This window comes from Streptomyces sp. NPDC058751 (assembly GCF_042746485.1).
Taxonomy (GTDB): Bacteria; Actinomycetota; Actinomycetes; order Streptomycetales; family Streptomycetaceae; genus Streptomyces.
In genome coordinates this window covers 26,435-67,915 of record NZ_JBHYPZ010000049.1, presented here as the reverse complement: position 1 = coordinate 67,915, position 41,481 = coordinate 26,435, and the positions used below count along the sequence as shown (strand labels likewise).

The following is a 41,481-nucleotide window of genomic DNA, read 5'->3' as shown; positions in this document are numbered from 1 at the left end:
GCTCCAATACCGCCACGACGTCCTCGACGGCTGCCTCACCGGCACTGGCCTTCGCCGCCAGCTGCCATGACGACATCACGCTTTGAAGGTCAGTAGTTCGAATTTCAGAGTCATTGTCAGTGCCGTGTTTTAGCTTGAACTCAGCGCGCCAGAGATGAACTTGGGGGACAGAACTGGTGATCTTCGAAGAGCCATCGACAGTCTACGAGAGCATCACCTCTCGGATCCGAGCCCTGGCCGTGGGCTCCCCATTGCTGGCCCTGGACAACAGCAAGGCCAAGAAAGAACGTGGGTGGGACGGATACCGCATGGCCGAGCTGGCCTTGACCGCCATTGACTTCGTGACACTGCGCACGGACATGACCTCGGCCGTGCGCCAGGAAGCTGTCGTGGAACACGTGTCCGAGTTCGCCGCACTGCAGCTTCCGAACCGGCCAGGGGAGGAGTACCGGGCGGTCGCCCGATGGGTGACCGAGCGGCTGATCAACACCGAAGAACGCGACCGCGCCTTCCACCACGAAGTCGGGCATGTTACCGACGACGGATTCGAGACGCGCACAGCATCCTTCCAGATCCTCAAGGAAGTTCCCGATCATGTGGGGCAAGCAGCGCTCATCGCCACAGACGCGGCGATCACCGTGCTGGTACATGCGATCGACGTCGACATCGCCTCAGAACAGATCGCCGCCGAAGCTAAACTGGAGGCGCTGCTCAAGCGTTCACGGATCAGCGAGGCGTGGCAGGCCGCCCAGAACGCACAGATCCATAGCATCCGGTACGCCAAAGACATCCATGGGCGCATCGAATCGATGAAGCGCAATGTGCGGGCGGTGGACTGGGACACAGAAGTCAAAGACATCGTCGATGAGGCTCTGGAGCATGTTCGCAGCCGGTCCGAGGCCGAGACGATGCAAAAGGAGCGGGTCAACCAGCTGCTGGAAGCCACCGACGATGAACGCAAGCGCAGACAGCTGCAGGATCTCGCAGAACTCATCCACGAATGCTGGAAACGTCATGCGGTACTGATCAAGATGCTGATGGAAGTCGGTCCGGAATTCCGGCGGCAACAAGACCGTCAGGTATTCGTGGCTCCGGCGATTCACACCCGCGTACATCTGCATGAGCAGCTCCTTCAACCGGTTCTGGAGCTCTCCCTCGACGCGTGCCTGGGTCCCTTGGAGGCGTTCACTCGCGCGGTCATGGGGCCTGTGCGCCCTCGCGTGATGTACCTGCCTGACTACTTGGAGGGACTCGCCCAGGTCGCCGACGAGGCCGGTGGGGAGCTGGTGCCGGTCCAGGAGGAGTACGACTGGTCGCAGATCGATGCCCCTTCCGCCTTCACCGACGAGCAGCACCATGCGGTGGACGCTCTGCTGGCAGCCGTCACAGACCAGGGCGTGCGGCTCTCGGCCCTGCTGGAGACCACACGCCAGCCCGGCCCGGGAATGGGCCCGGACGCGGGAACCGACGAGCTGCTCACTCTCCGCGTCCAGCAGTTGTTCCGGCTCATTCCCGTGCGCCAGCTCGCCGACGGCGAGGCTGCCGTGGTGGCCGTCGACGACGGCACGGTCCTGGATGACGACCGCTTCGGCGGCAGCGACTTCCTCCTGGTCCGCACCCGGAGCACCGCCATGACGCAGGAGATGAACACGCCACTGCCCGCGTTCGCCGCGCCGCACCGCACCGCCCGCAAGGCTGACACCCACTCGCTTGATCAGGAGAGTGCATGAACCGCCACGAGGATGCTGCCGAGGCTGCCCGGATGGTCGCCTTCGCCATGGCCCGCCGCAAGGCTCCCGCCCGCTCCGGCGAGTATGCCCGCCTTGTCCAACGCTTCGATACCGAGCCGGACTTCGCGCAGGTGGTGCGGAAGGTCGCCCAGGGATTCGACCTGACAGTGCTGGAAGTCCATCCTCTGACCGGGCTGGTCCTGGGCACCACACCCGAGACCGACTTCGCTGTGTCCGTCTCTGAGCTTGTCCCGCAGACCTCCGATCGTCCCCTGTATCTGCTGGCCCAGTTGACGATTGCGTCCATGGTCTTTCCTCGCCCCGAGGACCTCGACGATGACGAGCATGTAGGGCGGATCTCGGTCCGGCAGGTCGATGACGAGATCCGTGTACGGGCTTCGACCATTGAACGCCGCCTTGCACACACTGGCGAGGACGTCGATCCGCCCTCCGGTCAACCGGGGTTGGAGGGGCTGTGGCGGGCCTATCTGCGCCGCAACGCCACGGGCAAGACCAAAACGCAGACGGGCAGAGCACCGCAGGCGTCTACAAGAGCCCTGGTGAAAAGGGCGTTCACGCATCTAGAAAGCCACGGTTTCGCAAGCAAGGTCAGCGACGAGGACGCCGGCACCTACGTCACCCACGTCAAGTACCGGCTGCAGATCCGCGACCAGGCCGCACGCGACATGCTGCAAGAACTCGCAGCGCTGGGTGTCGCAGCCCTGCCCACGGACGGTGCACCCGGCCACGCCCAGCCGTCACCGGAGGCACAGCCGTCGCCGGACGATGCCGTGCCGGCCAACGGCCTGTTCAGCTGACCTTCCTCCCCCAAGGACTCCTTCCATGTATGAGCTCAACCGCATCCTGCTGCGAAACTTCGGTCCTCGCGATGCCCGTTACGAGGATGTGCCGCTGGACTTCTCTGGCGTCGGCGCCGAGGTGGAGACCGCCTCACTGATTCCCGACGCCGGACACGTCACCCACCGCCCGGCACCCGCCAGCCTGGTCATGCTGCAAAACGGCGGCGGCAAAGGCGTCTTACTGACCGGTATCACCTGCACCACCATCCCCTTCCACCACCAGGATCTGGAGACACTGCGCAACTTCACCATCTCCATGGCGCAGCCCTCGCACGTGGTGCTCGAATGGGCCGACGCCCGCACCGGACGCCTGCTGGTGACCGCACAGGTCCTGGCCCCCGAGCGCGACGGCAAACTCCAGCGCTGCTTCTACAGCTTCCACCCCTGCGCGGCCCTGGACGCCGACCGACTCCCCTTCCACCGCGAGGGGCACTGGACTCCGTACGAGGACTACTGCACCGAACTACGCGACTGGAAAGAACGCGTGGAAGCGCTCGAGCTGCACCTCGTCGACGGCCAGGAGAAGTGGGAGAAACATCAGCGCGGTCTCGGCCTGCAGCCCGAACTCTTCGACGTGCAGCGCAGGATGAACGCCAAGGAAAGCGACGCCGCCGCAGCCTTCACCACCAACACCGCCAACGCCTTCGTCGAATGGCTCCTGCGCAAGGCCACAGACGACGACCAGTACACCGAACTGGGCACCGCCTTCCACGGTTATGCCGCCGCACACGACCAGCGTGCCCAGTGGGAAAGGGAGCGGCACTTCGCGGTGGAGATGCACCGCGCGTGCGAAGACGTTGCCGGCCTCCACGACTTGTACTCACAGCATGCCGGTGCAGCCCAGGGTGCCGAGAAGGACCTCGTGCACCTCACCTCCTCGGTCCGGGCGCGTCACACCCAACTCACCACCACCGAGAGCGACAGAAACGCCGCCCTCAAGAAGACTCACGGCTTGCTGGAGGCCGCGAAGAGCAGCAACGTTCTCGCCCACGCGCGCGTCCGGCACGTGCAGTTGTGTGCCCACACTCTCGAGCTGGGCGAGATCACCGCTCAGCAGGAGGCTGCTCAAAAGGAAAAGCAGGAGGCGCAGCATCAGTGCGCGGCGTGGGCGAGCGTACCGATCGCACTACGCCACTCACAGGCCCAGGACGACAACAACCGCGCCCAGCAAGCCCTCGTCCAGGCCGAACGCACCGCCGCCCCCTACATCCAAGCCCTCGACACCGCAGCAGCAGCGCTACGCGTCGGCTACACCCGGGCCGAGCAAGAGGCCCGCGAAACAATCCGTACGCACCACCGCGTGACAAGCGAGACGCAGAAAAAGATCGGACAATGGCGTACCCGCAGCAACGAACTGCTCACCGCGGTAGGCGACGCGCAGGCAGAAACCCGCATTCTGCAGAAGCAGACCGACGACTTCGCATTACGCCTGAGTGCCGCCCGCGAGCTAGACCTTCTCGCTCCGCAGGAAAGCGCCGCCGATGCCGCGGCCCGCACCCGGGACGACGCGCGCCACAGCGAGCAGCTGCGCCGGGAAGCCGACCAGGCCCGCAAGAGCATCAAAACCGAACGGGACCGATCCCACACTGCTCTGTCGAAGCAACAACAACTAGCCTGGTCCGCGCGAGGAGCCGCGACGGCAGCAGCAGAGGAGACCAGCCGGCTGCGCGCTCAAGCTGAGGACATTCGCAGCAACTCGCTGTGTGGCGAGCTCCTGGAAGCCAGCAGCGACGAACTGGGCGCCGGTGACGCATTGTGCTGGCTGAACGACCACGCCGACACCCTGGAGCAGGTCGCCGAGCGCCGCTCCGGCGGGCTCGAAACCACACTCACAAACAAGCGCATCGACCTGCAAAGCGATCAAACCCTGCTCGCCCTCCTCGACACCAGCGAGGGCCTGCTGCCCGCCGCCGCAGAGGTACGCGACCTGTGCGGAAAACTGTCGGAGCACGGGATCCACGCCGTGCCCGGCTGGCAGTGGATGCACGACAACGTCCCGACCAGCGAGCGCCAGCAGGTCATCAACACGCACCCCGACCTGGTCGGCGGGATCATCGTGGGCGGCCTTGACGGCCTGGACACTGCCCGAGCCCTGGTGGAGCGCCTTCGCCCGCTGCCATCCGCCTCCGTGACCGTGGGCACCGGGGAGCGGATGCTGAGCATCCAAGCAGCACCCGATGCGGGCCGGTTCGTGGTCGAACCCTCCCCCGCCCTCCACAACGAAGAAGCCGCCGCGCACGAACGCGCCGCGGTCGACGCCCGCATCACCGAGGTCACCCACGAGGTGAATTCGCTCGGTCAGCGCATTACCGCTGTACGCGACCTGCTCCGCCAAATCGCGAACTGGCGTGACGCCTTAGGTCTCCAGCCGGTGTCCGAGCTGCTCAGTCGACTGGAACTCCTGGAGACCGCTGCTGAGGAAGCCGAGAGCAACCTGGCCGAAGCCCGCACCGCAGCAGGTGAGCAAGAGGCTGCGCTGCAGGTTGCCGAGGATAAATGCGAACGTCGTATCGAAGGGCTTAAGGCCGCGCAGCAAATCGCCGAGAAGCTGGCTCGCCTGGCGGAAGAGGAGTCCGCTGCTGACCAAGCACAGGCCCGCATCAATGTCCTCACCGGTGAAAAGGTCGCACGCGACACCCAACTCGAGTCCCTGGCGGTCCAGATCGATGAGGCGGACAAGGAAGTCCTGCGTCTCGCGCGCGCCATCGAATCAGCCGAGCAGGCTGCAGAGGGATACGTCCGGTCGCGCGAAAAGATCACCAGCACGTCCCAGGCAGAGCAGGCGCACGATGACTCCGGTGCACCGCTGTTGCCCCTCCCCTCTCTCCAACACCGCTACCTTCAAGCGCAGGACGAACTGAGAGGCGTTGAGGTCGGCGAGGACCAGCAGGTGCGAGCGGCGACAGCGCAGAAGGCGCTGCTCGCCAGCCAGGAGGAATGGGACCAAGTCCCCGAAGCAGTCCAGGGGCTGGCTCTGGCCCACAGTCGAGACGGACGGGCCGGTGATGCTGTTCAGCGCGACGCGATTCTGCGCGCCCTCACCGTCGAGATCGACTCCTACGAAACGGCACTCCAGGGACTCCGGGATCAGGCGAGCCGACTTGAAGAGCGTGTCAGGCATTTGGAGCCGGCAGCCTTGCCTAACGACGAAGAATCGACCGCCTGGACCCCGACCACCGTCGCCGAGGCCCGCGAGCTGGAAATGAGGGCAGCAGACGAACTGAGCACGGCTCAGAACGAGGAACGTCTAGCCCACGACGCCTTCAACACCGCTCGCCGCAATCAGACCAGTTCCACCAAGGACCTGGCGGCATTCGACCGGGTCCTGCCAATGCTGGAAACTGCAGTCCACGGCCTGACCGTCCCGCCGGACCAGCCGCCTTACGACGGTACTGCGGAAGCCGCTACATCCGCCGCCCGCCAGGCGGTCGCCGCCCACACTACTTGCCGGGATACAGCGCGCCAGACCGAGCGAAAGCTGGAGGGAGGCGTCAGCCGGCTCAAGGAAGTACCTGGCGATGTCCGATTCGAACGACTCGACATCCCCCTGCGTACACAGATCTCCGCCCTGGACAGCCACCACATCCCAGCGATGGCCGCCACCTGGACCAACGCACTGGCTTCCCGCATCGCAGCCCTGACCTCAGACCTCGAAGGCATGGCCAAGACCCGTGAGACCCTCGCCTCACACCTCAGCGGCCACGTCACCGACCTCCTGCAGCGCCTCGACCAGGCCAGCCGCTTCTCCGCTTTCCCCGAGGGGGACGCCCCCTGGTCCGGGCAGAAGTTCCTCACCATCCGCTACAAGAAACCGGACCTTCCTGCCCTCACGGCCCAGATGCACGAATCCATCGACGCGCTGGCCGGCAATCAGCGCACCCGCAACCTCAAAGGCATCGACGTCGTGATGCGCTGCCTCCTCGCAGCCGTCCCCCGTGGGTTCACCGCAGAGGTCATGAAGCCCAATGCCTCCCAGCGCCTGGACCGCGTCCCCGTCGAAGAAATGAGCCGCGTCTTCTCCGGCGGCCAGGAACTGACCGGAGCCATCCTCCTGTACTGCGCACTCGCCGCCCTGCGCACCTCCCCTGGCCCCCGCAGCCGTACCCGCAACGGCGGCCTGCTCCTGCTCGACAACCCCATCGGCCGGGCCAACGCCAGCTATCTCGTCGACATCCAGATGGAGATGGCCGCCGCCCTGGGAATCCAGCTGATCTACACCACCGGGCTGAGCGACGAGGACGTCACCTCACGCTTCCCCATGCGCATCCAGCTGCGCAACGACGCCGAAGCCCGAAGCGGCCTCTCCCTCATCCGGCTCGAAGAACACGTACGCAACGCCCTCTTACCCGCGCCCCGCATCACCCCCGACCAGGACGCCCCCGAACCCGTCGGCATGCTCACCGCCGCCCGGCTGTACAGGAAGCGGGACGACGTTCAATGACCTCACCCACAGATCCAGACCAGGTGCCGCTCTCCCCCGCAGCGGCACAACTCAGCGCCGCACTCCAAGCCCGCGCCGAACGCGTCACAGTCAGCCGGGCGACCGTCATGGAGGCATTCCGCGAAGCTCTGCCGGGCGCCGCCAGCGGCGAGAACGCCCGCAGCGTCCTCGCCACGCTGCTGTACGAAATCGCCGACCGCGACATCCTCAGCCTTCCCGCCTCCCGCAGCAAATGGGACGGCGGCCACCCAGCTCTTCCAGAGCAAATCCGAATCCCCACCACGTCGCCTGCGAAACACGCCACCCCACGCCAGCATGTGTCATGGCGGCCCGAGCTCAACTGGGCCTATGACGCCCGGCTGACCGCGTCCCAGACCGAGGACCTCCTCGCCTGTAACCGCTGGTTCCGAGATACCAACAACCAACCAGCCCGACGTCTCCCGGTACCCCTGCGCGAACGTTCGTACGAGATCTTCCGCTACGAAAAGCGCCTCGACACACTGATCACTGGATCCCTCTTCGCCCCAGGGAGGCTGACCCTCGAACAACTCGCCACCTACCGCGAACCGCCGCCGCTGGCCTACCGTCGGCTCGGTGACGGCGACACCGTGCTTGTTGCAGAAAACAGCGACACCTACGCGACCCTGCGCGACCTGCTCAAGCCCGACCCTGGCCGCATCGGATACGTCGCCTTCGGCTCCGGAAGAGCCTTCGAGGCATCCGTCGAAAACATCGCCGAACTCTCCGGCATCCACCGCATCGTCTATTACGGCGACCTCGATGCCGAAGGCATCGCCATCCCGGCCAGAGCCTCCATTAACGGCGTGCAGCACGGACTGCCGCCCATTGAACCGGCGACTGCCCTGTATCGCCTGCTGCTCGCCCACGAATCCACCGCCAGCGACATCATCACCAGCGAACGGGCTCATAACCTCACAGCGTGGCTCCCCGAGGAACTCCGGCAGGCAGCAAACGCCCTGCTGACCAAAGGGCAACGCATCGCGCAGGAGGCGACCAACCGGAACGAACTCAGCGTCGTTCCAGACTGGCGATGGTGAGCCATGCTCATCGACGAGGTTGGCGACGGGCTGCAGGTCTCTTCTGGCTGGGTCGTGCTCGGCGTAGTCGCGCAGGGCCATCCATGTGATGAACAGGACGAATTCGAGGTAATAGGTGCGGTAACCCTGGATGAGGTCGCTGGCTGGACAGACGGACGCCCTTGGGGAGATGACTGGCAGGATCCGACGCTTGCGCAGCTCCTTGCGGTAGGGGTTGGAGTCGTAGCCTTTGTCTCCGAGCAGCGAATCGGGGCGGCGGCGTGGCTGGCCGAGACGGCCAGCGACGGGTGGGATGCCGTCGACCAGGGCGAGGGTCTGGGTGACGTCGTTGACGTTCGCCGCGGTGGTAATGACCTTGAGCGGGGTGCCGCGGCCGTCGCAGATCGAGTGGTTTTTGCTGCCCGTCTTCCGGCGGTCGACCGGTGTCGGCTCCCCCTTTTTCACGCGGATGTGGGAACCGTCCACGCACGCTCTGGACCAGTCGAGTTCGCCGGCCGCGTTCAGTTCGGAAAGCAGGATGCGGTGCAGTCGATCGAAGACCCCGGCCTGCTGCCACCGTTCCAAGCGCCGCCAGCAGGTTTATCCGGAGCCGAACCCCAGCTCCAGGGGCAGCAGCGGCTTGACAAACGTCCACAAGTCGTCATCCACGATCCACGGCCGAGTACTCACACCCTCCCGAACGACCAAATCGCCTCATCGGTAACGCCCGGCCAGAGCACCTCAACAAGATCATGTCACGAGTTCATAACGGGTAAGCCCCCGACGTTGCGGGAGCCGCCTGTCGACAATCAGGCAATTCGACTCTGTCGGGGATCTTGTGACGCTTCACGCATCCTCTCGAAACATGTTCCAGGGTCGCCGCCCTGCCCGGCATTTGGGATGCTCAGCGTAAGACTGCGCGAGCACGCGGAGGGCTTAGCAAAGGCCAGCCAAGCGAGTGCCGGAGGGCCCTAACGGGGAGCTTCCGGATGCTTCAGACCAAGATCAGCCGCGATCAATACAACAAAGCAGACTAAAGCACCCAACGCAAATCAACATCGAACGCCCACCGAAAAGGCCACTCTGTGGGGCTATCAGGAAACTCGTTCGTACAGGATGCTCTCCACCTCCCGCAGCTCGCGCTCGACAGCTTCGGCGAGGTTCGGGTTATCGATGAGAACGCCGAACTCGACGTTGTTATTCTCCCCGCTCCAAGAGAAGTTCGCACTAGTCACCAAAAGAAGGTGGTGATCGATGACAAGGAACTTGGCGTGGTTGCGAACGTATGCGCCGTCGAACTTCTTGGTTCGCCAGACCTCGGCAGACGCCAAGTGCGCGGCGACTTCCGAAGTCGTGGGGGATCCTTGCTGTCCGACGCCGTCGGCAGCCCGAGTGTCCATATAAACGCGGACGGTGACATCATCACGCTGCGCGGCTTCCCGTAGCGATTTCCAAAGCGCTGAGCTCCGCTGGAAGTTAAAGGTCGAGCACGTGATTGCGTAACGAGCACTGTCCACAAGACGGGTCACTGAGGTGGTGAGCGGCCCGCTCTGGACGAGGTGTCCGGGCATGGTCCAGAGCGGTGACAGTGTGGTCGGCAGTGCCCGTGCCCCCTCGATTGCGCGCAGGGCCACGGCCTGATGGTGTCCTGCCCCGGTACCGCTGGCAATCGCCTCCAGAAGGCGTCGAACGTCTGCCCGCCGGCCGACCGCGACGACCTTGAGCGCCGCAGTGAGGGTGTCGCCGTCGGCAAGTCGGTCCGCTATCCCTTTGGCCTCGGTACCGGTGAGGAGTTGGCCGAGTCGTCGTGACGCGTCCGTCTCACTCATGGACCTGGAAAAATCCGAGGTCGCTGCCGGGCAGATCGAGGAGGAAGCGGCGGTCGAGGAAGCGATTTGCGCGCTCGCAGGAGGTTTCCGAGGCCATGACGCAACAGTGGCAGGCGGCGCCGTGGAGGAAGTCCTCGGGATCCTGCGGGGTGCGCTTGGAGCAGATGGGGTCGGAGGAGCAGCGTGCGGCCTTACGCAACGCACTGCCGACGGCACGCTGGAGGCGCGTTGGCTCGCTGAGCTGCACGAGGCCGCCGAGGGTGCCGTCGCTGTCTGAGGCGGTGGTGCAGATGAGAAGGCCAGCCGCAGGGTCGCGGCCCTCGGCGGCAGGCCACGCGTAGAGACGTTCACTCAGGCTAGCGGCCGAGTAGCCGCAGGTAAGGGCGAGTTCGCGGATGAGGATGTGGGCGAGGGTGTGGACGAGCCAGTAACGCGGGGGCTTCAGGCGGGTATCGGGATGTACCCGGTCGGCGGTCTCGGAGAAGCGGCGCCTGAAGTTCCTCTCGTGCGCCTGGCGGTGCAGCTTCCACAAGTCGGTTTCGAGGACGCGCTTTTCCCATGCGGCGACGGCGTGCTCGTCAAGCTGGAGAAAAATGCCTTCGCCCCGGTCCTCGGTAGCCACGGTCCAAGCTGGCCGGGGTGTGCGGGTCAGTGGGGCCAGGCGCCGTGGGAGGTCGCCAACGCGGTCCATGTCGTCGATGCGGGTGAAGCCGACCAGGGCATTCACCTTGCGGAGGCGTTCGACCGCGAGTACACGGATGATCTCCGGCTGCAGGGCGTCGCCCCGGTTCCGGGTGGCGAGGGTGAGTCCGCTCTTGGGATCCTCGACGCGGGCGCCGACGATGTCCCGCAGTAGGTAACGCCATTCGGGAACGAGAAGGTCGACCGGGTCCCAGTCGCGGAGCTTCTCCTCCTGTTCCTCCGGGGTGTCGGTGGGGGCGGAGGCCGCCTGAAGGACCTGTTCCAAGTCGTGGTCAGACAGGCCAGTGACGTCGACACGGTCGTCAAGCAGGTCCCGGATCATGCCCATGTTGTCGCGGTACTTGGCGAGCTTGTCGCCGAGAGCGGTACGGACCCGGTCGGCCAGGTCGCTGGCCTTCTCCTCCTGGGACTCGGGCATCACGATGATTGACTGGGTGGCCGGGAACCACAGGTTGGATGCGCCGACGAGCATCAGCCGGGTCTCGTTGCGGCAGCCCTTGGGTTCGAAGGCGTCCAAGTGCGGGTGGCGTCCGCGGCACTGGGGCAGTTTCGCCCTACCAGCCTCCCCTTGGGCCTCGTTCATAGGCCGCCGCACATCACAGGACGCGCAGTGAATGACTGCCGAGGCACCCTTGCCGGCGGTCCGGTCGACCATCTTCAGGGCGGGCAGCTCCGCCTGGGTGCAGGGCTGTCCGTGGTGCACCCACAGGTCGTACGGAAACTCGTCCAGGTGTCCGTCGACGCACGCCAGCAGATACCGGGCTGGAATGGCGGTGCGGCGCATCGGCTTGCGGGTACCAGCGCCCGCGCGGCCCGTGCACTTGGCGTGCTCGAAGACGGCCAGGTCGGTTCGGAAGGGATGCGTGTTGCGGTAGTCGAACTGAGTGAGCAGTCCGAGCATGTCGCAACCCGTGCACCGCAGCCATTGCGGAAATACTCGGGACGGGACTCCAAGGTCGTTGCCTTCGGCGGACCGGCTGTGCTTCTTCGGCTGCCAGGGATACGGCCGTAGCTGCACGTCGGGCGAACGCAGCATCATCCGGACCACGTCACGCAGGCGTGGGGCGTGGATCTGCGGAGGCGCGGAGTCGCGACGCCGCCAGATGCGGTCCCAGTCGTCCAAGCCAGTGGGCATGATCGTGAACTGCGGCAAGTCCATGATCGCGCCGGAACCGTAGGTGTAGAGCAGGGAGGAGGGGCGGGCCGAGCCTACCTTGGCGCGGTTGTGCTTGGTGGCCTTCTCCGCCTCCTGCTCCAGGTCGCCCAGCGGGTCGACGGCGTGGGCGACGTCATAGACGAAGCGTGTCTCGTCACTCACGAGTTGTCCTCCGGCATCTTCCACTGAGGGGCATAGTCAGGAGCGCGGTATACCAGTCGTTCCTTGATCGGACTCACCAGGAGGTTGATCTCCGGCTGTACCTCGCGCATCGAGTTCGCCACGATGAATGGCGCCGCATCGCGAGTGTCGATGCCTGCCTTGGCATTCTCCGCGCTCATCATCAACGCGTCGTGCCGACCGTCATCCAAAACCCTCTCGTACACCAGCGACTTACGGTCCTCCATGAGGCTCTTACGTCGCTTGCCCCACTGGTCGAGCCGATTCTCCAGGCGCAGGCGGGCTCGGTTGGCGGCGTCCTCGTCGCCGGCCCGCGCAACGCGACGGACGAGAGCGTCGACGAGTTCGCCCGCGAAGTGCTGCTCGGCCTCGATACGGGCCGCTCCGTCCTCCGGGGACAGCCCTTGCCCGTGGCCGGCCTTGGCGGCCTGCAGGACGCGAGCAGCGCTAACCAGCACGCCGTCCAGGCCGCGCTCCAGGGAGGTCACCGAGAACGGGGTCACCGACAGCGCCTCCACCTGGGCGTAGAACGTCTCGTGGTAGTGGCGGAACTGCTCGAAATGGGCGAGGTCCCTCGGCCGCGCCCAGTTCCCGAGGGCGACCACCAGACCCGGCCGGTCCGCGGTACGGCCCACACGGGAGGACGCCTGGATGTACTCCGCGGTGTTCTTCGGTTGCCCGACCACGAGCATCAGCCCAAGGCGGGTCACGTCCACACCTACCTGGAGCATGGAGGTGGCCAGGACCACGTCGTACGGATTGACCTCACGCGTAGGCTCCGGCTTCTTCGCCTCTCGCAATGCACGCCGGTTTCGTTTCCCTGCGGTGGAGTCGAAGCCTGGGTCGAACGCCGCCGCCATCTGGTCCAGGGTCGCGGTGATGTCCGCGCTGGCCACGCGCGAGGTCAACTCGGCGACGTGCAGCGAACCATAGTCAGTGCCGGTGCGGCGGGGGAGCTTCGACCAGGGACGGCCCTTGGAGAGCGCGGTCTGAATGTCGTCGCTCATGTACCGGGCCATGCCGGCTAGTTCACGAGTGGCGCTGAAGTAGCCGACCAGGGTCATATACGGATCGGCCACGCGACCGGAACGGTCAAGAAGCAGTTGCCCACTGGCCAGGAGCACCTCGGCGACCCGGATCTCCGCCGTGGTCAAGCGCACCCCGGTCGTGCTGATCCCGACGTACCGGCGCCCTGGATGCTTCTCAGAGACTGGGATTTCCTTGGAAAAGTAGGTGTTCCCAGCATCCAGGACCTGCGGCGGGAAGATGGTGACATCGCGCCCGTATAGTGCACGCACCTGCTCCGGCGCGTTACGGGCGGTAGCTGTGGAGGCGACAAGCAGAGGACGCACCGGGCGACCATCCTTCGTCCGCCAGTCGGTCATCACGTCGATGGCCACCTCGAACAGGCCCACCGTCGTACCGAGTGCTCCGGTGATCAGGTGCAGCTCGTCCTGGATGACCAGATCCGGGGGCCGCAGCCTCGTGGCGGGGTGAACGGGAGCCGCCAGCCAGCCGTCCTTCTTTGGATGCTTGCTGCCATCCTTGATGTCGCACTGCTGATAGTCGGGGTGCACGAAGCCGTGCCGTTCACAGCGCCGCGAGACGTGCCCGAACAGCGAGGCAGCCTCGCCCTCCCGCGCCAGGCGGGCGAACTTGTCCACGGTGGCGATGACGAATGCCGGCGCGAGCCGGTAGATCTCCTCGTCGACCGTGAGCACCGGCAGCCCGTCCGGCACATCACCGCCGTCGGCGAACGGACAGTCGGCCAACTCGTCCCCGCAGTAAACGTACACCCGGCGCAGCACAGGCTCCGTGCGCACATCGCGCGCCTCGACTCGCGTCCCGCACCACGGGCAGCGCTGGATCTGCAGCACCGTCAGCCGATAGCCGCGCCCTCCATGGGCTTTCTGCAACTGCGTGGCGGCCTCGTCGTACCGTTTCGGACTCACATCGGTACCGACCCACAGCCCGATCCGAAACGGCTCCTCTCCCCACGTCGCCACATCGTCGCGCCGCGCCAGCTCCGCCGCGCACACCAAGGCGGTGGCGCGCTGGAACTGCTGGGCGGTGAGCAGGCGCAGCGTGTACCGCATAAGGACGGCAACCCCGGACCGCCCGTCCAGCGGACCGTCGAAAGCATCCACGACGCCCTGGCGGCGACGGATCGCGAACGTGTACGCGGCCAGCCCCAGATACGCCTCCGTCTTGCCACCACCGGTCGGGAAGAACAGCAGCTGCGCTTTGGCTAGGTCACCCGACCGCTTCTCGGTAGCCGGGTCGGACAGCAGCGGCAACTGCATGAGCACGAAGGCGAGCTGGAAGGTACGCCACGAATGCGCCAGGACCCCCTTCTCCGCGAGGATCGCCTTGCGAGCCTCGTCGATGCTCTCCTCCGGCCGACTCGCCCGCCGCTCCGCGACCTGGGACTGCACACGCTGATCAGCCATAACCCGGTTCATGAACCGGAAGCAGCGCAACGTTTCCTCGTCCCCGAGGAGATGCTTCAAACCCTCCTCAAGCTGGCGTTGCACCCGGCGTGCCTCGGTGACCGCGTCCAGGCCCTCGGACCGCAAATGCTCCGGAAGGGCCTCGGCCCGCTGTTCCTCGCCGTCCAGCCAGACCGTGTAACCCGCGACGATCGGCTCAAGACCCGTACGCAGCTCGTCGGTCGATGCCTCCTGGAGCTTGCGCATGTCGAGCATGGCTTCGCCGATCTCCTCGGCGGCCGTCTGCGGCGTCTCACTCACCGGCAGCCACGTCGTCCAGACCTCACTGGCCCTGCGTGCTTCCTCGGCTACCTCCCAGTCCACCGAGCAGGTCCGGCCATGGGCGAACTCCAGACGGTTGCGGTACTGAAGTCGCAGCCGCCGCAGCTCGTCATCCGGCTCCTCGCGCGTGTCCAGAAGTACGTCGTTGACCGGCAGGAACACCTCAGCTCCGCCGGCCGACACCGACAGCTTGGTCTGGTACAGCCACGCCTCGACCGGGATCTTGCGAGGCGTCTCCCGGTCGTTACACAGCGCCACCTCGATCAGGCGGCAGTCACCATCGACATCGTCGTAACGATCCACCCGGAGCAGGATCTTGTCCCTGAGCACGATCTCGGTCGTGCAGGACGGCTTCAGGTCGGCAACCTTGATCGTCTTTGGGGTGACATGCGGGGTGCGCTGAAAACGACGCAGAGCCGGAGCAGGTGCCGCACTCTCGCCCTCGCTGTCTTCGGCCCCCTCACCGCGCTTCTCCTTTACCGCCTCGTACGTCCCCCACGAGGCGGTCACCGTGAACTCGTCCAGGTCATTGGGGATCTGGAAGCGCAGCCCCATCGACGCCGGGATCATTAGCCCACGCTTCTGTGGCTGGTCCTCGACCTCGTCCTCGTCCGAACTCGCGCTGCTGTCGTCGACGGCGGTGAGCGGCACACCTCGGCTCTCGGCGGCGTCCACGGCATCGCCCACATCGGTCGCGGCGTCGTCCGAGCCCGCCTCGCCGGGGTCGTCCTTGCTGGCGGTAAGCCGCACGGGCGCGATCCGGCCGATCAGGTACGCCGAGTCAGGGACGCCGTCAAGAATCTCGTCCGGGCCGTTGGCCGGGCCAAGGAGCTCACGCTCCAGGATGTCGACCAGGTTCTCCCGGGCGGTCCAGGAACGGTCGTCGGGTTCGAGGGCGAGACGGTAGGCCGGGGCCTGGGGGACACTGGACGTCGCCGCAGGCTGGGCGCCGTTGCGCCGGGGGGTGGTCACTCGTTGCCCTCCTCTTCCTCAGTGGCCTCATTGTCATCAGTGGGACTGACAACGCCCTGAGAGGAGGCTCGACGGTGATTCTCTTCGAGGAGGCGGTCAAGGATCTCCACCCGGGCAGCGGGACTCACCGTCCAGCGCTCCATCTGGCGGTAGGTGTGGAATCCGTGTTCCAGGGGGACATCATCCCACCCATAGGCGGCCATTACTGCTCGATCGAGTGCCACGTGAATCTCTCGGAGGCGAGCCACATCTGAGTCGGAGGAGCCGCAAATGCCGGGGTCGTTGATCATGCTGTAGAGCTTGGTGAGGCCGAGGTCTCGGCGCAGCATAATCTCGCTGCGCTCAGCGTTGAGAATTCTACCGAGCTCGGCCATTCGACCGTCGTCCGCTGACGGGAAGGGAAAAGTCTCGAAGACTCCTGACGGGGTGTATCGCGGGTCCTTGCGTAGGCCAGATCCGTATTTGATCGCCCACATCTGATGCGGCGACGATGAAAGAACCGCCTGATCAAAGAATGATTCAGTCGCAAAAACTACCAACGCGTCCCCGAATACTCGATCGTTGGCAACCCGACTCGGCATTGCAGTGACGGAATGTCGAGGCATAGCGAGGACTTCGCTCAATCCGGAAATTGCTTTGCGTAGACCAGGACGCTTCTCAGCGAACTGCCACCAGTAGTCGCGGTAAACCTTTCGATTGTTTTTCAGGCGCTGCGGCCTGACTTGCGTGAACGCCCTCTCGTACGGCAATGAATATTTTTTCGCCGAATCTTCTTGATGATTGGTGAAGTCAATGATGTGGCGAGAAGCAGAGCTGTCCGGGCGGGAATTCAGGTCCTCCCCTCCGAGGTACGGTAGAACCACCTCGCGATTTCTAGGATCGACCTCTGCCCACTCCTCTGCTTCGACTGAAGTAACTACGAATCCCGATCCAGTGGGTTTACACCCCTCGAATGTGACACCCAAATTCTCGGCCAATCGAATGGGATTCCCTTCAACCCTCCCGGCAGGTTCCAGAAGTGTTGAAATGCGCCGCACCGCGACATCATCCGCAAATCTCGGGGCGCCCCCTGCTACCGCGCGATAGGTACCCCAAACAGCCGCATACTCCAGACTGGCGCTCACGGCAGGCCACGGTCGACTTTGAATGGACCGAGTAATGGTAAAGCCGCTAGAACTCATTCTGTCGAGACTTACCTCGCGACTCTTCCCTTGGGCGATGCTATTGGTTGCGATGAGTCCAAGCCCCCCTGTCGAGGTAAGGAGTTTTTCCGCGCGAAGGAAGAAGTATGCGACCACGTCGGCGTTTGCGCGATACCCGGATGCACACACCTCAACGAGCCAATCCCGGACGTTTGTACCCATTGCCCCCGTGATGTCGGAACCAGCGAGGAATGGTGGGTTGCCGATGACTGCGTCGAACCCACCCCGCTCCATCACGTCCGGCACGGCTAGGATCCAGTGCAGCGGCTTCCACCGCTCGTAGTCCGTGGTTACTGTCGGGGTGAGCCCAGCCTTCTTGATCCCGTCGAGCATCGTCCGGTCTGCCTCCCCGGCATCCGCCGGATACGCGCTTTCCACTGCGATGCGCAGGTTCTCGTATGCGGCTTTCAACTGCTTCCCTGGCTTTCCGCCCCACCGCAGCCCAGCTGCGATCACTCCGTCCGCGACATCAGCAAGCTGTGCCGTCAGTTCCTGGTACCGACGCCACTGTCGCCGTTTCGTAGCGGCCGAGCGTTGCGGGTCGCTGTCGTCTACTTCGGTAGCGAGCTGGTGACGCAGACGGCGGGCCTGGTTCAGGATGTCGTCCACATCTAGAGCAAAGACGCTTAGCTGATTGCCGGCCACAGCGGAATCAATGTGAAGCCGACGCAGCTGGTCAGCGTCGGTCAGACCGAGCAGGGCGTTGCCGTGCAGCACCTTGTCGTCGACAAACGAGAACGGGAGCTTCGGATCCAACGACACCAGCCATAGCGACAGCTTGCACATCTCCACGGCCATGCCGTTGATGTCGGCGCCGTACAGGCAGGTCGCAACCACGGTCCTTATCGCGTGGACGTGCAGGTCGTGCGGCGTCCTTCCGTACGCCACGCCCTCGCGCTGCCATGCCTCGACGAGCCGGTCGGCGAGGTAGCGCGCCGCAGCGACGAGGAAGGCGCCCGAACCGCAGGCGATGTCGGCGATGCGCAGGTCGAGGATCTGGTCGGAGTCGATGGGCCGCCACGCGTCCTGGTCGGCGATCTGGTGTGGTCCGGGCGAGTAGACAAGAGGTTCCAGCGCGTACCGAACGACCTCCTCGGCCAGAGAGCGGGGCGTGTAGTGCGCGCCGGCCGAAGCGCGCGAGGGGGTCTCCACCAGCAGAACACCACCGGGCTCCACCACCAGCGGCCGGTTACGCAGATCGCGGCGGATGATGCCGACGAACGGACGGAGCCGGTCGCGCAGGTCCGGGTCGTCGGTGACGTCGCGCAGGGCAATCTCAGTGTCATCCAGCGTCTCGCCCGCCTTCAAAACCTTGGTGAGGGCGGCCTTGCTGGACGGTTTCGCGGCTGGCTGGTGCTGCTTGATCCAGGCGAGGATCGCATCGGCCAGCGCGGTCTCGGTGTGCTTGGCGTGGCTGAGTTCTTCAAGGGTGGCGAGGGGGATCTCAGGTTCGGATCCCGCGCTGCCGGTCAGCCCGACGATGATCTCTTCGACGGGTTCGCAGGAGTAGCCGAGCAGACCCTCGTAGATGTAGCCGATCTGTTCGACGTCGATGTCGCGGAAGGAGATCCGTCGTGCTCCGCCGGACAGCTGGGCGATCTGGACGGCGCGCAGGACTTCGAGCATGACGCGGTCGCTGACCGTGATGGCCAGGGTGTCCTGGGAGTCGCAGGCGGTGAGGAAGGGGAAGCGGGCTGAGTCGAAGAGGGAGCCGCCGTACTCGGGCAGGCGCAGGTCCTCGAAGCTCGCGCCCCTGTACAGAGCTTGGGAAGTGGCCAGGAGTCGATGCCAGGTCAGGAACGTGGCGTCGAGGGCCTGTTCGCCCTCTTCCTTCTCGCGAGCGTCGAGGAGGTCGAGTTCGTCGCTGATGCCGTATCCCATCGCGAAGAGGCGGCTCTGCGGCAGCAGCCCGCGCTCTTCGGCGAAGAGGAGGAAGACGACGCGCATCATGACGGTGACGGCAGCCTCGTAGACCTCGCCCCTTGCCGTCGGCAGCGGGTCGGGCTCGCCGCGTCGCTGTGCGTCCAGGGCGCCTTCGGACAGGGCTTGGACGATGAGTTCGACTGCGCGGCGGACCTGGGTGCCGAGCGCTTCAGTGATCTTCTCAGCAGCGGTGACGGATTCGCCGAAGAGTTCCGTCAGTCGGTCCTGTTGCTTGCCACCGACCAGGCGGCGGCGCTGGAGGAGTTCGATGAAAGCGTTGCGGGTCTGGGGCTCTTCGATCCAGGTCTGGGCGTCAACGATGCCGGAGGCGACCATGGTCCGCGGCCGGGCGCTGACGATCGCCCACCAGCGGCCGTCGGTGACGACGCCAATGGGAACGCTGGAGGCGCGCAGCAGCTCCTCCATGCGGTCGATGGGGCTGGCCGACCAGCCGTCGGTGAGCGGATCGCGCAGGGAGTCCGTGGGGTCGGTGACCAGGACGAGGGCCCCGGTGGTGTCTCCGTGGACGAGGACGCCGTCGGCGCGGACGGTGACGACGTAGTCGGGCGAACGGACCTCGGCGGCGGCCGGGGCGGGCACGGTGTAGGAGGTGCCCCAACGCAGCCCCTGGCGCAGGACAAGGTCGACCCAGGCGTCGCGGGCCTCGCGGTACAGGTCGAGGGCGGCTTCGTCACCAGGATGCTCGTCCCAGTTCTCCCATGCCTTCTCGAAAGCCGGCTTGGCATCCTTGATGGCGTCGAGCGCGCGAGAGTCGGGCTGGGGGATACCTTGCGGATAGACGCGTTCCAGAGCGGGGACGGCGAGGAACGGGCCGTCCGCGTCGACGAGTTCGAGCCAGGCACGGTGCAGGCCGGCGGCGGTCGGAGGGTAGCGGCGGCTCATGCCTTGACCATTCCGTTCTTCGCGTCTTCGGGGGTGAGGGCGAACACGACCGCGGCGGCAGACACATAGGGCTTGATGTCGCTGTAGCGGTCCTGGATCGAGGCGATCTCGCGCGTCTCCTCGTCGTCCAGGCTGTCGAGGCGCTCGTTCATGTGCTGCAGGTCCCGGCGTCGCTGTTTCTGCTGGTCGTCGGTGAACAGCAGCTCTTCCTCGGCGCGGATGGCCTGATCCAGGCGGTCGCGAGACTCGCGCAGGTTGAGCCGGAAGGCGTCGAAGATCTCATGAGCACGCTTGATGTCGGAGTCCCGGCGCTGTGTAAGCGCCTCGGTGACCTTCTCCTGGCGGCTGGCACTCTTGCGTTCCATCGCGGTCAGCAGGCGTGTGCGCAGTCGGGAACCGTCGTCGTTCCACTGGTCAGCGAGGTGAGCGCGTACCTTCTCATCAGCCAGGAGCAGATCTTCGGAGTCGAGGGTTTCATCGAGGACCTGCTCGACCTTGGACTCGGCAAGTGCCTGACCGCGTAGCCGAACGCCGGTGAGGAACACCTCTTCGTGCAGTCGCAGCCCGCCGCGTCCGACCAGAACGAGTCGGGAGACCGCGGCCACACAGGACTCGGGCAGGCCGGGGGTGATGACGGCGGTGACCCGGTGTACTGGCGAGTCCGTGCTGAACAGCGCGGAGCGCAGGGTGCGGGTGGCGCGCTGCATGAGTGCGTGGCCGAGGTGAATGTGGACCAGGTCGGTGCGCTGCTGCGCGGCCTGGTCGTCGAAGGTGATGGGACGTGGGACGCCCGGCTCCAGGCGGGTGTCCAGGCCACGCAGGGCCGGCTGCCAAGAGCGACCGAGGTTCGGGATCTCGAAGACCTGCGCTTCGGTGCGGTCGTCGCCGATCTCAACGAGCGGGGGCTGAGAGGTCAGGGTGAGCGCGGTGTCCACCACCCGGCGGGCGTTCGCGGGTGTGAGATGCATGGCGGCCTTGTGCTCGTCGTACGTCTCCGAGAGCTTGGTGAGCTGGCGGTTCAGTTCCATTCCGCCAGCCAGCACGCGGGTGATCACCTCATTGCCGTCGTCCGGTGCGGTCAGCCGGGCCTTACGCGCCGTGCGCGTGGGAGCGAAGTGCTCCTGCACCTCGGCGTCGATGACCTGGTTGACCTTGCCGAGATCTTCGGTGGCCCGCCCGACCTTGGTCGCAACGATCCCCATGAACTTCATGTCCGCGTCGTACGTCGTGGAGTCGGAGACCGGGACGAAGTGGAAAATCTCCGGGTGCTTCGTCTGTCCGTACCGGTCGATCCGGCCGATGCGCTGCTCCAGGCGGGACGGGTTGAAGGGGATGTCGAAGTTGACCAGGCGGTGGCAGTGGGTCTGCAGGTCGATGCCCTCGCCGGCGGAGTCGGTGGCGAGCAGGACGCGGACCGGGTGCTTGTCCGGACTCTCGGTGAACCGGGCGCGAATCTTCTCTCGCTCCTCGGTCGGGGTCGAGCCCTGGATGACCTCCAGTACGTTGTCATAGCCACGCTGTCGCAGGACGCGCTCGATCCATTCGAGGGTGGCTGCGTACTCCGTGAACACCACGACGCGTTCATTGGACCAGTGGGTGCCGTCCGGCCGGCAGACCGCGGCGAGAAAGGTCAGCAGTTCTTCCAGCCGGGAGTCCGGCTTGTGCTCATAACGGCGCCCCCACTCGATGAGCGAGGCGATCTCGCTGCTGGTGGCCGCGACCAAGGAGTCCGAGCCCTTGGAGTGGCGCAGCGCCGTGAACTCAGGGTGCTCGGCTGCTCCCTCCTCCTCGTCCGACTGACTGCTGCCCAGCACCTCCGTGTAGTACTGGTCCTCGTCGTCCATCCGAAGCTGCCGGTCACCCCCGTCCGAGCCCTCGTACAGCTCAAGGGTGCGGGCGAACGACCACGGACTGGACAGGAAACGCTTCTTCAACAGCATCGCGACAATGTCGCCGCCCGAGCCCTTGCCGTTCGCCCGGGCACTGGCCGCCAACAGCCGCTCCAACCTCGCGAACTGCTGTTGCTCCTCCTCCGTCGGTGTGAACGGAAGGGTCCCCAGCTTCCGGGTCTTGAACCCCTTCTCCGGAAGATCGGTCTTCAACCACCGCACCATCACCTCCTTCAGCGCGCGCTCGTCGATGCTCGCGCCGCGGGTGAACCGGCGACCGTCGATCATCTCCAACAGGGCGGTGAACGACTCCGAATAGCCGTTGTGCGGCGTCGCGCTCAGGAACAGCCGGTGCTCGCACGCTTCCGCGAGCCGCATTGTCGCCGTCGTCCGTTTGCTGTCCACCGCGTAGCCACGCTGTCCCGGCGCCGTCGTCGGGCTGGCCGGCGCCACGTGGTGCGCCTCGTCGACCACCAGCACGTCGAACGCGTACCGCCTGGCCGTGCCTGCGCTGCGCACGTCCGCCAGTACGTCACGCAGCAGACGCTGCGCCCGCAGCGACGGCAGCCACGCCATGCTCACGATCACACGGGGAAAGAGCCGGAACGGGTTGGCGTTCAGTCCGTGGCTCCGCCGCACCTTCGCCATCAGCTCACTGTTGACGATGACGAAGTCCAGGCCGAACTTCTCCCTCATCTCGTCCTGCCACTTCAACGACAGGCTCGGAGGGCACACGATCACCACGGACCGCGCACGGTGTCGCAGCAACAGCTCCTGCACCACGAGCCCGGCCTCGATGGTCTTGCCCAGGCCGACGTCGTCCGCCAGCAACAGGTTCGTACGCGATGACTGCAGGGCCCGGCTCAGCGGCACCAGCTGGTACGCCTCCACGTTCGCGCCGCTGCGGAAGGGAGCCTGGTAGGAGTTGGCATCCGCCGAGGTGACTGCACCCCAGCGGACTGCATCCACAAACGCGGCGAGCGTGTTCGGATCGTCGAACGCCTCCGCCCGCACAGTCTCTGGCAACCCCTGGTTCGGGGCGACGGTGTGCCCGACCTCCAGCTCCCAGACGACCGTCAGCTCCTGCCCGAGCCGATCCTCATCCAGCGACTGCAGGCTGACCACATGAGAGAGCCCAGGCACACCCTCGTCGGCGGGGCTGCGAGGAAGGCCCTGTTTGTTGACATCGGACACAGCCCAGGTGGAGCCCCGCACCTTTACGACCTGCCCGGGCTCCGGGACCGGTGGAAGAGGCGTCGCGCGCGCGGTAGTGCTCGCTGATCCCTGCGGGTGCTCCGTAGCGGTCGCCACCTGGGCAGACTCCTTCACCGATGCCGTAATTGTCAGATTGTGATCGCCCTTGCCCTTCGCTCTGCTACGAGAGGCTAGAGGATCACGAAAGCACTAGTATCTAAGACCTTGAGTACGGGCGCCTCAAGTCGCGCAGAACTGCTGACATCGCTGGTCAGGCGGAGTAAGGGTGCCTTCACCGGGAAATCCCGGGCAGCATCGACAGTCATGGCTCGCTGGGGCCGGTTCCGCTCGGTCTCGCATCCAAGGTGATGTGATCCGCCAGCTGAAGCTGGCGTCTCCAGCTGGGGAGCGATGTCGGTTCGATACCTGAGGGCGTCTGCCATGCGTCTTGTGAACTGGGCAGACGGCGGACTACTGTCCACGGGTGTCCAGCATCTCCGATCGCGTGAGAAGCCTGATCGACCAGTCAGGCTTAAGTCTCCTCGATTTCGCCAACCAGGCCGACCTCAACGCCGAGCAGTTCAGTGAGTGCCTCAGTGGCGCAAGCCCCTTCTCAACTCTTGACCTCGCGGTCATTGCCGATGAATTCCACGTCTCCATGGACTGGCTGCTCACCGGAGCCGAGCCTCCACTGGCCGTGGCAGCGAGAACAACCACTGGGAAGGCAGCCGAAGCGCTGGCAGCCGCCCGGGACTACGTTGCCCGGCGCGTCGACTTGGACAAGCTCGGCTATACGCAGCCCTGGATACCTGTTTCTCCGACAGTATCTTCCGGCAATAGCTACGCCGCGCAGGGAGAGGCGCTGGCGAAGTCAGCCCTGAGAGCAGTAGAGCACCGGAATCTGCTTGTGAACCAGGGTTGCCTGCCGGAACTGATCGAAGCGGTCTTTGGTGCCGATGTGGCTGTCGAGCCACTGGGGGACGGCTTTGACGGCCTCGCCGCCATAGGCCAAGGCACTAAGCTCATCCTCTTGAGCACGGCATCGAACCCGGCACGTCAGCGCTTCACTCTTGCGCACGAACTCGGACACCTCCTCGCCGACGACGATCAAGATGTACACCTTGATCGCGATATCTTTGACCGAGCCCAGAAGATCGATCCCAGCGAGCAGCGAGCCAACGCCTTCGCCTCCGCCTTCCTCTTGCCCGAGCAAATCCTGCGCGAAGCGGTCGCTGCAGTGAAGCTGACCCGGGAAAGCTTTGCTGCGTTGTGCTGCGACTTCATGGTCAGCCCTGCAACCCTGGCCTACAGGCTGCTCAAGCTGCGCGTGATCGACGCCGGCGGCTGCGACTACTACAAGCGCATGACCGTGCGCGAGGCCGCGGCCCTCGCCAACCGAGTGGAAGAGCTCGATCGGCAAGTCGCGGCCTCCGAGGAGAAACGACTACCCGGACTCCTTGTGCGCGACACACGCGCCGCCTATGAGGCTGGCAAAGCGACCTTGCGTCCATACGCTTCGCTACTCGGCGTCGATGTCGACGAGCTCAGAGACCAGTTTGCGTCCGGACAGGACAACGGCGGTGCCGCATGAGCGACTTCTTATTCCCAGACAACACTGTCCTGTGCAACTTCGCCGCCGTTGAACGCCTCGATCTGCTCCGCGCAGTCCTGGCCGGCCGCGGCAAGTGGACTGCGGCTGTGTCTCGGGAAGCCCACAAATCAGCCGAACAGCTGCCCGCTCTTCGCGACCTGAGACAGCAGGGCTGGCTCGGCGAAGCAATCCGCGTAACGGCTCCGGACGACCTTGCGAACGTCGGGCACCTCCGCACGGCGGTGTTCGGCGGACAAGCCAACCGGCATCTGCAGCACCTCGGCGAGGCCGAGACCTGCCACATCATCCAACGCTGGCCCCAGTTCTCCGGTGCCTGGTGGCTATCAGATGATAAATCCGCTCTGGAGTATGCGGCTGGGCAGGGCATCATGACAGCGGAGACGCTCGACATGATGCAGCTGGCCGTGAAAGCGGGATTCGTCACGGCAGATGACGGCTTCGCCTTGATGCAGAAGATGCGCCAGCTGAACCGCTACCCACGGCTTCCCCGGTCCGTGGCCGACCTCACCGTCCTCCCATGGTCAATCGCCGAACTTCTACCCGACCAGAGCGAGGACGAAGCCGCCGCGCACACTATGCATGAGGGAAATTTGTGAATCCCAGTCGATTTCACTGTCACTCGACAATATGACGGGAGTGGATTTTATCGGTGCTGGGTGGCGACCCGCTGGGAATATCAGGGCGGGTAAGCACAAGCCGCGCTCAAGGGGGCTTATCGAACAAACAGCGCGGGCCAATCTCATCGCAGCGTGAAGGCAATCTATGAGGTCAATCTCTCGGCGAGGGCAGCCCAGCACTTGAGTTTGTAGTCGATCTGACGCAAACAAGCATGCCGGATAGAGAGGACGGCGATGTCTTCCCAGCGGAGACTGACCGTGCACCGAAGCCCCCCGTACTGCCGCACATGCTGCGGCGCGACACTCGCGGCATCGAACGAAAGTCCGACTACGCGATTTGTAGCGGATGTCCAACAGCCCACCCAACTGTGACTGGGGATGCATCAGAATGGCTGATCAGCCGCCTACTTGGGCGGCGCTTGGGATAAGCAGCGGGGCACATGAAGAAGCGCAGTACAGATGTGTCAGATGCGAAGGAATGCCACACAAAAATGGTCGTGCCGCTCGCACCGGCGGGAAGTCGGCTCGCGCGCGCAGTGCCCGCTGCGGGTAAGAGTCACCAACCGGTTCCCGGTCGACTCCTGCCGGTCCGATGACTGAGCAGGTAGCCACCCCAGGAGGGGGCAGGACCGCCTTGGGGTTTATAGAGGGGCCAGGGTGGAGTCGTCCAGGACTGGACGTCGCCGCAGGCCGTTATCCGCTCTCCGTGGAGCGGCATGTGATGCGCATGGTCGATCATCTGGTGCCCGGGGTGACCGCGGTGACTCCGCATGCGCGCTACTACGCTCTGCACGGGCTGGTCGCGGCGCACGCCGACGCGAACGGGCTAACAGCCTCGGTCGCTCAGACCCTGCTGCGTCGTGCAGAAGTGGCTTTGGCCGCCGTGTCGTTCGCGCATCATCCGCAAGCCTTGGAGTGGCTGCCGCGCGCCCATGGAGTGGATGCCTTGGCTCGGCGGCTGCACACCGGGACGGTCGCCGTGGCCGAGGCCGAGGCACCCGGCAAGGATGGGTACGTACGCAACTCATGGGGATTCTGGGGACCGTATGCCGGATCCGAGATCTCGCTCGGCATCCTCGATCCCGGCCCCATGCCGACGCCTGGGCCGCGGCTCGACAAAACGGCTGTGCGTGACGGGCTGGGCGAACTGCTCGACCTGGCTGCCGAGGACACTCTGTATGTGGACGACCTGGTCTCTCTCGGCGACCGGCTGTGCGTGTGCGCCGGCGGCGACCGTCCAGACGGGGCGTGGGTGGCAAATCTGATGTGTGAGCATGGGGCATCAGCTGGTGCAGGCTCCCGCTCGACAACGCGTCGGCAGACGATTCAACTACTGGCCCGTGTGGTCGCCACACATCCTGTCGTCCGCTTTACCCGGGACGTCGGTCATGTCCTCGCCTTCGGTGACTTCCTGACCACCGATGCCGTGACCAGCGATATCGACACCGCTGCCGCCTGGCGCGGAGTGATGCTGCGGAACTACTCCGTCGGAGCATGGCGCCGCCTGTGGTCCTGGCTGGTGGAACAGATCGACGGACTGCTACCGATCGAGGAGCTGGCCGACCGCTTCGCCGAAGAGCTCCCCGACATGACGGTGGACGCGTTCCTGTCCTCCCTCCCAGCGACGCAGAGCACGACCGGAGCACCGTTGCCCGCCGAGCACGACCTACGGTGGGCGGGTGATCCCTTGCCCCTCGCCGAACTGCGAGTGCTCGCCACCAGTGCCCGTCGGGTGGACGAACTCACCGGTCGGGTTCGGGATGCGTTCCTGGGCCAGCGCGGTGTCGAGCTTGGCCCGGAATGGGTCCAGCGGCGGCTTGACGAGGCCCGGCCCATGAAATTGCGCGTTGTCGCTCGCCGACTCACCTATGACCTGGTGGCGCGGTCGCAGCGGATCGCGCTGGCCAAGGCCCGCCGACGCGCCAACGGCACACTGTGGCTTCCGACTCGGCTGCACGAACGCGGCGGACTTCTGTACCGGACGAGCCAGGAGGGGCGCGGTGACGTCGGGCTAAGGCTGGACCAGCTCGGAACCGTCCTCGCTACCTGCGGCGTACTGCACTTCCAGGACCAGCGCTGGTCAGTGACCAGTAGCAGGAGGGCTCTCGTTGACTGAAACCGCACCGGTATACGGAGTGGAGCCACCGACCACGTTCGCCTCGCCGCTAACCCTCATCCTCGACGAGGAGCGCATAAGTGGTCAGGGCCTGGAAGAAGCACTCTTCCTCAGCTTCACCGCCGATCTGGGCTTCTTCGAGGAGGTCGCCCTCGGCGTCACCCAGGCCACCGGCGCACGCGTCACCGTGGCAGGGGACGTCTCCATGGCCCGGAACGATCCCCGCTCCGTCCGGCGGGCCGGCCGCAGCTATCTCGCCGGTCTGGCCTACGCGCACGGTGCCGCGTTCCATCCCAAGCTGATGATTCTGGCCGGATCGGAACACGCCACCATCGCCCTTGGCTCCGGCAACACCACACTGGCGGGCTGGCAGGCTAACGCCGAGCTGTGGACAGTACTGCGGGTGAACAGCGGTCAGAGTCCCAGCGCGATCCCGGACCTGGCGGTATGGCTGCGCGACCTGCCGGAAAAGGTGAGGTTCTCTGCCGGTGTGCCACAGGCATTGAGGCGGGTCGCGGCGCTCCTGGACCGGCTCCACCGCGACAGGACACCCACAGCGCCGCAGGTCCGCGTCGTCAGCAGCCTGCACTCACCCATCATCGATCAGCTGCCGCACGGGCCCGTCGATGAACTGGCCGTATTTGCACCTTTCTACGACCAGCGCTCCATGGCACTGCGGCAGCTGCTCGAGCGCTTCCGTCCGAGCCGGTTCACCCTTGCATACCAGCCCAAACTCGGCGATCTCGACGGCCCGTCGGCCGCCGCCCTGGTGAAGAAATACGACGGACGCGTCATCAGCGACAACGACCAACGGTACCGCCACGGGAAACTCGTCGAGTGGGTCTCCGGCGGGCAGCGGTGGGCCCTGACCGGCAGCCCGAACCTTTCCGCCGCAGCTCTGCTGCTTTCCCAGGGCGGGGGCGGCAACTGCGAACTCGGCATCATCACTCCCATCGCCGCCACCCTCCTTCCTGGCGGCACCGAGGAGCCCGCTGCCCGGCTGAGCACGGCCGCGCCCCTCCCCCGCCCCACCGCCAGCAGTGGACCGCTGTTGCTCGGCGCCATGCGCGTATCAGATGGCCTGGAGATCAGCATGGCCCGGCCCCTCTCCGACACTGCTCATCTGGAGTTGTCTCAGGCGGCAGCACCGCCGGAAGCCTGGGAGCGCATCGCCGATGTCCCTGCCGGCCAGGCCGTTCGGACTGTGACGGCTCCGGCGGATGCTGGCAGTCGTGTGCGCCTTGTCGTCATCAGCAGCGACGGCGTGCCGAACTTCGGCAATATCGTGTTCGTCGTCGATCCTGACCGCGCGCTGCGCCGAATGACCCCGGCTCAGTCCCAAGCCCCCACGACACGGCCACCCGACCTGTTCACGGACCCCCGGCTCGCTGAACGGTTCCTGGGTGACCTGGAAACCCTCCGTACGGGACTGTCCTCTACCCCAGCGGGCGCATCCGCGAGCAAAAGCACTGGCGGTGCAGTCGCGATGGCCCCGCTGGACGGCGGCGAGGGCGGCTGGGAGCGGTATCTGGACGAGTGCGCCGGGCGCGTTGGACACCCGCTCACGCGCTTCGCACTGGGGCTCCCCCTACCCACCGACACTCCCTTTCAGGACCTGCTGCCCGTCTCCTGGGACGAACGGTTCACCGACGACATCGAAGCCGCCCTTGACGAGGACGACGCCGAGGCCGTGGCAGCAGAGCACGATCCCGTGGCAGCCGGTGCCGAAGCAGGCGCTGCTGCCCTGCCCGATCTCCGACAGGCCAACCAAGAAGTCCGCCGCAGATACCGCCGCTGGGTGGAACGCCTCGTCACCCTCGCTCCCCACCTGGATCCTCCGGAACGCATGCTCGTCGTCCGGCTGACTCTGTGGACCGTCGCGGCAGGCGCCTGGCCTCCGGCAAACACAGACTGGCTACCACTGCTCTCCCGCGCCATCCGGGTACTGGACCGGAACGATCTCCCCGAGCGGATCGAGCCCCAGGTCGGCAGCCTCGCCGCAGTCGCCCTCGCCGTGCTCCGAAGCCACGCCCCGCGCTACGAGATCACCCCTGAGACACTCGCCTTCAACGAAGCTTCCCAGGCAGTCGGCCACCTGCTTCCGGCGGTGGATTCCGTGTACGTCACGGAATACACGGCGCTGCTCGACACCGCCTTCGGCCCTGCCGTCGACGAGGCCGCCGTACTCGATGTCGCGTCGGATGTCGTCCAGGACGACCCCCTCGCCGACGCCGTATGGTCGCTCATCGAAAAGGGTCGCGACGTGCACCGCCACGGGCAGCTCCTGCTCCACGTCACTGGTCGCTTCAGCAACCAAGCGCTGGTGGCACTCGAAGCAGTCGGCGCTGCCGAAGACGCGCCCCTGGTCGGTGCCTGGGCCGACTCGGGCTCGGACTCCGGCGTGGAACCCTGGGCTCTGGTCGTCTGGCGTCGCCCCGACCTCATCGTGGTCGATGCCCGCCGGCCCACTCCCCTCTGGCGGCACTACCGGCTCACTGGCCTGGTCGGGCCCAGAGCTCTCGCCGCGCAGCGCAGCTTCGAATCCGCCGCCTCCGTACCCCACGGTCCTCACAACCAGCCCTTCGAACTGGCTCACCAAGTCCTTTCGGATCTCCGCCTGGCCGGGCCCCAACCACCGCAGTGTGGGCCGTAGCTTGGGAAAGTCTTTGCATGTCCGTCTCGGAAGATCCGTGTCACGAACACCCGATCACCGCGCACGTGGGTCAAGGTGCTCACGGCATCGGCAGCAACGCGCACGTCGGTGCCACGGCACCAGCCTCTTTAGATCCCGGCGTGCAGGTGGGCCGCCCAGAGGTAGGGGGACTTTGGATATTGATCACGGACCTTACGCACGGTGTGGTGCAGAGCACGAGCCGCTGCATCCGTGTCGAGGCCACCATGCTGGTCGGTGACCCCGCCGAGCTCAGCATAAAAATCGGCTGCCATATGCGAGGCCACCTCGTCGTTTATCTCCCAGAGGGTACCGATGACGTGGGAAAACCCCGCGAGCTGAAAGGCCGATGTGAGATGGATGGCCTCGTCGATCAGCTCCGCGGACTCCATGAACGCTGTTCGGCACGCTGACAGGTAGGCCAGCTGGGCCGAGTCCATCCTCATTTCTGCAAGGCTCGCCACCGTGAGCGGATCATGTTCGTGGTCGTGCAGAAGCAACAGACTCTGGGACGGGTCGTCGGGGTCGTGGGCACCGTGGCACGCGAAATGAACGATCCCGCAATCGGAGAGGGCCTTCAGGACTCGAGCTTTGGTCGGTCGTGACTCCGGCCCGGGGACGGCCATACCGTCTTCAGCCTTTGCATCTGGCTCCATAAGAAGCATCGGCTCAGGCAGCAGACCGCACAGCAGTGAGGCTTCTTCCGAGACGTGATCCAGGCGGCCTTGGACGCCCGGAGTTGTGGGCATGGCCACGATCAGTGATCGGCTCACAGTCAACGTGGAGGCGAGATGACGGCGCGCGTGGTGCAGTGCGCGGATAGTGGTGGTGTACGAGGAGACGACACGGTCCATGACTGTCGGCCGTTCCCTGTCACTCCGAGCCGCCCCGGGCGGCTCGGAGTGACAGCCGGCAGCGTGCAGGGGTAGCAGTGAGAGGAGCCCGCCAGGTGCCCACCAGACGCGGGGCCACGACTTTCCGGAAGAGGGCTCACCGGTGAAACCGAGGCTACGCAAAACCGGTTCGGCCGCCGCGTCCCACAACCACTCCAAGACAGCGCGAAGCGTCGATTGCGCCTCTTTTCGAGTGAGGGGCGATGTGCGCGGATCTGCAACGGTTTCCAAGGCCCTGTGGAAGGTCTGTATCTGGTCGATGACGAGGTCGTACGTGAGGTCGGGCAGGTTCAGGGATTCGATTCCATCGGACGTCAACAGCAGTGCGTCGCTGCGGTAATGGCTGACGTTGAAGCTCACCACTGGGCCGGAGGTGGCTTGTGCCAGGAGCTCACCGACAGCGGGGGGACGAGCAAAGCTGGCGAATCCGTCCTGCATTCGGATGCTGTTCAGCGTGGCTTGAAGCTGGTCGGCGCGGCTACGTCGTTGCTCCTCGGCATCGACCGCACGTACAGCGGCACTGGCTTGCCCCTCGGGCTCCGTGGGGGGAGTCATTTCCATCGGCCGGTCGAGTTCGTCCCGAAGTGCCTCGAAGCGATGGGCCAGGTCGGGATGGCACTCGCGAAGCTCAGCGAGGTCGCTCCGCATGTCCAGCGCCTGACTATGGAGGACGCCGCGGCCCACCTCGATCAACTGCAGTGCCCGCACTGCCCGATCGGCGGATGTGCCTTCATGAGAAGCAAGAGCCAGTGCTGCAGCGTCTCCGGCCAGCCCTGACCACTTGCCCATGGCGTGCTGCTGGTCACCACGGCTCAGCCGGCGGTCTGCCACTTCGGGCAGCAGGTGTACAGCACCGGCCAGGAGATCGGCTGCGAGATCAGGATCCGACCGTCCGGTCATTGAGGCCGCTGCCTGAGCGGCCCGAATCCGAATCGAGGGCCTGGCCCCGTCGGCTCGCGCGCCTTCCATATGGGCGGCCAAGGCGTGATCAAAGTCGTGTCGCGAGTGAGTCCGCTGATACCGGCGATGCAAGGTAGTCCCAAGCTGGAACAGGTAGTCGGAGCGCTCCGGATGTTCCGCGGGCGAGATGTCGAGCGCGGCCTGGCACGCAATCACCGCGTTATCCAGATCCGCTACAGACCCGGTCTTCTCGAACCTGACGGTCAGCACACCTCCCAGCATGGACAAGTATCTCGGGCGCTCAGGGTGATGGGACGGGACGGTGGCGGTCGCATCATGTCCCACAGCGACCGCGCCATCCAGGTCCTCAAAGCGTCCAGTGCGCTGAAAACGGGCGTGCAGAGCGGTGCACAGATTCGCGAGGAAACGCGGGCGGTCAGGGCTGCTTGCATCCACAATGCCGAGAACCTCGCGGTTCCTTCGGATCACCTCGTCGAGATCTTGAGGGTCCCCGTTCCGTTCATAACGCTGCAACAACACTGTGCCGAGATTGGACAGCATCGCCGCCAAGGCGGAGTGTTCACGGGGTGCAGTCTTCACAGCTCCGTGCGTGAACTCGATCGCGGCGTCGAGGTCCGACAACGCCCCGGTGTGCTTGAACCGAGTCCACAGCATCAGACCGACGTTGGACAGACGGGTCGGCCGGTCGACGTGACCGTCCGCGGTGGCCTGAGCGGAAGCGCGACTGACACTGATCGCCTCGTCCAGGTCGGCCATATGACCAGTACATTCGAAACTCTGCCAAAGAGAGATGGCCAGGTTGTTGAGGGCCGCGTTGAACTCGGTCTGGTGCGGGGCGATTTCCTGGGAAGCAGCGCGATTCATCTCGATCGCCGTATCGAGGTCAGATCTGTCGCCACCGAGGCGATATCGCGCCAAGAGAGCTCGCCCCAGGCCGGAGAGACGAAGCCCACGAGCCCGGTGTCCCTGCGGGAGCATCTCCAGAGATTCCCGGAACGCGGTGACAGATCGGTCCAAATAGGCTGTTTCGCCGGTACGCTGGAATCGCGTCAGTGCGATACCACCGAGCCCAGACAGGAATATGGAGCGCGCAGGATGTTCCTCGGGGGCTGCCTCGACTGCAGCCTGGCAGCACTCGATCGCGTTCTCCAGATCCGCTGGCACGCCGGTGCTTTCATACCGATCCCTCCAAGCGATCCCCAGATTGTGAAGAACTCCTGCCTTGTCGTGGCCCTCGGCACACATCTCTGACGCTTCCTGGAAGGCTTCGATCGCCGCATCCAAGTCTGACAGGATGCCTCTCTCCGTGAACCTGGTCTTCAGCGCGGTGCCCAGGTTGTTGAGTCCGCCAGCTCGGTCGGCAGAGAAGCCCGTGGAAGCTTGGACTGCCAATCGGCCGGTCTCGATCGCATCGTCCAGGTCCGCCGCCGTGCCTGTACGACTGAAGCGCTCCATCAACACACCTGACAAGTTGGACAGCATGACCGGTTGGTTCGGATGCCCTGTTGCCGTGCTTTCCACTGCGTCCAGGGCAGCGTCGATCGCCGCGTCCAGATCCGCTGCTTCGCCACCCTCGTCGAAGTGGGATTTCAAGATGACGGAAAGAGTAGACAGTGTTTCCGCGTACTCGCTTTCGCCACGAGGAATAGCGGTCGCGATACGCCGCAGGAGATCGGTCACTCTTGCACTCAGTGCCGGGCTCGGCGAAGAACTCATCCCTTGCTGGATCCTCCAGACGAAACCAAGCGCGCGCTGAGCCACATCTGGAAGGAGCTCGTCCGGCAGATCCTCCTCATCTGCGCCGAACACGAAGCAGGGTGTGAACTTCGCGACGGCTTCTTCCCTATCCCGCTGCCCAGCCCCTTCGGGAAGTGCCCGGTACCTGAAGGCGTGCAACCAGCCGAGGGCGTAATGACCTTCCAGGTCAGATTCGTCGTTTCGGAGTATTTCGGCAAGTTGGCGGGCCTCGACCAGTGCTTCCGGCTCCAGCACCACGCCAATATCCTGTTCGCGGGCCATCCGTTCGAGCCGTGACCCCACTACGGCAATCCGCTGCTCCAGTTCGTGTTCCCTTGCGAAGTCCTGCTCGCGCCCCTGCATGAACCGTCCTGTCACTTCCCGGTCTCCGATAGCTCTGATTGCTGCACTGTCCAGGTCTGCCGAGGCGAGCCGCTGAATTCGATGGAGCTCACGAAGCCGGTTCCGTTGCAGGCGCCGGGCTGCTCAGCCGTCGCATGACCGCATCTCCGAGCGGAGGGCCCATCGGCTGTTCCTCGATGCGCAGCTTGTCGGCCAGGTCCGTCAGGTGAAGGCGCACGGATGCCTCCAGCAGCGTGGCGTAGGTGTCCGAGGCAGTGCGGAGGCGACGTGCCGAAATAACCATCAGCATGGCGGTGAGTGGCATCGCGGGCCACCACCACCAGGCAAGTGGCAGATAGAGCAGGGCCCATCCACCAAGAACGGCAGCTCGCGTCAACGCGGCGCGGGCCTTGCCGATCTCATCGCGTATCTCTTCCGGCAGCACGAGCCAGAGGTGGGGCCAGAGGGTGAGGAGATTTACATGCGCATCTCGGTCCAGCCGGGCCGCGGTGGCGTGGATCCGGTCACCACTCCAGGTCGGCCGTTCAGGCCGTTCCACTGAGATACGTTCGCACTTGTGGGCCGCACGGTGACGTTCCCGGGGCCTGGGGCGGTCGATCGGTCGCGGAGCACGTTCCAGAAGCCGTAGGTCTTCATACTCCGCCCGTGCGGCGTCCCAGCGACGCTGTCGGCGTGCCACGTGACGCTCAGCCAAATCACTGAATAACCAAGGCCATGCGCCCCAGCCAGCAGCCAAGGTCACACGCTCAACAACAGAGCCGAGGGACTGGGCGGCCAGACCGGTGGCGGCGGCACCAGCCAGGATCGCAGCGAGCAGCACAACCTGGCCACCGACCGTGGTCGCCTGGGGAGCCCGGGCAGCGTCCGAGATCGCGTGGGTGAGCTGCCCCACGTCCAGCGCGGCGCTCTGCCCGAGGGTGTGTCCCGTTGCGGCGACTGCCAAGTAGAGCGTGCCTGGGAGTACGAGGAGGGTCAGCCACCGCTCGGCCAGCTTCTTACTGAGTTCGCTGAACAGCCCTCCCACTACGGGAGCCTCTCTCGGATCAGCGCCGTCTCAGCGGGGGCGAACTGGCAGCGAGGCTCGTCGTCCACTTCATGACCGGATCGACCGATGCACAGATGCAAGGGGCACCGGTACACGACATCCAAATCAGCAACACCAGCCGGCACCACGCTGCGGCCTGTTGCCCCATACACCCCCGACGGGTCGCCTGCACGTCGAACCGCTGCGTGCAAGGCGTCCAGAAGGACAGTGAGCGAAACGTAGTCCGCGGACGACCCGCCGACTGCGGCTTCGACAGCACGTAAGGCGGCGTCGTCCTCATCGAGCAGCGCGGCAAGTTCGTCCCGATGCCCACACACGTACGACAGTGCCTTGGCGATCCTCAGACCGCCTACTTCCACCTGGCTCACCATGCAGAAACTCCGCCCCCTGCGCCTTGTTGATCCACCAGGCCGTCATTCTTGCTCCAAATGTGCAGGTGCACGCGCGGGTTCCGCCAACTCCCTCGGGCAGAGCAGAGAGACGTCGAGGTCCTTGAAGGGACGGTTCAGCCGATCCTCGACGCGAGCGATGCGTAAGCAGCGGTACACCAGACCCCGCGCCACGCTGCCACCGACGGCGTACCACATCGCGCAAATTCGCCTTCGTAACGCGACGTGCTGAAGCAACTGTCACGCCACCACTTGGGAGAAATCTGGGAGAAGATCTCCTCTCAGAGCCCCCGCGACACCACCCGACCTCTGCACGGAACCGAAAGAGTGGCCATCAGCCCTGGGATCCCCCTGGGACTTTCCTGGGACTTTCGGCCGCGTCAACAGGCATGACCGTGAAACAGCCGAAAGACCATCTACGCAGGTCAGCGCCCCGCAACCACCCATCGCGGCAGGTCGCAGAGCCTTCCGGTCTCTTCCGGGACATCTGACCGCAATCGAACCACCCGACGGGGAGCGAACACCGTCGACAGTCACTCATCGTGTTCTCCGGACCAGTCGGCTCCGCTGCCCTGTCGCACGTCACGCCGGCCTTCCCCGGGGAGAATCTGGGGAGTATCCGCTCCGCCGGGGAGCGTGTGGGGAGGGGCGATCACACAAGACGGCACGGCCGTGAAAGGCGCCGAAAGACGGAAACTCGCAGGTCGGCGACGGGTTCCGGTGAATCGTCGCAGGTCCCCGGCCCTACCCCGACGACTTCACGACGTAGGTCCCCAGGTCGTCGGCCTCGACGACTCCGGGGACGGAGCCGCCCGCCGTCAGCGGGGTCACGTATCGAACAGCGGTCACGTCTCGGAGCACAGGTCACACTGTAGGACAGTCGGCCGTCCGGCTCATGGGCGTCATGTACCGGCCAGCGGGTTCGGCAGCGGCGTGTAGCGGGCGTCGGCGCCGTCCGCGTCCGTCCAGCGGAGCAGCAGGTTGGTCTTGCCCGGGAGGGTGGGCGAGGAGAGCAGGGCGGTGATCTCGGGGAGGCCGAGGTCCGCGCCGCAGCGGTGGAGTTCCCTTCGTACGGCGGGCCAGGGGTCCGTGCCGGGGAAGCGTTCGGCGAGGAGGCCGGCCAGCTCGGAGAGGTGGTTGACGACCAGGCAGTAGACGAGCCGTTCCCAGCCGGCCGCGCGGGTCACGCCCGGCAGCAGTTTCACGCCCTCCGCGTCGCGGAACAGCGCCTGGACGGGCGTGCCGTCCGCGTCCACGGCCACCAGCGTGTTCTGCAGATGGGCCTCGACGACGACTCCGTGGCGGGCGAACGCCTCCAGCACCGGGGGCACCGTCAGGCGGAGGTAGGCGTCCCACCAGTCGGCGGGGTCGGTGAGCCGGTCGAGCGGGCTGCCGTCGAAGCCCTCCACGAGGGCGGCGGCGAGCAGCGGGGTGGCGCCGGGGACGAGGTGGCCGCGCAGCCCGTCGCGGACCAGCACGGCCAGTTCCTCGAAGGCGAAGTCGGCGGTGCGCCAGCCACGGTCGCTCAGCCAGGCGGCGGTGCCGTCCTGCGCGGCGAACGCGGCGGCGGTGGCCGCGTCGGTGGCCCGCGCCTTCAGCAGGTCGTGCCGCCACAGCCGGCGGATGTCGTTGGTGATGCGGACGTCGAGGCTGAACTTGACGAACAGGTCGTCCTCGGGGGCGTAGAGGGTGCGGACCGCGGCTGTCGGCCACAGCGGGCGGCCGGTCGGTCCGAGGCGCAGGAGCCGGCCGTCCGCGAAGGCGTCCCGGATCGCGGGGACGGCGCCGGTCAGGGCCAGCTGCCAGGGGTGGGCGGGCAGCAGCCGGTAGCCGACGGGGGCCCGGCCCAGGGCGTCGAGGGCCCTCGTGTCGCCCTCCTCGACGACCGCGTCCTCCCGTACGGCGAGCAGTTCGAGCGGGAAGCGGGTGTGCGCCTCGGGCGCGTACGTCAGCCAGCCGGCGGCCGGGCCGCCGCCGCGCGTCTTGGGCGCCGGGTGGTGCGGGTGTCCCATGATCAGGGACTGCTCCGAGCGCACGTACGGGTCCTCGGGGGGCGTCGTGCGGGCGCGGGCGCGCAGGACGGCCGCGACCACGTCCCGGCTGTCGGTCATCTCCGCGGGCAGCCGGGTGTTGTCCACGCCGGTGGACAGGCGCAGTTCCGCGGCGGCGAGCGCGACCAGTTCCGCGTGGGTGAGCCGCCGCCAGGTCCCGTCGGTGCGCAGTTCGGGTGCGACGGGCCGTTGTGTCCCCCTCGTGCGCAGCGTGCTTCCGCTCGCGCGCAGCCGGTGGACGCCCGGACGTCCCGTGGGCTCCGCCAGTTCGCGCAGGAGACAATTGAGCAACGGCGCGGAGGCGTACGCGTCGGCGGCCTCGTCCGTGTCACCCGCGGTGAGCTGGGGGAACACGGTCGGCTTGAAGTCCACGCGATCCATCCGGTCCATTCGATTCATACGGTGCACTGGCCATCAGTATCTCCGCCGTGGCGGACGATCACGACACAGTCCCCGTGCCCAAGGAGCCCGCCCGTGCCCCGTCCCTCCACGCCCGACACCGAGGCCGCGTTCGCCGAGGAGCTGAGCGTCGTACGTCCCGGACTGTCGGCGCCGTACGCGCGGGCCCTGCCCGGTGCCCGGGCCGCCGTGCTGACCCGGCTGTGGCGGGCGCTGGCGTACGAGCCGCTGCCGTGGATCGTCCGCCGTGACACGGACCGTGAGGGCCTCACGCTCCGTCTGGCGGACGGCCGCCGGCTGCGCGGCCCCCTCCCGGACCCGTACGCCTGCACCGCCTACGTGACCGAAGTGCGGCTCGACGAGCGGGTGTACGAGCGTCCGGACGCGCTCGTCGGCGCCCTCGGCGTGCCGCACGGGGGTGCCTTCTCGGCCGAACTCGGGGACAGCGTGGCCTCCTTGGCGCTGTCACGGGCGAACCGGACGTCCGAGGAGGTTCCCGGGGAGTCCGAGGCGAGCTGGGCGTGGGAGCAGCGGATCGTCGACGGGCATCCGTACCACCCCAACTGCCGTGCGCGGATGGGGTTCTCGGTGGCCGAGCAGCTCGAGTACGGGCCGGAGCACCGGACGTCGGTGCGGCTGGGCCTGGTCGCGGTGGACGACGCGCTCGTCACGGGCGCGTGGCCGAAGTGGCTGTGGGACGGGGACCGGGTGCTGATCCCGGTGCATCCCTGGCAGGCCGCCCACGTGCTGGACGCGCCGGTCCAGGAGGGCTTCGCCGCCCGCCCGTTGATGTCCCTGCGCACCCTCGCCGTGCCGGACGGGCCGCATGTGAAGACGGCGCTGAGCGCCCGGCTGACCTCCTCGGTGCGGGACATCTCGGTGTACTCGGTGCGGACGGCGGACACGGTCTCGGCGTTCATGGAGGAGATGACGGCCCGCCTGGACGTGCCGCTGCACATCACCCGCACCCTCGGCGCGGCCACCGCCGGTTCCCCCGAACTCGCGGCGGTGGTGCGGGAGTCGCCGGACGGGTACGCGGGCGAGGGCGAGCGGTGTGTCCCCGTCGCCGCGCTCGCGCTGACGCGTCTGCCCGAGAAGCCCTCCTGGCTGGCCGAGTTCACCCGTCTCGTGCTCACGGCGGGGCTGCGGATGCTGGAGCTCGGGGTGGCCCTGGAGGCGCACGGCCAGAACCTGCTCGTGGTCCTCGACCGCGAAGGCTCCCCCGTCCGGCTCGTCTACCGGGACCTGGCCGACATCCGGGTGAGCCCGGCCAGGCTGGCCCGGCACGGCGTCCCGGCCCCGCGGCTGTCCGGGCGCATCGTGACGGACGACGAGACCACCCTGCGCCGCAAGCTCTTCGGTTCCCTCGTCGGCGGCGCCCTGGGCGCGACGGCGGGTTCGACGGCCGCCCTCCGCGAGGCGTTCGAGAGCGTCGCGGCGGATCTCCCGCGCACCGGGGACCTTCCCGCGCTCCTCGGTGAGCCGCTCCCCGTCAAAGCGCTGACGTCGATGCGGCTGTCCTCCGGGACCCCCGGTGACCTGTGGACGAGGCTCCCCAACCCGCTCGCCGGTCCCGGTTCGTCCTGACGCGGGTCACCTCTCGTTTTTACGAGCGGCACCTTCGGTCAATAGGATCCGCCGATGATCACAAGACAACGGCTGGCGGCAGGCGTCTGCGCCCTGCTCGTAGCCCTGGCCTCCGGGATCGCCTTCCCGGCCGGGGCGGTCGCCGACGAAACCACGGCGCTGGCGCCCAAGGTCGAACTGCTGCTGGACGTCAGCGGTTCGATGCGGGCCCGGGACATCGACGGCGAGTCGCGGATGTCCGCGGCGAAGCAGGCGTTCAACGAGGTGCTCGACGCGACGCCGCAGGAGGTGCAGCTCGGCATCCGCACCCTCGGCGCCAACTACCGGGGGGACGACCGCAAGACCGGCTGCAAGGACACGGCCCAGCTCTACCCGGTGGGGACGCTGGACCGCACCGAGGCCAAGACGGCCGTCGCGACCCTCAGCCCGACCGGCTGGACCCCGATAGGCCCGGCCCTGCTCAAGGCGGCCGAGGACCTCGACGGCGGTGAGGGCACCCGGCGCATCGTGCTGATCAGCGACGGCGAGGACACCTGCCAGCCGCTCGACCCGTGCCAGGTGGCCCGCGAGATCGCGGCCAAGGGCATCGGCCTGACCATCGACACCCTGGGTCTGGTCCCCAACATCAAGGTGAGCAGGCAGCTGAGCTGCATCGCCGAGGCCACGGGCGGCTCGTACACCTCGGTGGAGCACAAGGAGCAGCTCAGCGACCGCGTCAACCAGCTGGTGGACCGCGCCGCCGATCCGGTGGTGAAGCCGGTGGCCGTGGAGGGTGCCGACTCGTGCACCGGGGCACCCGCCGTCAAGTCGGGCATCTACACCGACCGCGAGGAGTTCGCCCAGCACCGCTGGTACCGCGTGGAGGTCGCGCCCGGCAAGGAGCTGCGCGCCTCGGTGAGCATCTCGGCGGACCGCAAGGTCAACCCCGACTACGGGGTGCTGCTGCGTGCCGTCACCGTGCGCGGCCGGGAGATCGTGCGCGGCGAGTCGGCCGGGAACGGCCGCACGGACGTCATATCGGCCGGTCTGCGCTACCCGAAGGCGGAGAGCGACGACGAGGACGCGCCCGCCGAGGTCGTGTGTCTCCAGGTGTCCAACTCCTTCTCGGCCGCGTCCGGCGTGAAGACCACGCCCGGACTGCCGCTGGAACTGACGGTCGACGTCGTCGACGGCCCGGACCAGGCGAGCGACGTGGCCTCCTTCGGCCTCGGCCGCGGCTGGTGGCTGCTCGGCGCCCTGGTGCTCACCGGCTTCCTCGCCGGTCTGCTGTGGGGCTGGATCTCCCGCTGGCGGTTCTCGGTCTGGAGGACCAACTGATGCGTATCCGACGTGTACTGAGCACAGCCGCCCTCCTCGCGGGGGCCGTCGCGGCGCCCGCTCTGCTCGGCGCGGCCGCCTCCCCGGCGTTCGCCGACTCCTCGCCGTCCGCGAGCCCCTCGGGTGACGACTCCGCGCCCACCGAGGCCGGTACGTCGTTCCGTACGGCGACCGAGGTCGAACAGGGCGAGCAGGCCACCGCCGGGGCCTCCACGGGTGACTACCTGTACTGGCAGTTCCCCGCGGACGCCGGGCAGCGGCCCACCGTGAAGGCGACGGTGAAGCTGCCCGAGGCGTCCAAGCGGTCCTCCTCCGAGACCTGGCAGATCGACGTGTACGACGGTCTGCGGCGCCGTCAGGCCTGCCAGTACGGGTCACAGACCCGGACGGCGGGCGCGGGCGCGTCCTCCGTGGAGCTGTCCTGCACCCTGCGCACCGTGCGCGCATGGTCGGAGACCTGGGCCAACGACCCGCTGCCGGGCACCTATTACGTCCGGCTCACCGCCACCCGTCTCGGCACGGCCGATCTGGGTCTGCCGATGAGCGCGGAGCTCCAGGTGGACTCGAAGGACATCGGCGGTTCCGCGGCGGTCGACGGCTCGCTGGCCGAGCCGTTGGTCCCGGGCATCGCCGTGACGTCGGAGACCTCCGACGACGCCTCCGACGAGGATTCCGACTCGAAGACGGCGACGCTGTCCTCGCTGCGGCCCGACACCTCCGGCTGGTGGTCCGACCGCTGGGTGTGGACCGGCATCGGCGGTGTCCTCGCGGCCCTCGCCGGCATCTGGGGCTACTCGCTGACGCGGGGCAGGGGACGCCCGTCCCGGATTCCGCCGGGCGCCTAATCCGCAGGCCGTGACCGGGGCCCGCGCCGCTCTCCGTCAGGGGGGGGGCGGGGGCGGTGTAGAAACCGGGGGGGGGGGATGTCAAGCCGGGGGGGCGGCCCCGGAGGTTTCGGGGGCCGGGGGGGGGTT

Annotated in this window: 19 protein-coding genes and 1 pseudogene; 11 read left to right on the top strand and 9 right to left on the bottom strand. The window is 66.4% G+C overall.

What is annotated here, in order from left to right; translation table 11 throughout:
- The first annotated feature begins 176 nt into the window (after positions 1 to 176).
- Genes ACFW6B_RS34310 through ACFW6B_RS34295 form a run of 4 tightly spaced genes read left to right on the top strand, consistent with a single transcriptional unit; the run spans position 177 to position 8,089 of the window.
- Positions 177 to 1,730 carry a hypothetical protein gene (locus ACFW6B_RS34310; protein ID WP_386602424.1) on the top strand — a complete coding sequence of 518 codons (1,554 nt, stop codon included), beginning with the start codon at positions 177 to 179 and terminating at the stop codon, positions 1,728 to 1,730.
- Entirely contained in the window at positions 1,727 to 2,548 is an 822-nt protein-coding gene (locus tag ACFW6B_RS34305) for a hypothetical protein (protein WP_386602422.1), read from the top strand. The genes ACFW6B_RS34310 and ACFW6B_RS34305 overlap by 4 nt, the downstream gene beginning before the upstream one ends.
- Positions 2,549 to 2,573: 25 nt before the next feature.
- A complete protein-coding gene (locus ACFW6B_RS34300) occupies positions 2,574 to 7,031 on the top strand; it encodes a hypothetical protein (protein WP_386602420.1) in 4,458 nt (1,485 codons plus the stop codon).
- Complete coding sequence (locus ACFW6B_RS34295) at positions 7,028 to 8,089, top strand: Wadjet anti-phage system protein JetD domain-containing protein (protein ID WP_386602418.1); 1,062 nt, start codon at positions 7,028 to 7,030, stop codon at positions 8,087 to 8,089. Before ACFW6B_RS34300 ends, ACFW6B_RS34295 begins: the two co-directional genes overlap by 4 nt.
- A gap of 162 nt (positions 8,090 to 8,251) precedes the next feature.
- On the opposite strand, the pseudogene ACFW6B_RS34290 reads toward ACFW6B_RS34295, so the two are convergent.
- The 6 genes and pseudogenes from ACFW6B_RS34290 to drmD form a co-directional block, all read right to left on the bottom strand.
- Positions 8,252 to 8,554 (bottom strand): annotated as a pseudogene (locus ACFW6B_RS34290) (transposase); the annotation flags it as partial.
- A gap of 608 nt (positions 8,555 to 9,162) precedes the next feature.
- Positions 9,163 to 9,897 (bottom strand): DISARM system phospholipase D-like protein DrmC, encoded by a 735-nt coding sequence (drmC, locus tag ACFW6B_RS34285; RefSeq protein WP_386602416.1) that lies wholly within the window; start codon positions 9,895 to 9,897, stop codon positions 9,163 to 9,165.
- Positions 9,890 to 11,917, bottom strand: a complete 2,028-nt coding sequence (gene drmB / locus ACFW6B_RS34280; RefSeq protein ID WP_386602414.1) for a DrmB family protein — start codon at positions 11,915 to 11,917, stop codon at positions 9,890 to 9,892. The genes drmC and drmB overlap by 8 nt, the downstream gene beginning before the upstream one ends.
- Entirely contained in the window at positions 11,914 to 15,678 is a 3,765-nt protein-coding gene (gene drmA, locus ACFW6B_RS34275) for a DISARM system helicase DrmA (RefSeq protein ID WP_386602412.1), read from the bottom strand. Before drmA ends, drmB begins: the two co-directional genes overlap by 4 nt.
- Positions 15,675 to 19,706 carry an Eco57I restriction-modification methylase domain-containing protein gene (locus tag ACFW6B_RS34270; protein WP_386602410.1) on the bottom strand — a complete coding sequence of 1,344 codons (4,032 nt, stop codon included), beginning with the start codon at positions 19,704 to 19,706 and terminating at the stop codon, positions 15,675 to 15,677. Before ACFW6B_RS34270 ends, drmA begins: the two co-directional genes overlap by 4 nt.
- The gene (gene drmD, locus ACFW6B_RS34265; protein WP_386602429.1) at positions 19,703 to 22,906 is read right to left on the bottom strand and encodes a DISARM system SNF2-like helicase DrmD; all 3,204 of its coding nucleotides are present in this window, start codon (positions 22,904 to 22,906) and stop codon (positions 19,703 to 19,705) included. The genes ACFW6B_RS34270 and drmD overlap by 4 nt, the downstream gene beginning before the upstream one ends.
- Before the next feature lie 367 nt (positions 22,907 to 23,273).
- Here drmD and ACFW6B_RS34260 point away from each other — a divergent pair, with 367 nt between their 5' ends.
- The 4 genes from ACFW6B_RS34260 to ACFW6B_RS34245 all read left to right on the top strand — a co-directional run bounded on the left by ACFW6B_RS34260 (position 23,274) and on the right by ACFW6B_RS34245 (position 29,787).
- Positions 23,274 to 24,380 (top strand): helix-turn-helix domain-containing protein, encoded by a 1,107-nt coding sequence (locus ACFW6B_RS34260; protein WP_386602408.1) that lies wholly within the window; start codon positions 23,274 to 23,276, stop codon positions 24,378 to 24,380.
- Complete coding sequence (locus tag ACFW6B_RS34255) at positions 24,377 to 24,997, top strand: hypothetical protein (RefSeq protein ID WP_386602406.1); 621 nt, start codon at positions 24,377 to 24,379, stop codon at positions 24,995 to 24,997. The genes ACFW6B_RS34260 and ACFW6B_RS34255 overlap by 4 nt, the downstream gene beginning before the upstream one ends.
- A gap of 742 nt (positions 24,998 to 25,739) precedes the next feature.
- Positions 25,740 to 27,134: a hypothetical protein gene (locus ACFW6B_RS34250; RefSeq protein ID WP_386602404.1), complete on the top strand. Its 1,395-nt coding sequence runs from the start codon at positions 25,740 to 25,742 to the stop codon at positions 27,132 to 27,134.
- On the top strand, positions 27,127 to 29,787 hold the full coding sequence (locus tag ACFW6B_RS34245; RefSeq protein WP_386602402.1) for a hypothetical protein: 2,661 nt from the start codon (positions 27,127 to 27,129) through the stop codon (positions 29,785 to 29,787). The genes ACFW6B_RS34250 and ACFW6B_RS34245 overlap by 8 nt, the downstream gene beginning before the upstream one ends.
- A 128-nt stretch (positions 29,788 to 29,915) precedes the next feature.
- Here ACFW6B_RS34245 and ACFW6B_RS34240 read toward each other — a convergent pair whose 3' ends face one another.
- From ACFW6B_RS34240 to ACFW6B_RS34230, 3 genes are all read right to left on the bottom strand, one after another.
- Positions 29,916 to 33,719, bottom strand: coding sequence for a CHAT domain-containing protein (locus ACFW6B_RS34240; RefSeq protein ID WP_386602400.1), 3,804 nt, complete (start codon positions 33,717 to 33,719; stop codon positions 29,916 to 29,918).
- An 88-nt stretch (positions 33,720 to 33,807) separates the two neighbouring features.
- Entirely contained in the window at positions 33,808 to 34,743 is a 936-nt protein-coding gene (locus ACFW6B_RS34235; protein ID WP_386602398.1) for a hypothetical protein, read from the bottom strand.
- A gap of 1,312 nt (positions 34,744 to 36,055) precedes the next feature.
- Entirely contained in the window at positions 36,056 to 37,585 is a 1,530-nt protein-coding gene (locus ACFW6B_RS34230; RefSeq protein WP_386602396.1) for an IucA/IucC family protein, read from the bottom strand.
- Positions 37,586 to 37,678: 93 nt separating this feature from the next.
- Here ACFW6B_RS34230 and ACFW6B_RS34225 point away from each other — a divergent pair, with 93 nt between their 5' ends.
- From ACFW6B_RS34225 to ACFW6B_RS34215, 3 genes are read left to right on the top strand one after another with little or no spacing between them, the layout of a single operon-like run.
- Positions 37,679 to 39,190 (top strand): IucA/IucC family protein, encoded by a 1,512-nt coding sequence (locus ACFW6B_RS34225; protein ID WP_386602394.1) that lies wholly within the window; start codon positions 37,679 to 37,681, stop codon positions 39,188 to 39,190.
- A 54-nt stretch (positions 39,191 to 39,244) separates the two neighbouring features.
- Positions 39,245 to 40,507, top strand: coding sequence for a VWA domain-containing protein (locus ACFW6B_RS34220; protein ID WP_386602392.1), 1,263 nt, complete (start codon positions 39,245 to 39,247; stop codon positions 40,505 to 40,507).
- A complete protein-coding gene (locus ACFW6B_RS34215) occupies positions 40,507 to 41,352 on the top strand; it encodes a hypothetical protein (protein ID WP_386602390.1) in 846 nt (281 codons plus the stop codon). The genes ACFW6B_RS34220 and ACFW6B_RS34215 overlap by 1 nt, the downstream gene beginning before the upstream one ends.
- Positions 41,353 to 41,481: the final 129 nt, after the last annotated feature.

Coding starts and splice junctions, on each gene's coding strand:
- ACFW6B_RS34305 (WP_386602422.1), top strand. CDS start 1,727: ATGAACCGCCACGAGGATGCTGCCGAGGCTGCCCGGATGGTCGCCTTC.
- ACFW6B_RS34300 (WP_386602420.1), top strand. CDS start 2,574: ATGTATGAGCTCAACCGCATCCTGCTGCGAAACTTCGGTCCTCGCGAT.
- ACFW6B_RS34295 (WP_386602418.1), top strand. CDS start 7,028: ATGACCTCACCCACAGATCCAGACCAGGTGCCGCTCTCCCCCGCAGCG.
- drmC (WP_386602416.1), bottom strand. CDS start 9,897: ATGAGTGAGACGGACGCGTCACGACGACTCGGCCAACTCCTCACCGGT.
- ACFW6B_RS34270 (WP_386602410.1), bottom strand. CDS start 19,706: ATGAGCCGCCGCTACCCTCCGACCGCCGCCGGCCTGCACCGTGCCTGG.
- ACFW6B_RS34255 (WP_386602406.1), top strand. CDS start 24,377: ATGAGCGACTTCTTATTCCCAGACAACACTGTCCTGTGCAACTTCGCC.
- ACFW6B_RS34250 (WP_386602404.1), top strand. CDS start 25,740: ATGCGCATGGTCGATCATCTGGTGCCCGGGGTGACCGCGGTGACTCCG.
- ACFW6B_RS34240 (WP_386602400.1), bottom strand. CDS start 33,719: ATGCAGGGGCGCGAGCAGGACTTCGCAAGGGAACACGAACTGGAGCAG.
- ACFW6B_RS34230 (WP_386602396.1), bottom strand. CDS start 37,585: ATGGATCGCGTGGACTTCAAGCCGACCGTGTTCCCCCAGCTCACCGCG.
- ACFW6B_RS34220 (WP_386602392.1), top strand. CDS start 39,245: ATGATCACAAGACAACGGCTGGCGGCAGGCGTCTGCGCCCTGCTCGTA.
- ACFW6B_RS34215 (WP_386602390.1), top strand. CDS start 40,507: ATGCGTATCCGACGTGTACTGAGCACAGCCGCCCTCCTCGCGGGGGCC.